Source organism: Streptomyces sp. NPDC079141 (assembly GCF_040686775.1).
GTDB lineage: Bacteria > Actinomycetota > Actinomycetes > Streptomycetales > Streptomycetaceae > Streptomyces.
Genome location: NZ_JBFBLP010000022.1, coordinates 57,086 through 112,980 on the forward strand (window position 1 = coordinate 57,086; position 55,895 = coordinate 112,980).

At 71.3% G+C, this 55,895-nt stretch carries 52 protein-coding genes, 1 tRNA gene and 1 pseudogene (2 of these 54 running past the window's edge); 34 read left to right on the forward strand and 20 right to left on the reverse strand.

Annotation, left to right across the window (positions count from 1 at the left end):
* Positions 1 to 507, forward strand: the 3' portion of a protein-coding gene (locus tag AB0Q90_RS37655; RefSeq protein ID WP_363164884.1) for a class I SAM-dependent methyltransferase. Its footprint begins 786 nt before the window's first position; only the last 507 of its 1,293 coding nucleotides appear in the window; its start codon lies beyond the left edge, outside the window; it ends in the stop codon at positions 505 to 507.
* 89 nt (positions 508 to 596) lie between these two features.
* Here AB0Q90_RS37655 and AB0Q90_RS37660 read toward each other — a convergent pair whose 3' ends face one another.
* Together AB0Q90_RS37660 and AB0Q90_RS37665 are read right to left on the reverse strand one after the other, a co-directional pair.
* Positions 597 to 3,116 (reverse strand): FtsX-like permease family protein, encoded by a 2,520-nt coding sequence (locus tag AB0Q90_RS37660; protein ID WP_363164885.1) that lies wholly within the window; start codon positions 3,114 to 3,116, stop codon positions 597 to 599.
* Positions 3,116 to 3,886 carry an ABC transporter ATP-binding protein gene (locus AB0Q90_RS37665; protein ID WP_363164886.1) on the reverse strand — a complete coding sequence of 257 codons (771 nt, stop codon included), beginning with the start codon at positions 3,884 to 3,886 and terminating at the stop codon, positions 3,116 to 3,118. The genes AB0Q90_RS37660 and AB0Q90_RS37665 overlap by 1 nt, the downstream gene beginning before the upstream one ends.
* A gap of 390 nt (positions 3,887 to 4,276) precedes the next feature.
* On the opposite strand from AB0Q90_RS37665, the gene AB0Q90_RS37670 reads away from it, so the two are divergent.
* From AB0Q90_RS37670 to AB0Q90_RS37680, 3 genes are all read left to right on the forward strand, one after another.
* A tRNA-Leu gene (locus tag AB0Q90_RS37670) sits at positions 4,277 to 4,359 on the forward strand.
* Between the two features lie 159 nt (positions 4,360 to 4,518).
* A complete protein-coding gene (locus tag AB0Q90_RS37675; RefSeq protein WP_363164887.1) occupies positions 4,519 to 5,694 on the forward strand; it encodes a 4-hydroxybenzoate 3-monooxygenase in 1,176 nt (391 codons plus the stop codon).
* Positions 5,695 to 5,884: 190 nt separating this feature from the next.
* The gene (locus AB0Q90_RS37680) at positions 5,885 to 6,796 is read left to right on the forward strand and encodes a Bax inhibitor-1/YccA family protein (protein ID WP_363164888.1); all 912 of its coding nucleotides are present in this window, start codon (positions 5,885 to 5,887) and stop codon (positions 6,794 to 6,796) included.
* Positions 6,797 to 6,862: 66 nt separating this feature from the next.
* Here AB0Q90_RS37680 and AB0Q90_RS37685 read toward each other — a convergent pair whose 3' ends face one another.
* Positions 6,863 to 7,093, reverse strand: coding sequence for a DUF4287 domain-containing protein (locus tag AB0Q90_RS37685; protein WP_030049879.1), 231 nt, complete (start codon positions 7,091 to 7,093; stop codon positions 6,863 to 6,865).
* A 104-nt stretch (positions 7,094 to 7,197) separates the two neighbouring features.
* On the opposite strand from AB0Q90_RS37685, the gene AB0Q90_RS37690 reads away from it, so the two are divergent.
* Positions 7,198 to 7,509, forward strand: a complete 312-nt coding sequence (locus AB0Q90_RS37690; protein ID WP_363164889.1) for a hypothetical protein — start codon at positions 7,198 to 7,200, stop codon at positions 7,507 to 7,509.
* A gap of 3 nt (positions 7,510 to 7,512) precedes the next feature.
* Here AB0Q90_RS37690 and AB0Q90_RS37695 read toward each other — a convergent pair whose 3' ends face one another.
* From AB0Q90_RS37695 to AB0Q90_RS37705, 3 genes are all read right to left on the reverse strand, one after another.
* Entirely contained in the window at positions 7,513 to 8,295 is a 783-nt protein-coding gene (locus AB0Q90_RS37695) for a hypothetical protein (protein WP_363164944.1), read from the reverse strand.
* A gap of 299 nt (positions 8,296 to 8,594) precedes the next feature.
* Positions 8,595 to 9,815, reverse strand: a complete 1,221-nt coding sequence (locus AB0Q90_RS37700) for an acetyl-CoA C-acetyltransferase (RefSeq protein ID WP_363164890.1) — start codon at positions 9,813 to 9,815, stop codon at positions 8,595 to 8,597.
* A gap of 142 nt (positions 9,816 to 9,957) precedes the next feature.
* Positions 9,958 to 10,983 carry an SGNH/GDSL hydrolase family protein gene (locus tag AB0Q90_RS37705; RefSeq protein ID WP_363164891.1) on the reverse strand — a complete coding sequence of 342 codons (1,026 nt, stop codon included), beginning with the start codon at positions 10,981 to 10,983 and terminating at the stop codon, positions 9,958 to 9,960.
* Positions 10,984 to 11,143: 160 nt separating this feature from the next.
* Here AB0Q90_RS37705 and AB0Q90_RS37710 point away from each other — a divergent pair, with 160 nt between their 5' ends.
* Complete coding sequence (locus AB0Q90_RS37710; protein ID WP_363164892.1) at positions 11,144 to 12,532, forward strand: cystathionine beta-synthase; 1,389 nt, start codon at positions 11,144 to 11,146, stop codon at positions 12,530 to 12,532.
* A gap of 354 nt (positions 12,533 to 12,886) precedes the next feature.
* Here AB0Q90_RS37710 and AB0Q90_RS37715 read toward each other — a convergent pair whose 3' ends face one another.
* Entirely contained in the window at positions 12,887 to 13,318 is a 432-nt protein-coding gene (locus AB0Q90_RS37715) for a hypothetical protein (protein WP_363164893.1), read from the reverse strand.
* A gap of 177 nt (positions 13,319 to 13,495) precedes the next feature.
* Here AB0Q90_RS37715 and AB0Q90_RS37720 point away from each other — a divergent pair, with 177 nt between their 5' ends.
* From AB0Q90_RS37720 to AB0Q90_RS37730, 3 genes are all read left to right on the forward strand, one after another.
* Positions 13,496 to 14,986 (forward strand): aromatic amino acid ammonia-lyase, encoded by a 1,491-nt coding sequence (locus tag AB0Q90_RS37720; RefSeq protein ID WP_363164894.1) that lies wholly within the window; start codon positions 13,496 to 13,498, stop codon positions 14,984 to 14,986.
* Positions 14,983 to 15,843, forward strand: a complete 861-nt coding sequence (locus AB0Q90_RS37725) for a MurR/RpiR family transcriptional regulator (protein ID WP_363164895.1) — start codon at positions 14,983 to 14,985, stop codon at positions 15,841 to 15,843. Before AB0Q90_RS37720 ends, AB0Q90_RS37725 begins: the two co-directional genes overlap by 4 nt.
* A gap of 100 nt (positions 15,844 to 15,943) precedes the next feature.
* Entirely contained in the window at positions 15,944 to 16,528 is a 585-nt protein-coding gene (locus AB0Q90_RS37730; protein ID WP_363164896.1) for a hypothetical protein, read from the forward strand.
* A gap of 1 nt (position 16,529) precedes the next feature.
* On the opposite strand, the gene AB0Q90_RS37735 is transcribed toward AB0Q90_RS37730, so the two are convergent.
* The 5 genes and pseudogenes from AB0Q90_RS37735 to AB0Q90_RS37755 all read right to left on the reverse strand — a co-directional run bounded on the left by AB0Q90_RS37735 (position 16,530) and on the right by AB0Q90_RS37755 (position 20,656).
* Complete coding sequence (locus AB0Q90_RS37735; RefSeq protein WP_363164897.1) at positions 16,530 to 16,904, reverse strand: hypothetical protein; 375 nt, start codon at positions 16,902 to 16,904, stop codon at positions 16,530 to 16,532.
* Positions 16,905 to 16,918: 14 nt separating this feature from the next.
* Positions 16,919 to 17,401, reverse strand: coding sequence for a roadblock/LC7 domain-containing protein (locus AB0Q90_RS37740; RefSeq protein ID WP_363164898.1), 483 nt, complete (start codon positions 17,399 to 17,401; stop codon positions 16,919 to 16,921).
* 619 nt (positions 17,402 to 18,020) lie between these two features.
* Positions 18,021 to 18,731, reverse strand: a pseudogene (locus tag AB0Q90_RS37745) (transcriptional regulator); the annotation flags it as partial.
* Positions 18,728 to 19,129 carry a hypothetical protein gene (locus AB0Q90_RS37750; protein ID WP_363164899.1) on the reverse strand — a complete coding sequence of 134 codons (402 nt, stop codon included), beginning with the start codon at positions 19,127 to 19,129 and terminating at the stop codon, positions 18,728 to 18,730. The pseudogene AB0Q90_RS37745 and the gene AB0Q90_RS37750, both read right to left, overlap by 4 nt.
* Before the next feature lie 171 nt (positions 19,130 to 19,300).
* A complete protein-coding gene (locus AB0Q90_RS37755) occupies positions 19,301 to 20,656 on the reverse strand; it encodes a diaminopimelate decarboxylase (RefSeq protein ID WP_363164900.1) in 1,356 nt (451 codons plus the stop codon).
* Between the two features lie 188 nt (positions 20,657 to 20,844).
* On the opposite strand from AB0Q90_RS37755, the gene hutU reads away from it, so the two are divergent.
* The 4 genes from hutU (at position 20,845) to hutI (ending at position 26,328) form a co-directional block, all read left to right on the forward strand.
* A complete protein-coding gene (gene hutU / locus AB0Q90_RS37760) occupies positions 20,845 to 22,509 on the forward strand; it encodes a urocanate hydratase (RefSeq protein ID WP_363164901.1) in 1,665 nt (554 codons plus the stop codon).
* A gap of 92 nt (positions 22,510 to 22,601) precedes the next feature.
* Positions 22,602 to 23,804, forward strand: a complete 1,203-nt coding sequence (locus tag AB0Q90_RS37765) for an allantoate amidohydrolase (RefSeq protein ID WP_363164945.1) — start codon at positions 22,602 to 22,604, stop codon at positions 23,802 to 23,804.
* Positions 23,795 to 25,135: a formimidoylglutamate deiminase gene (locus tag AB0Q90_RS37770; RefSeq protein WP_363164946.1), complete on the forward strand. Its 1,341-nt coding sequence runs from the start codon at positions 23,795 to 23,797 to the stop codon at positions 25,133 to 25,135. Before AB0Q90_RS37765 ends, AB0Q90_RS37770 begins: the two co-directional genes overlap by 10 nt.
* 20 nt (positions 25,136 to 25,155) lie before the next feature.
* Complete coding sequence (gene hutI / locus AB0Q90_RS37775; RefSeq protein ID WP_363164902.1) at positions 25,156 to 26,328, forward strand: imidazolonepropionase; 1,173 nt, start codon at positions 25,156 to 25,158, stop codon at positions 26,326 to 26,328.
* A 21-nt stretch (positions 26,329 to 26,349) separates the two neighbouring features.
* Here hutI and AB0Q90_RS37780 read toward each other — a convergent pair whose 3' ends face one another.
* Positions 26,350 to 27,837 (reverse strand): RICIN domain-containing protein, encoded by a 1,488-nt coding sequence (locus AB0Q90_RS37780; RefSeq protein ID WP_363164903.1) that lies wholly within the window; start codon positions 27,835 to 27,837, stop codon positions 26,350 to 26,352.
* Positions 27,838 to 28,001: 164 nt separating this feature from the next.
* Positions 28,002 to 28,895, reverse strand: a complete 894-nt coding sequence (locus tag AB0Q90_RS37785; protein ID WP_363164904.1) for an RNA polymerase sigma factor SigF — start codon at positions 28,893 to 28,895, stop codon at positions 28,002 to 28,004.
* Positions 28,896 to 29,146: 251 nt separating this feature from the next.
* Between AB0Q90_RS37785 and AB0Q90_RS37790 the strand changes: the two genes are divergently transcribed.
* From AB0Q90_RS37790 to AB0Q90_RS37815, 6 genes are all read left to right on the forward strand, one after another.
* Complete coding sequence (locus AB0Q90_RS37790; protein WP_363164905.1) at positions 29,147 to 29,524, forward strand: STAS domain-containing protein; 378 nt, start codon at positions 29,147 to 29,149, stop codon at positions 29,522 to 29,524.
* Positions 29,525 to 29,856: 332 nt separating this feature from the next.
* Positions 29,857 to 30,435 carry an ATP-binding protein gene (locus tag AB0Q90_RS37795; RefSeq protein WP_363164906.1) on the forward strand — a complete coding sequence of 193 codons (579 nt, stop codon included), beginning with the start codon at positions 29,857 to 29,859 and terminating at the stop codon, positions 30,433 to 30,435.
* A gap of 192 nt (positions 30,436 to 30,627) precedes the next feature.
* Positions 30,628 to 31,305, forward strand: coding sequence for an LPXTG cell wall anchor domain-containing protein (locus AB0Q90_RS37800; protein WP_363164907.1), 678 nt, complete (start codon positions 30,628 to 30,630; stop codon positions 31,303 to 31,305).
* 122 nt (positions 31,306 to 31,427) lie between these two features.
* Complete coding sequence (locus AB0Q90_RS37805; protein ID WP_363164908.1) at positions 31,428 to 32,237, forward strand: hypothetical protein; 810 nt, start codon at positions 31,428 to 31,430, stop codon at positions 32,235 to 32,237.
* Positions 32,234 to 33,307, forward strand: a complete 1,074-nt coding sequence (locus tag AB0Q90_RS37810) for a hypothetical protein (RefSeq protein WP_363164909.1) — start codon at positions 32,234 to 32,236, stop codon at positions 33,305 to 33,307. The genes AB0Q90_RS37805 and AB0Q90_RS37810 overlap by 4 nt, the downstream gene beginning before the upstream one ends.
* Positions 33,304 to 34,524 carry a hypothetical protein gene (locus AB0Q90_RS37815; protein WP_363164910.1) on the forward strand — a complete coding sequence of 407 codons (1,221 nt, stop codon included), beginning with the start codon at positions 33,304 to 33,306 and terminating at the stop codon, positions 34,522 to 34,524. Before AB0Q90_RS37810 ends, AB0Q90_RS37815 begins: the two co-directional genes overlap by 4 nt.
* 63 nt (positions 34,525 to 34,587) lie before the next feature.
* On the opposite strand, the gene AB0Q90_RS37820 is transcribed toward AB0Q90_RS37815, so the two are convergent.
* On the reverse strand, positions 34,588 to 36,114 hold the full coding sequence (locus tag AB0Q90_RS37820) for an oligopeptide:H+ symporter (protein WP_363164911.1): 1,527 nt from the start codon (positions 36,112 to 36,114) through the stop codon (positions 34,588 to 34,590).
* A gap of 505 nt (positions 36,115 to 36,619) precedes the next feature.
* On the opposite strand from AB0Q90_RS37820, the gene AB0Q90_RS37825 reads away from it, so the two are divergent.
* Both AB0Q90_RS37825 and AB0Q90_RS37830 read left to right on the forward strand, forming a co-directional pair.
* Positions 36,620 to 37,297 carry a response regulator transcription factor gene (locus AB0Q90_RS37825; protein ID WP_363164912.1) on the forward strand — a complete coding sequence of 226 codons (678 nt, stop codon included), beginning with the start codon at positions 36,620 to 36,622 and terminating at the stop codon, positions 37,295 to 37,297.
* Between the two features lie 13 nt (positions 37,298 to 37,310).
* Entirely contained in the window at positions 37,311 to 38,579 is a 1,269-nt protein-coding gene (locus AB0Q90_RS37830; RefSeq protein WP_363164913.1) for an ATP-binding protein, read from the forward strand.
* A 3-nt stretch (positions 38,580 to 38,582) separates the two neighbouring features.
* On the opposite strand, the gene AB0Q90_RS37835 is transcribed toward AB0Q90_RS37830, so the two are convergent.
* A complete protein-coding gene (locus AB0Q90_RS37835) occupies positions 38,583 to 39,080 on the reverse strand; it encodes a GtrA family protein (protein WP_363164914.1) in 498 nt (165 codons plus the stop codon).
* 129 nt (positions 39,081 to 39,209) lie between these two features.
* Here AB0Q90_RS37835 and AB0Q90_RS37840 point away from each other — a divergent pair, with 129 nt between their 5' ends.
* The 5 genes from AB0Q90_RS37840 (at position 39,210) to AB0Q90_RS37860 (ending at position 43,674) form a co-directional block, all read left to right on the forward strand.
* A complete protein-coding gene (locus tag AB0Q90_RS37840) occupies positions 39,210 to 40,349 on the forward strand; it encodes a 5-(carboxyamino)imidazole ribonucleotide synthase (protein WP_363164915.1) in 1,140 nt (379 codons plus the stop codon).
* Positions 40,346 to 40,876, forward strand: coding sequence for a 5-(carboxyamino)imidazole ribonucleotide mutase (purE, locus tag AB0Q90_RS37845; protein ID WP_363164916.1), 531 nt, complete (start codon positions 40,346 to 40,348; stop codon positions 40,874 to 40,876). The genes AB0Q90_RS37840 and purE overlap by 4 nt, the downstream gene beginning before the upstream one ends.
* A gap of 5 nt (positions 40,877 to 40,881) precedes the next feature.
* On the forward strand, positions 40,882 to 42,060 hold the full coding sequence (locus tag AB0Q90_RS37850) for a dipeptidase (protein WP_363164917.1): 1,179 nt from the start codon (positions 40,882 to 40,884) through the stop codon (positions 42,058 to 42,060).
* Between the two features lie 10 nt (positions 42,061 to 42,070).
* Positions 42,071 to 42,430: a MerR family transcriptional regulator gene (locus AB0Q90_RS37855; protein WP_363164918.1), complete on the forward strand. Its 360-nt coding sequence runs from the start codon at positions 42,071 to 42,073 to the stop codon at positions 42,428 to 42,430.
* A 119-nt stretch (positions 42,431 to 42,549) separates the two neighbouring features.
* Positions 42,550 to 43,674 carry a dipeptidase gene (locus AB0Q90_RS37860; protein WP_363164919.1) on the forward strand — a complete coding sequence of 375 codons (1,125 nt, stop codon included), beginning with the start codon at positions 42,550 to 42,552 and terminating at the stop codon, positions 43,672 to 43,674.
* Positions 43,675 to 43,686: 12 nt separating this feature from the next.
* Here the strand turns inward: AB0Q90_RS37860 and AB0Q90_RS37865 are convergent, their stop codons facing one another.
* Positions 43,687 to 44,046: a VOC family protein gene (locus AB0Q90_RS37865; protein WP_363164920.1), complete on the reverse strand. Its 360-nt coding sequence runs from the start codon at positions 44,044 to 44,046 to the stop codon at positions 43,687 to 43,689.
* Between the two features lie 264 nt (positions 44,047 to 44,310).
* On the opposite strand from AB0Q90_RS37865, the gene AB0Q90_RS37870 reads away from it, so the two are divergent.
* From AB0Q90_RS37870 to AB0Q90_RS37880, 3 genes are all read left to right on the forward strand, one after another.
* Positions 44,311 to 44,733 (forward strand): peptidase inhibitor family I36 protein, encoded by a 423-nt coding sequence (locus AB0Q90_RS37870; RefSeq protein ID WP_363164921.1) that lies wholly within the window; start codon positions 44,311 to 44,313, stop codon positions 44,731 to 44,733.
* An 80-nt stretch (positions 44,734 to 44,813) separates the two neighbouring features.
* Positions 44,814 to 45,770: a hypothetical protein gene (locus tag AB0Q90_RS37875; RefSeq protein WP_363164922.1), complete on the forward strand. Its 957-nt coding sequence runs from the start codon at positions 44,814 to 44,816 to the stop codon at positions 45,768 to 45,770.
* Positions 45,771 to 45,834: 64 nt separating this feature from the next.
* Complete coding sequence (locus AB0Q90_RS37880; RefSeq protein ID WP_363164923.1) at positions 45,835 to 46,335, forward strand: CGNR zinc finger domain-containing protein; 501 nt, start codon at positions 45,835 to 45,837, stop codon at positions 46,333 to 46,335.
* A 154-nt stretch (positions 46,336 to 46,489) separates the two neighbouring features.
* Here the strand turns inward: AB0Q90_RS37880 and AB0Q90_RS37885 are convergent, their stop codons facing one another.
* Positions 46,490 to 47,128, reverse strand: coding sequence for an NAD(P)-binding domain-containing protein (locus AB0Q90_RS37885; RefSeq protein WP_363164924.1), 639 nt, complete (start codon positions 47,126 to 47,128; stop codon positions 46,490 to 46,492).
* 65 nt (positions 47,129 to 47,193) lie between these two features.
* Here AB0Q90_RS37885 and AB0Q90_RS37890 point away from each other — a divergent pair, with 65 nt between their 5' ends.
* Entirely contained in the window at positions 47,194 to 47,589 is a 396-nt protein-coding gene (locus tag AB0Q90_RS37890) for a helix-turn-helix domain-containing protein (RefSeq protein ID WP_363164925.1), read from the forward strand.
* Here AB0Q90_RS37890 and AB0Q90_RS37895 read toward each other — a convergent pair.
* Positions 47,579 to 48,922, reverse strand: a complete 1,344-nt coding sequence (locus tag AB0Q90_RS37895) for a UDP-glucose/GDP-mannose dehydrogenase family protein (protein ID WP_363164926.1) — start codon at positions 48,920 to 48,922, stop codon at positions 47,579 to 47,581. The two genes, AB0Q90_RS37890 and AB0Q90_RS37895, sit on opposite strands and share 11 nt — an antisense overlap.
* 192 nt (positions 48,923 to 49,114) lie before the next feature.
* Between AB0Q90_RS37895 and AB0Q90_RS37900 the strand changes: the two genes are divergently transcribed.
* From AB0Q90_RS37900 to AB0Q90_RS37915, 4 genes are all read left to right on the forward strand, one after another.
* Complete coding sequence (locus AB0Q90_RS37900) at positions 49,115 to 50,272, forward strand: acyl-CoA dehydrogenase family protein (protein WP_363164927.1); 1,158 nt, start codon at positions 49,115 to 49,117, stop codon at positions 50,270 to 50,272.
* Positions 50,273 to 50,416: 144 nt separating this feature from the next.
* Positions 50,417 to 51,247, forward strand: a complete 831-nt coding sequence (locus tag AB0Q90_RS37905; protein ID WP_363164928.1) for an SAM-dependent methyltransferase — start codon at positions 50,417 to 50,419, stop codon at positions 51,245 to 51,247.
* Between the two features lie 91 nt (positions 51,248 to 51,338).
* On the forward strand, positions 51,339 to 51,704 hold the full coding sequence (locus tag AB0Q90_RS37910; RefSeq protein ID WP_363164929.1) for a four-helix bundle copper-binding protein: 366 nt from the start codon (positions 51,339 to 51,341) through the stop codon (positions 51,702 to 51,704).
* 222 nt (positions 51,705 to 51,926) lie between these two features.
* Positions 51,927 to 54,617 carry a S8 family serine peptidase gene (locus AB0Q90_RS37915; RefSeq protein ID WP_363164930.1) on the forward strand — a complete coding sequence of 897 codons (2,691 nt, stop codon included), beginning with the start codon at positions 51,927 to 51,929 and terminating at the stop codon, positions 54,615 to 54,617.
* 71 nt (positions 54,618 to 54,688) lie between these two features.
* Here the strand turns inward: AB0Q90_RS37915 and AB0Q90_RS37920 are convergent, their stop codons facing one another.
* On the reverse strand, positions 54,689 to 55,895 hold the 3' portion of the coding sequence (locus tag AB0Q90_RS37920; protein ID WP_363164931.1) for an LCP family protein. The gene runs 74 nt beyond the window's last position; the window shows 1,207 of its 1,281 coding nt (coding positions 75-1,281); its start codon lies off the right edge, out of view; its stop codon occupies positions 54,689 to 54,691.

Below are 55,895 nucleotides of genomic sequence, written 5' to 3' on the forward strand. Positions count from 1 at the left end.
GGCCCGTACGACGCCGTCTCCTCCATCGGGATGGCCGAACACGTCGGCGCCGAACGGTACCTGGCGTACGCCACCGATCTGCACCGGCTGCTCAAGCCCGGCGGCCGGCTGCTCAACCACCAGATCGCAAGGCGCCCGCAGCGCGACGAGTCCGCCTACAGCGTCGACGAGTTCATCGACGCCTATGTCTTCCCCGACGGCGAGCTCGCCCCCCTCGGCACCACCGTCACCCAGCTGGAGCGCGCCGGGTTCGAGGTGCGCGACGTGGAGTCGATCCGCGAGCACTACGCCCTCACCCTGCGCCGCTGGGTCGCGGCCCTGGAGGCCGACTGGCCGCGGGCCACCCGGCTCACCACCCCGGGCCGGGCCCGGGTGTGGCGGCTGTACATGGCGGCCTGCGCGCTCGCCTTCGAGCACAACCGCATCGGCGTCAACCAGGTCCTCGCGGTCAGGACACCCGACTCGGGCGAGTCCGGGATGCCGCTGCGCGCCCGTACCTGGAACTGAGAAAGGGGCCCGCCACCATCCGGTGACGGGCCCCGACTGCCGTAGGACTACTCCGACTTGATGGCCGTCAGCAAGGGGGGTGTGGGGGGTCACCCCCCACTAAGAGGGGCCAGTCGGGCCGCGCGCCGCGCCGGCCACAACGCCGCCAGCACGCCGACGGTCGCCGCCAGCAGCAGGAACACGCCCATCCGGGCCCAGGGCAGGACGAGTTCGTACGTCGCCATCCGCGTGCCCAGCAGCTCACCGGCCGCCCAGCCGAAGAACACGCCCAGGCCGATGCCGAGCACACCGCCGAACAGGGAGATGACCAGGGACTCCAGACGGACCATCCGCTTGATGCCCTTGCGGTCCAGGCCGATCGCGCGCAGCATGCCGATCTCCTGCGAGCGCTCGAACACCGACATGGCCAGGGTGTTGATGACCCCGAGGACCGCGACCAGCACCGCCATCGCCAGCAGGCCGTAGACCATGTTGAGGATCAGCGTGAACATCTGCGCGATCTCGTTGGAGAGGTCCTTCTTGTCCTGGACCTTGATGGCCGGGTTGGCGCCGAGGGCCTTCTCCAGCCGGTCCTTCGTCGCGTCGGACGCGCCGTCGGACGTCTTGACCATGACCTGCATGTCGGTCGGGTCGGTGAGATGCGGGGTGAGCGTGCCGTTGTCGAGCATGATCCCGCGGATCATCTCGTTGCCCTGGTAGACCCCGGCGACGGTGAGCTTCTGCGCCTTGCCGTCCTCGTAGTGCACGGTGAAGCCCGAACCCGCCGTCCAGCCGTGGGACTTGGCGGTGTCGTCGTCCACGACGACCTTCGTGCCGCCGACCGTGAACGCGCCGTCGTCCAGCGGCAGGTCGGTCAGGTCGCCGATCACCGAGCCGTTGACGCCGGTCAGATACTCGGTCTCGCCGTCGATCCGGGAGGGCGCGTTGCGCAGCGGGCTGGTGGCGGTGACGTCGTCCAGTGCGCGCAGCTTGGTGTCGACGTCGGTCGAGAGCCCGTTGCCGTTCGCCATCGAGACGACGTAGTCGGCCCTGAGCGAGGAACTGGCCATCTTGTCGATCGACTTCTGCAGGCTGCCCGCCATCACCGTCATGCCGGTGATCAGAGTGAGGCCGATCATCAGCGCGGAGGCGGTGGCGGCCGTACGGCGCGGGTTGCGCACCGAGTTCTGGCGGGCCAGCTTGCCGGAGATGCCGAAGACCTTCAGGACCGGTGCCGCGGCCGCGATCAGCGGGCGGGACAGCAGGGGCGTGAGGATGAAGACGCCGATGATCAGCAGGACCGCGCCGAGCCCCATGGGGGCCTGTCCGTCCGAGCCGTCCATCGTCGTGGCCGCCAGGACGACCGCGATGCCCGCGCCGGAGAACAGCGCGCCCAGCGTGTTGCGCAGCACCAGCGACTTGGTCGTCGCCTGCGCGTGCACACTGCTCATCGCGGCGACCGGGGGGATCTTCGCCGCCCGGCGGCCCGGCAGCCAGGCCGCCAGCATGGTGATCACCACGCCGACCGCGAGGGCGGTGGCGACCGTGCCGGGGGAGACGACCAGCGGCCCGTCCGGGACGGTCGCGCCGAGGGTGCTCATCAGCGACCGCAGTCCGACCCCGATCCCGATGCCGGCGACCAGACCGGTGGCACCGGCGACCGTGCCGACCACGAACGCCTCGATCAGCACCGACCGTGTGACCTGCCGGCGCGAGGCGCCGACCGCCCGCAGCAGCGCGAGCTCCTTGGTGCGCTGGGCGACCAGCATGGTGAAGGTGTTGGCGATGATGAACGTGCCGACGAAGAGCGCGATGCCCGCGAAGGCCAGCAGCAGTTGCCGGAAGCTGCCCATCTGCGAGGAGATCATCTCGGCCTGGTCGTCGGCGAGTTGCTTGCCGGTGGTGGTCTCGACGAGGTCCTTCGGCAGCGCCTTGTCGAGCTCGGCCTTCAGCGCGGCCTGGCTGACGCCCGCCTTCGCCCGGACGTCGATCTCGTCGTACGTGCCCGTCTTGCCGAACAGCTGCTGGGCGGTCGCCGTGTCGAACAGCGCCAGGCTGCCGCCCGCGGCGACGTTGCCGTCGTCGGTGGTGAAGATGCCGGTGATCGTCGGGTTCAGGACCGGGCCGTCGACCGAGATGCGCACGGTGTCGCCGACCTCGTAGCCGGCGCGCTCCGCGCTCCTGGAGTCGAGCAGCACCTCGCCCTTGCCGCTCGGGGCGTGCCCACTGACCAGCGGGTAGCGGGGGTCCTCGGTGCCGGAGTAGTTGCCGCCGGCGGACTGCCAGCCCTCCCCGAGCAGCTTGCCGTCCTTGTCGGCGATGGCGGTGAAGCCGCTGACGACGCCGATCGCGGACTTCGCCCCCGGCACCTGGGCGCTCTTGTCGAGGATCGCCTGGGTGAGTTCGGGGGTCTTGCCGACCGTATTGCCCTCGCTCTCGCGGTGGTTGGGCTGTACGGCGACGTCAACCTGGTCGAAGCCCTTGGCGGAGCTGTTCTGGTAGGCGTTCGAGACGGTGTTGGTGAAGACCAGGGTTCCGGAGACGAACGCGACGCCGAGCATGACGGCGAGCACGGTCATCAGGAGCCGGGCCTTGTGCGCGAATACGTTGCGCAGGGCGGTGCGGAACATCAGCTGGTGCGGCCCTTCGCGTCGAACTGCTTCATGAAGTCGAGGACCGTGTCGGCGGTCGGGCGGTACATCTCGTCCACGATCCGGCCGTCGGCGAGGAAGACGACCCGGTCCGCGTAGGCCGCCGCCACCGGGTCGTGGGTCACCATCACCACGGTCTGCCCCAACTCCCGTACGGAGTTGCGCAGGAAGCCCAGCACCTCGGCGCCGGAGCGCGAGTCGAGGTTTCCGGTCGGTTCGTCGCCGAAGATGATGTCGGGCTTGGAGGCCAGGGCGCGGGCCACCGCCACGCGCTGCTGCTGGCCGCCGGACAGCTGGGAGGGCCGGTGGCTGAGCCGCCCCGAAAGGCCGACCATCGCGATCACCGAGTCCAGCCACTGCTTGTCGGGCTTGCGCCCCGCGATGTCCATGGGGAGCGTGATGTTCTCCAGCGCCGTCAGCGTCGGCAGCAGGTTGAACGCCTGGAAGATGAAGCCGATCTTGTCCCGGCGCAACTTGGTGAGCTGCTTGTCCTTCAGCGAGCCCAGCTCGGTGTCGCCGATGCGCACGGAGCCGGAGGAGAAGGTGTCCAGCCCGGCCACGCAGTGCATCAGCGTGGACTTGCCGGAGCCGGACGGGCCCATGATCGCGGTGAACTCGGCCTGCCGGAAGTCGACGGAGACCCGGTCGAGAGCGACCACCTGGGTCTCGCCCTGTCCGTAGATCTTCGACAGATCCGTGGCGCGCGCGGCCACGGCGGTGGTCCGGCCGGCGATGGGTGTGGTGGTCACGAGAGGGCTCTCCTCGGGGACGACGATGTGTTCGGGGGTCTCATCCATCGTCACGGTCGCCGAGGTCCGTGTAGTCAGCCGCTGTTCCGGTTCCGAAGGCAGACTTCGGTCGCACCGGGAGCGTCCGTGTCATACCTGGGTATGACGGCGCCCCGGAGGGGCCTGCACGATCAGAACAGGTGGAGCCCCCTTGTTCTGGCGGTGAAATTCCGTCATTCCGCATGCGCGAGCGGGCGTCGCACGCAAGGCTGTTGGCAAGTGCGGATGGCGTGTTCCGTGGGCTGATGCACCCTCAGACGTCAATAAAATAAGACAACATCGGTCCGTGCTTCCGCTGTTCGGGGGATGTACACCGATAGGCTCGGAACCTCGACGCGGAGCCCATGGCCTGCCCGGATGGTGGAATGCAGACACGGCGAGCTTAAACCTCGCTGCCCCTCGCGGGCGTACCGGTTCAAGTCCGGTTCCGGGCACCTCCGACCCCTTGCGAGGCCGCCGTTTGCGGCCCTTTCGTTGCACCCTTCATCGAGAACTTCACCGCACGGACCGTTGACAGCCGGTCCGTGCGGTCGGAGACTCACGTCCGGAAGTAAGTGAAGGAATTTTCACCACACGAACAGAGGGGTTCGTCGATGCGCACCACCGTCGGCATCATCGGAGCCGGCCCGGCCGGTCTCCTCCTGGCCCGGCTCCTCCACAACGCCGGCATCGACTCGGTCGTCCTGGAGAGCCGCGACCGCTCCTACTGCGAGCAGCGCCAGCGCGCCGGGATCCTGGAACAGGGCACCGTGGACGTGCTGCGCGCGGCCGGCGCCGGGGAGCGCATGGACCGCGAGGGCCTGCGCCACGACGGCATAGAGCTGCGCTACGACGGCACCCGCCACCGCGTCGACTTCCCCGCCCTCGCCGGCGGCCGGTCGGTGATGGTCTACGCGCAGACCGAGGTGTGCAAGGACCTCATCGCGCTCCAGCTGAAGGAGGGCGGCCCGCTGCTGTTCGAGGCGGAGGCGCTGGCGGTGGAGGACGTCGACACCGACCGCCCGCGGGTCCGCTTCCGGCACGCGGGCCGCGAGGAGGTCCTGGAGTGCGACTACGTCGTCGGCTGCGACGGCTTCTGGGGGGTCTCCCGCGGGGCGGTCCCCGCGGAGGTGAGCCGGACCTTCGAGCGGACGTACCCCTTCGGCTGGCTCGGCATCCTCGCCGACGTACCGCCCTCGCACGACGAACTGGTCTACGCCCGCCACGACCGCGGCTTCGCCCTCCTCTCCATGCGCTCCCCGTCGGTCTCCCGCCTCTACCTCCAGGTGCCGGAGGGCACGGACGCCGAGGACTGGGGAGACGACGAGATCTGGGCCGAGTTGGAGCGCCGCTTCGAGACCGAGGACGGCTGGCGGCTGGAACGCGGCCCGATCACCCAGAAGTCGGTCACCCCCATGCGCTCCTACGTCCACGAGCCCATGCGGTACGGCCGGCTCTTCCTCGCCGGTGATGCGGCACACATCGTGCCGCCGACCGGCGCCAAGGGGCTGAACCTGGCGGTGGGGGACGTCGTGACCTTCGCGCGGGCCCTGACGCACGAGCAGGAGACCGGATCGGCCGAACTGCTGGACGCCTACTCGGAGAACTGTCTGCGACGGGTCTGGCAGGCCGAGCGGTTCAGCTACGACATGACCACCCTGCTGCACCGGGCCCCCGACGCCACCCCCTTCGAGGACCGGCTCCAGCGCGCCCGCCTGGAGCGGATCACGTCCTCGCGGGCCGCCGAGACCGATCTGGCCGAGGGCTACACGGGCTTCCCGCTCGACTGATCACCGGCCGGTTCCGGCCAGGTAGCAGCTCGGTCATGAATGGGGCCCTCCGGTGCCGGGAATCACGCACCCGCGTAGCGTGTTGCGCAGCATGACGAGGGAAAGATCCTCCCCAAGCACTAGGGTCTTTCCTTTGCCTTTCTATTACTCTTGAGCCCAAGGCTGCGCAAGGTGGCCATGGAGGAGTGAAATGAGGAGCAGCAACCCGGTCTTCTCGCGACGGGGGTTCAGCCGCGACAACGGCTACGCGGGCTTCAACGCCCAGCCGCAGGCCGGGGGCGCCGCTGTGGGCACGCAGGGCAACCCGTATGCCCAGCCGCAGGGTGGTAACCCGTACGCCCAGAACCCGTACGCGCAGAACCCTTACGCCCAGCAGGACCAGCAGTACGGCGCGCCGCCGCAGGCCCCGGTCACCACCGGCCGGATGACGATGGACGACGTCGTCATGCGCACCGGCACGACCCTCGGCACGCTGATCGTCACCGCCGCGCTCGCCTGGGCGCTGCTGCCGGTCGACGACGCCAACATCAGCCGGTCCTACGGCATCGCCATCGGCGCCGGCCTGATCGGCATGGTCCTGGCGCTGGTGCAGTCCTTCAAGCGCAAGGCCTCGCCCGCGCTGATCCTGTCGTACGCCGCGTTCGAGGGCGTGTTCCTCGGCGTCGTCTCCAGCGTCGTCGACAACCGCATCGCGGACGGCGCGGCCATGCAGGCCGTGCTCGGCACGATGGGTGTCTTCGTCAGCGTCCTGATCGCCTACAAGGCGGGCTGGATCCGCGTCAACCGCCGCTTCGTCGGCTTCGTGATGGCGGCCGCGCTCGGCTTCATCATGCTGATGGCGGTCAACCTGCTGTTCGCGGTCTTCGGCGGCGGCGACGGCCTCGGCTTCCGCAGCGGCCCGCTCGGCATCGCCATGGGCATCATCGGCATCCTGCTCGGTGCGGCCTTCCTCGCCCTTGACTTCAAGCAGGTCGAGGACGGCATCGCCTACGGTGCCCCGCGCGAGGAGGCCTGGCTCGCCGCCTTCGGCCTCACGCTGACGCTGGTGTGGATCTACATGGAGTTCCTGAGGCTCATCTCGATCCTCAACAGCAGCGACTGACCGACGTCTTCTGCTCCGAAGGGCCCCGGGTCTGACGACCCGGGGCCCTTCGCCGTCTGCGCGCGCCTAGAGGAATTTGCGCGCCGCCCTCCTCAGGTCGTACTCGTGGACGATCGCCTTCGCGTGGCCGTACGCGAGGTCGTACTCGTGGCGAAGCCAGCTGACCTTCTCCTCGAAGCGAACGAGGGCAGGTCCTTCTTCTACGGTGCGCAGCCAGTCGGAGACTTCACGACCGGTGCAGTGGGGGATGCGGGCGAGCATGTTGCGGTGGGTCTCCTCGGAGAGGACGTGGGACATCGGCGCCTCCGGACGCAAAGGGGATGTAAGCCGGTCCTTCAGGTCACCGTGCCTGAGCGTTCGCCCGTTGGCAACAGTCCCGGGCCGGAGCGTACGGTTGCGCCGTGGTGGATACGACTCGTCTGACCCAGGCCGTGGATCACTTTGCCGACCGGTTGCGGGCGGCGCCGCAGTCCCGACTGCAACGGGGAGCCGCGGCGGAGGCGCTGGGGCTGGCCAGGGAGTTGGCCTCGCGGGCGCAGGCTCTGGAGGCGCCCGGGGAGGAGCCCCGGGTGATGCCGGACGCGGGGATGTTCGCCGCCGCGGACCAAATCACCGTCGCCGTGCATGACTTGGCCCTCGTGCTCACGGACGAGGGCCAGCTGGAGGAAGCGATGGAGTTGGTGGCACAGGCGCAGAAGCGCGCCGGGGTGTGACCGTCAGAGGGACGCTATGACCCTGTCCGCCAGGATGTAGACGTTCTCCTCGCCGCACGCGAACGTCAGGGTGTACGCCCCCGAGATTCCGGAACCGCCCAGCAGGACCGGCGTCTCGCCCGCCTGGAGGGCCGCGGAGAGGCGCTCGGCCGTCTCGCGGTGGCCCGGGGTCATGCACAGGGTCGTGCCGTCGGCGAAGACATAGACGTCGAGGGTGCCCAGGGGGCCCGGGCGGACGTCGGTCAGTTCGGTGCCGGCGGTGGCCAGCTCCTCAAGGGTGGCGACCGTGCGCTCGTGGTCGTTCACGACCGGTGACTGCACCGGCACGAAGTCGGGGTGCGAGGGGTGGCGGCGGCGGGCCGCGGCCAGCTCCGGGGACTCCCCGGCGAACTCGTCGGCCTCCGCGCCGTGCTCGGCGACCGGCTCCAGCGGCTCCAGGCCGACGAAGTCGGACTGCCGGGGCAGGAACAGCTCGCTGTCGGTCAGGCCGAGCAGCGTGGGGGCGTCGGAGACGTCACGCGCCTCCTGGGCCGCCCAGAAGGCACGGGCCTCGGCGAGCTCCCGCTCACGTTCCTCCGCGAGGGCCTCCGCCACGGCGGCGCGTATCTCGTCGGTGTCGGCGGAGAGGCGGGCGGCGGGCACAAGGCCCCGGACCGCTGCCGCGTTGCTCTCGGCCAGCTCGGTGCGCAGGGCCGCGAGCTGTCGGCGCAGACCCACGAGGGTGCGCAGGACGGCGACGCCCACGGCGCCGGTGGCGGCCGTGGTGAGCAGCAAGGCGATGGGCATGGCGCTCACTGACGTACTCCCGGTTCAAAGTCGACCCCCGACTTCCTACATCAGCTTGAAGGGCGGACTATCCCTCTGTCAGTGCGTAACGTCACGAAACGGGCAGGACTTTGGGCCCGGGGTCACCTGGTGAAGCTGCTCTGACCTGCGGAAATCCCTGTTCCGAGGGAGATAGGTCACATCCTGGGGGAGATTGGATCACAAATCGGCCCAGAACCTTGGAGTTTCCTCGGTTCTGGGCCAAAGAGTGGCGCTGGGTCCCCGTACGGATACGGAGCGTTGGATTCAGCTCGGTTGGATCAGCTCAGGCGCTCGATGACCATCGCCATGCCCTGGCCGCCGCCGACGCACATCGTCTCCAGACCGAACTGCTTGTCGTGGAACTGGAGGGAGTTGATGAGCGTGCCGGTGATGCGGGCGCCGGTCATGCCGAAGGGGTGGCCGACGGCGATGGCGCCGCCGTTGACGTTCAGCTTGTCGAGGTCGATGCCCAGGTCGCGGTAGGAGGGGATGACCTGCGCGGCGAACGCCTCGTTGATCTCGACCAGGTCGATGTCGTCGATGGTGAGACCGGCGCGGCGCAGCGCCTGCTGCGAGGCCTCCACCGGGCCGAGGCCCATGATCTCGGGGGACAGGCCCGAGACGCCGGTGGAGACGATGCGGGCGAGCGGGGTGAGGCCGAGCTCGCGGGCCTTGGTGTCGCTCATGATGACGACCGCGGCGGCGCCGTCGTTGAGCGGGCAGCAGTTGCCGGCCGTGACGAGGCCGTCGGGGCGGAAGACCGGCTTCAGGCCCTGGACGCCCTCCAGGGTGACGCCGGCGCGGGGGCCGTCGTCCTTGCTGACGACCGTGCCGTCGGGGAGGGTGACCGGGGTGATCTCGCGCTCCCAGAAGCCGTTCTTGATGGCTTCCTCGGCGAGGTTCTGGGAGCGGACGCCGAACTCGTCCATGTCCTGGCGGGTGATGCCCTTCCAGCGGGCGAGGTTCTCGGCGGTCTGGCCCATCGCGATGTAGGCGTCCGGGACGATGCCGTCCTCGCGCGGGTCGTGCCAGGTCGTGCCCTCCTGCTGGGCGACCGCGGCGGTGCGGGCCTCGGCCTCGGCGAAGAAGGGGTTGTGCGTGTCCGGCAGGGAGTCGGAGTTGCCCTTGGCGAAGCGGGAGACCATCTCGACACCGGCCGAGATGAAGACGTCGCCCTCGCCGGCCTTGATGGCGTGCAGCGCCATGCGGGAGGTCTGGAGGGAGGAGCTGCAGTAACGGGTGATGGTGCAGCCGGGGAGGTGGTCCATCCCCATCTGCACGGCGACGATCCGGCCGAGGTTGTTGCCCTGCTCGCCGCCGGGGAGGCCGCAGCCGAGCATCAGGTCGTCGATGTCCCTCGGGTCCAGCTCGGGGACCTTGGCGAGGGCGGCCTGGATGATCGTGGCGGTGAGGTCGTCCGGGCGGAGGTCCTTGAGCGAGCCCTTGAAGGCGCGGCCGATGGGGGAGCGGGCGGTCGAGACGATCACGGCTTCGGGCATCACGGCTCCATTGGCATACGGGGTTTCTTCCGGGCAGGGCTGGTTGGGAAGTTACCCGTACGTATGGTCGAGGTCACGTCTGTGGCGGTGTGACTCGGGCCGCACTTTCTAAGCGCTTGCTTTCTCTCGTGGTGCTCCCTGGTCACACCTCGGAGCGGCTCGTCGGTGACGGCTCCGCCTCTCCCAGCCTCCGCCTCCGCCTCCGCTTCAGCAATGCCCACGGTCCTCGCGGACCCGTCGGCATCGCCGCCGCGACCTCCGTGCCCGCCTCGGACGCTGCCTCCGCGGCCGCCCGGGCCACCGGCAGGAAGCCCTCGCGCCGGGACACGTCGGGGCGCTCCTCCTCCGGCCACAGGCCCAGGGCCGCGCAGACCGTGGGGAGGACTGCCATGGCCGCCGTGGCGTAGCCCTCGGCCGAGGGGTGGTAGTTGTCGGGGCCGAACAGCTCGCGGGGGTTCGCCGCGAACTCCGGGCCCAGCAGGTCGCCCAGCGACACCGTGCGGCCGCCCTGTTCGACGACGCCGATCGTCTGGGCGGCCGCCAGCTGCCGCGAGGCCCGTCGGGCCAGCCAGCGCAGGGGCTGCTGGACGGGCTCGATCGTGCCCAGGTCGGGACAGGTGCCGACCACCACCTCCGCGCCGGCCGTGCGCAGCCGGCGTACCGCCGTGGCGAGGTAGCGCACCGAGCGGGTCGGCGGCATCCGGTTGGTGACGTCGTTCGCGCCGATCATGATCACGCAGACATCGGGTACTCGGGTGGGGTCCGCGAGGGTAAGCGCCACCTGGCGCTCCAGGTCGTCGGACCGGGCGCCGGGCAGCGCGACATTGCGCAGTTCCACCGGGCGCTCCGCCACCGCCGCCAGGCCGGAGGCCAGCAGCGCGCCCGGCGTCTGCCCGGCCCGCCGTACCCCCTGGCCGGCGGCCGTGGAGTCACCCAGCAGCACGAGGCGCAGGGGAAGCTCGCCGGGGGAGGTGTAGGCGTGGCCGTACAGGCCCTGGGCGTTCGGGGCGTGCGGGGAGGCGCCGTTGCCCACATGGCGCTTGGCCAGCTGGACCTCCGCCAGCAGCAGGCCCACCGCCGCCGCGCCGACCAAGCCCACGCCGCCACCGCCGTATGCGGCGCCGGCCGCGATCCGCCGGGCCACCCTCGCCCTCGACATGCTCGTCATGCGTCGCCGCCACCTCCTCGAAGCCGTACATCCACTCCTTGCCCCGTACCGACCGTCGCCCAATCTCAACGGGGAGTGAACGGCCGCCACGCAGCCCGTACAGGCCATAGGCTGGCGGAACCACTACGACCACATCTTTTGCAAGCATCCGGAGACAACGGTGCATTTCCACGACTCGATGATCAGTCTCGTCGGCAACACCCCGCTGGTGAGGCTCAACAACGTCACCCAGGGCATCCGGGCAACCGTCCTGGCCAAGGTGGAGTACTTCAACCCGGGCGGCTCCGTGAAGGACCGCATCGCGCTGCGCATGATCGAGGCCGCGGAGGAGAGCGGTGCGCTCAAGCCCGGCGGCACCATCGTGGAGCCGACCAGCGGCAACACCGGTGTCGGTCTGGCCATCGTGGCCCAGCAGAAGGGGTACAAGTGCATCTTCGTGTGCCCCGACAAGGTGAGCACCGACAAGATCAACGTGCTGCGGGCGTACGGGGCCGAGGTCGTCGTCTGCCCCACGGCCGTCGATCCCGAGCACCCGGACTCCTACTACAACGTCTCCGACCGGCTGGTCCGTGAGACGCCGGGCGCGTGGAAGCCCGACCAGTACTCCAACCCCAACAACCCCCTCTCCCACTACCACTCCACCGGCCCCGAGCTGTGGGAGCAGACGGAGGGGAAGATCACCCACTTCGTGGCGGGCGTGGGGACGGGCGGGACCATCTCGGGCACGGGTCGCTATCTGAAGGACGTCAGCGACGGCAAGGTGAAGGTCGTCGGCGCCGACCCCGAGGGGTCCGTCTACTCCGGCGGCTCGGGACGGCCGTACCTCGTCGAGGGCGTCGGTGAGGACTTCTGGCCGACCGCCTACGACCGGACCGTCGCCGACGAGATCGTGCCGGTGTCCGACAAGGACTCCTTCCAGATGACCCGGCGCCTCGCCAAGGAGGAGGGGCTCCTCGTCGGCGGCTCCTGCGGCATGGCCGTCGTGGCGGCGCTGCGGGTCGCCGAGCGGCTCACCGAGGACGATGTCGTGGTCGTCCTGCTGCCGGACAGCGGCCGCGGCTACCTCAGCAAGATCTTCAACGACGAGTGGATGGCCGACTACGGCTTCCTGGAGGACGAGGGCCCCAGCGCCCGCGTCGGCGACGTCCTCAGCGACAAGGAGCACGGCGCCATCCCGTCCCTCGTCCACATGCACCCGGACGAAACCGTCGGCCAGGCCATCGAGGTGCTGCGCGAGTACGGCGTCTCGCAGATGCCGATCGTGAAGCCGGGCGCCGGTCACCCCGACGTCATGGCCGCCGAGGTCGTCGGCTCGGTCGTCGAACGCGAGCTGCTCGACGCCCTGTTCACCAAGCGCGCCTCCCTGGAGGACCCGCTGGAGAAGCACATGTCGGCCCCGCTGCCGCAGGTCGGCTCCGGCGAACCGGTCGGGGACCTGATGCAGGTGCTGGGCACGGCGGACGCCGCGATCGTCCTCGTCGAGGGCAAGCCGACCGGCGTGGTCAGCCGCCAGGACCTGCTGGCGTTCCTCGCCAAGGGCGGTAAGTGACGGGAAACGTCCGGTGAACTGCGGGTGCGGGCGGGGAACTTCCGGCCGGTGGACTTCGCGGAAGTGGTACGAACGCGTCACGTCCACGCAGCACCCGCTTAACACGGGTCCGGCACATTAGTGGGTGTCGGCAGGGCGGGAGCGGCTCCCCGCCCCAGCCGGCGCCGAACGTCCAAGGACCTCCGGAGCGGCTCCCGGACCTCCATGGACGCCGGACGCGAGACCCGGCCCTGACCCGGTCAGCGTCCCTCGCGGGGACCGCCGTCGTCCCGCCCCCCGGCAACGGGGGTGCGGCGGTCCCCGCGCATATTTTTTCTACGCGCGGGTACCGGACCGACTCCCCGGCAGGCCCGATCAGTCCTCCCAGTCGCTGTCCTTGCGGGGCTTGCGGCGGCGGAAGAGGTCGGGGTGGGTACGGGCCGCCTGGACAACGTTGACGCCGACGATGCCGGCCCACGCCACCAGCAGGCCCGGGAGGCCGGAGACGCCGCCGCCGATCCCGGACAGCGGGATCGCCAGCACCAGCGAGACGATGCCGAAGCCGAAGCGCTCACCGAAGGAGTCGGTGGGCTTCGGCGACCGGGCTCCCCGGGCCACCACCATCTGCTGCTCGGCCAGCTGCCGGCGTACCCGGCGCTCCACCGCGCCGTCGATGCGCTGGTCGACCTTCTCCAGGAACGAGTCGACCAGCGCGGACTCGTACTCCTCGCCCAGTTCCCTGCGGGCCTGCAGGGTGGCGTTGAGTTCCTTCTTCAGCTCGGTGTCCCGCGCATCCATTCCGGTCATGACACCCAAGGTAGAAAGCTCCGGGGCCGGTCGCACTGGGGTTAGCCCCCCTCTTGGTCCTGGGGGTCGCAGGGCATCACGGGCGCCGGGTGATCCACCGCTTGCTGTATAACGTCATGCAGACTTCCGGCCATCTGAATAGGCTGGTGAGCGGCAGGTCGAGGGGAGCTTGGGCTGATGGCGTCGTCGATCGTGGACACCGGGCCTGTGGTCCTCGACGGCCGCGGACTCACCGTCGCGGACGTCGTGCGTCTCGCCGACGGGGCCGCCCGGCCGGTGCCCACGGACACGGCGCTGAAGCGGGCCGCCCGCTCCTGGGACGCCGCCCGGCAGATCGCCGCGACCGGACGCGTCTACGGCCGTTCCACCGGCGTCGGCGCCAACCGGAACGTGGACGTGCCCACCGAGGCCGCCGCCGGGCACGGCCTGAGGCTGTTGCGCAGCCACGCCGGTGCCATCGGCGAGGAGCTGCCCGCCCGGCAGGTGCGCGCCATGCTCGCCGTGCGCGCCAACCAGCTGCTCGCGGGCGGCGCCGGCCTCAGGCCCAGCGTGATCACGGCCCTGTGCGAGGCACTGGAGAGCGGGGCCCACCCGGTCGTCAACGAGTTCGGCTCGGTCGGCACCGGCGACCTCGCCGCGCTCGCCCAGCTCGGCCTCGCCCTCGCGGGGGAGCACCCGTGGCGCGGGACGGGCGCCCCCGAGCCCCAGCCGCTGGACAACAACGACGCCCTCGCCCTGATAAGCAGCAACGCCCTCACCCTCGGCCAGGCCGCCCTCGCCCTGCACGAACTGCGCGGACTCATCGCCGCCACCCAGGTCGTCGCCGCGCTCTCGCTGCTCGCCGTCGACGGCTCCCACGAGGCCTACGCCGCCCCCGTGCACGAGGCCCGCCCGCACCGCGGCTCCACCGAAGTCGCCCGCCGCATGCGGCGGTTGATCGGCGCCGCGGACCGGCCCGCCCCGCCGCTCGGCCGGATCCAGGACCCGTACGGCTTTCGCTGCCTGCCCCAGATCCACGGCCCCGCGCACGACGCGGCCGATGCCCTGGAGACCGTGCTCGCGGTGGAGATCAACGCCGCCGCCGAGAACCCCCTGATCGCGGTCGAGGACCTGGCCGCCTACCACCACGGCGGCTTCTACCAGGCCCAACTCGCCCTCGCCCTCGACCACTTCCGGCTCGCCGTGACCCAGGTGGCCCGTCTGTCGACGTCACGGCTGTCGTCGTTGAACGAGCCCGCATTCACCAGGCTGCGGCCCTTCCTCGCCGACCACGAGCCCGCCTCGTCCGGCGTGATGATCCTGGAGTACACGGCCGCCGCCGCCCTCGGTGACCTGCGGGCCTTCTCGGCGCCCGCCTCCCTCGGCCACGCTGTACTCTCCCGGGGCGTCGAGGAACAGGCCAGCTTCGCCTCGCTCGCCGCACGGCAGACGCTGCGCGCATGCGGCGCGTACCGTCTCGTCGTCGGCTGCGAACTCGTCGCCGCGGTACGGGCGCTGCGCCAGCGCGACCTGAGGCCCGAACCGGGACTTCCGGCGGGCCGGGCGCTGGAGCTCGCCGAAGCGGTGCTCGACGAGGACCAGGCCGACCGGCCGCTCACGGACGACGTGAGCGCGGCGGCCGCACTGCTCGACCGGTTCACGGAGATCTGGAGGGGGAACGGCGCATGAGCGCGCAGAGCAACACGGGAGCCGCTGACACTCCTGCGGCACGGCTGCAGGCGCTCTTCGAGGGGCACCGGCTGACCCCGACGCAGCGGCGCATCGCGCACAGCATGGTCCGGCGCGCCGCCGACGTGCCCTTCCTCTCCAGCGTCGAACTGGCCGAACTGGCCGGAGTCAGCCAGCCGTCCGTGACCCGCTTCGCCGTCGCCCTCGGCTTCGACGGCTACCCCGCGCTGCGCCGCCATCTGCGCGAGGTCGCACCCGTCGAACCGGCGGCGGCCCCGGGCTCGTACAACGAGTACCAGCAGGCCGTCGAGGCCGAGATCGAGAACCTGCGGCATCTGGCGGAGGTGCTGGCCGACCCGCGGCCCGTGCAGAAGGCCGGCCGGATCCTGGCCGCGTCCCGGCCGCTGCCCGTGCTCGGGCTGCGCGCCGCCGCTTCCCAGGCCTACGGCTTCGCCTACTTCGCCGCCAAGGTCCATCCGGACGTCCGGCTGCTCAACGAGGGCGGCACGATGATCCACGACCGTATCGACGCCTGCGTACGGGCGGGCGCCACCGCCCTGCTGTGCTTCGCGCTGCCCCGGCATCCGCGCGAGGTCCTGGACACCCTGGGCTACGCCAAGGAGGCCGGGCTGACGGTCGTGACGGTCGCCGACTCCGCCTTCGCGCCGGTCGCCAAGGCCTCCGACCTGCTGCTGCCCGCGGCCGTCGGCACGGGCCTCGCCTTCGACACCGCGTGCGCCCCGATGCTGCTCGGCCGGGTGCTGCTGGAGGCCATGTGCGACGACCTGCCGGACGCGCAGGGGCGGCTGGAGGAGTTCGACGCGCGGGCGGCGGCGCGGGGGCTGTTCGTGGAGTGAGGTTCTTTTCCACGGGTTCTCAGACTGGTCTCACACAGAGCCGCTAGCCTCCCCGCCACGGTGAGTTCGTGGCGACTTCGAAGCGTCGAGGAGGCGGGACGTGGCACGCGGAGGTCAGGGGCTGGCTCGGGTGGCCGTCGTCGTACGGGCCGGAGCGGCCCCCCTGTGGTGGCTCGGGGTGTTCGCGGCCGGCATCGGGGTGCTGGTGCCGGGGGTGACCGGGCGGCGGATCGGGGTGATGGCGGGCGCGGTGCTGTTCATCGTGACGGCGGCCGTGGTGGCGTACCGGCGGCGCAGGCGCTACACCGCGCTGGCCCGGGGCGCCGCCCGCGCGGGCAAGCACGATGTGCTCCAGGACCGGGCGGTGACCGTGCGCAACTGGCGTCGCGGGCACCGCTGGTGGCTGCTGCTCGCCTTTGCCGTCGCGCTGGGCAGCGCGTTCGCCGTGCCCGCGGCGGGCGGCATGCTGCTCGCCGGGGCGGGCGCCGGGCTGTGGCTGAAGTCGGCCTGGCTGGGCCGGTGCGAGCGGGCCGGGGACGCGCTGCTGTGGGTGCGGGTGGACTGGCTCGCTCCGGGCGGCGGCCGTCCGGCCGGGAAGCCGGTCAAGGCCTTCCGCGGCACCGGTCTCGCGGCGGGCGACGCGGCCCCGGGCGGGGCACGCCGCCGCGCCGACGCGCTGGTCTAGCTCACACTTCCAGATCCTGCTCGATCTTCTTCAACTGGTGGCGGGCCATCGCCAGGTTGGCGCGCTTGGCGTCGAGCACCAGATAGAGGAAGAGGCCGTTGCCGCTGCGCCCGCCGATCAGGCGGATCAGGTGGTACTGGTCGGTCAGCGTGATCAGGATGTCCTCGATCTCGCCCTTGAGGCCGACGTGTTCCATGGTGCGCATCTTGGCGCGTACGACATCGGTGTTGCCGGCCGCGGCCACGCCCAAGTCGAAGCTCTTGCTACCGCCCAGGGTGCCGAGCGCCATGCCGCTGGTGTAGTCGACGAGCGCGACTCCGGTCGCGCCCTCGATCGAGGTCAGGGCTTCCTTGAGCGAGGTTTCGGTGTTCGCCATGACGGGGTTTCCTCTCAACTTTCCGTGGTGGTGCGCGGATGGGGGGTGGGTGCGGTACGCCGTTCCCGGGGGGCCTTGGCCCGGGCGCTCGGGGCCTTCGCGGGCGTCCTCGCCTTCACGGCGGCCTCGGCCTCGTCGACCAGCACCCCGATCCGGGTGGCGGCGCGCCGGCCCTCCAGATGGAGGCGGCCCACGCTCACGTCGTCCCGGGCGAGCAGCGTCAGCACGGCGCTGCGGCCTGCCGCGTAGGTCGCCACATAGCCGTCCGTGCCGCGGACGAGCAGCTCGCGCAGCTCGCCCCGGCCGGTGACGTCCGTCAGCCGTACGGCGGCGCCCAGTGCGGTGGCGGTGAGCGCGGCCACGCTCTCCGGTTCGACGCCCAGGGCGTCCTCGGCGATGACGAGGCCGTCGACACCGGCGGTCAGGGAGGCGGTCAGCTGCGGGACACGGGCCCGGAGCCGGTGGAGTTCGTCTCGTATCAGCGGCTCGGCCGCCATCAGCTGTCTCCTCTGTCGATCAAAGGGCCTCCAGCGCATCCCGGACTCTCTTCAGCAAGGCGATGTCGGGGTGGTCGTCGGGTGGGGGGTGGTTGGCGGGGGATGGGTGGTTGGCGGGGGATGGGTGGTTGGCGAGGGATGGTTGGTTGGCGTGCGGTGGGGTGTGGGGTGTCGGGTGGGGTGTGGGGTGCGGAGCGGGCTGGGCCGAGGGGCTTGGTCGGGGGCGGGTGGGGAGGCCGGGGTGGGCCGGGGCCGGTGGTCCGGGGTGGGTGGGGTCCGGTTGTGCGGGTTGGGCGGGTGGTGGTCCGGGGTGGGTGGGGTCCGGTTGTGCGGGTTGGGCCGGTGGTGGTCCGGGCTGGGTCGGGCCCGGTGGTCCGGGCTGGGCCGGGGCCGGTGGTCCGGGCTGGGCCGGGGCCGGTGGTCCGGGCTGGGCCGGGGCCGGTGGTCTGGGGTGGGTGGGGTCCGGTTGTGCGGGTTGGGCCGGTGGTGGTCCGGGCTGGGTCGGGCCCGGTGGTCCGGGTTGTGCCGGGGGCGGAGGTTCGGGCTGGGCCGGGGGTGGAAGTCCGGGCTGGGCCAGGGGCGGTCGTGTGGGTTGCGTCGGGGGTCGGGTCGTGGTTCCCGGGGTCAGCACCCCCGCCACCGCGAGGCGTCTGATGTCCACCAGCGTGTGGAAGGCCGGGCGGCCGAGGGCCCGGGCTATGTCCGTTGCCGTTCGTGCGCCGTCCAGGAGGGCGACGACCGCGCGCTGGCGTGCCGTGAGGGGCGGTGGCGCGGGCGGGTCGGCGCGGACGAGGGGGGCGCTGTCGGTTGCCGGGTCGGGCCAGATGCGGTGCAGCAGCTCGCGGCGGCGCAGGGTCTCGCGCTCCACGGCGGCCACGGGTACGGGGTGGACGGCGCCGAGCCAGTGGGCGGCGCCGTAGCGGAAGCGGCCCGGGGTGCTGCTCGGGGACAGGGCGAAGTACGCGGCGTCGTAGAGCGTGCCCAGATGGCACAGTTCCAGCGCGCCGGGGGTGAGGCGGCCGGTGTCGGTGAGGAGCCGGGCGGCACCGCCGGCCATCGCCTCCTGCCAGTCGGCGGCGTCGAGGGTGCCGTGGGCGGTGAGGAGGACGTCGAGGCCGGGGGCGGACGGGCTCTCGGCGTGCACCACACGGCCCTCGGCGAGATAGAGCGTGCCGCGCTCGCGCAGCAGGACGCCGGTCGCCCGCTCGGCGGCCAGCCGCCGCAGCATCGGCGACAGGCCGCGCGCCACCCGCTCGCCCGCCGTCGCCCGGTCCCGCACCGGCAGCCGGGGCGGCGGAGGTGTGGCCGGGGTGTCCTGGACCGCGGTCATGCCAGCACCAGCCGTGCGGCCATCTCGCCGAGCCGGATGCGGGCCAGCGCGAGGTTGCCCTCCGCGCGGCCCAGCCACAGGTGCAGGAACACACTGCTGTCGAACGACGTCCGCACGAACCGCAGCACGTGGTAGCTGTCCCGGTTGCTGATGATCACGTCCTCGACGGGCGGGTCCACCGCGTCACCGCCGTCGGGACCGGCGCCGGGCGCGAACGCCCGGTGCTCGGCGGCCAGCCGGGCGAGCTCGGCGGCCTCCGCCGCGCTCGCCTCGGGATCGTCGCCGGGGGACTCGCCGACCGTGCCCAGGGCCAGCCCGCTGGTCCAGTCGACCAGCGCGGCGCCCCTGGCGCCGGGCAGTTGCATGGCCTCCAGCAGGCACTCGTCGATTCCGGGCACCGTGGCTCCCCTCCCGCCGGGGTGTTCGGCTGAGTGACGCCGAAACTACGCACCGTGTGAGTGAGGAGTGAGGGTTCCGGCATTTTCCGGTGGAACATGCCGCGGGCCACTAACGTGGGTCAACTGGCCTTGTTTTACACACCTGTTGAACCTCAGATCGGCCGGGGTGCGTCAAGGGCGCCCGGGCGCGGGGAGGGTGGTGAGGGCGGACGCGTGCGCCCCTCCCGACTCGGCCACGATCTCGTCGAGCCGCTGCGGCTCGCGCACGGTCGCGAAGGCGACGCCCCCGGATCCGTCCGGCGCGAAGCCGTACACACCCGGCCGGGCCAGGGAGTTGTAGGCGTAGTGGTGCGCGAAGTAGTACGCGCCCGTGTCCAGCGCCGCCGCGTAGTCGCCCTGCTCCAGCAGCGGCAGCGCCCGCGCCTCGGCGAGCAGGTCGCCCGCGAAACAGGCCGGCCCGGCGACGTCCTGGAGCACATCGGCCCCCGTCTTCGGCCGCCCCTTCGCGTCGTACGCGGTGATCCGCAGCGGCCAGGCCCCCGGCGCGTACACCGTCCGCGTCGCGACCTGCACGCCCGCGTGCGTGACCGCGACCGGCCGCCCGCCCGCGCTCTTGGTGTACTCCACCCGGGCCACCACCGTCCCGTGCCTGGCCAGCAGCGACCGCCCGAACTCGGTGACCAGCCCGTACCGCCCGTCGAACAGCCCCGGCACCGCCTCGCTCAGCAGCCGCGCGTACTGCGCGTACGTCGGCGCCGTCGCGTCCGAGGCGAAGTCCACCGGCAGACCGCCGCCGATGTCGATCGTGTCGATCTGCTGCCGCCCGACCAGGTTGTTGATCTCCTCGGCGAGCGCGTACGTCTCCGCCACGCCCTGCGCCATCAGGGAGAGCGGGATGCCCTGAGAGCCGGTGTGCGCATGCAGCCGGCTCAGCCAGGGCCGGTCCAGATACGCCCGTACCACCCACTGCCGGGCGCCCTCGTCGCGCAGCGCCACCCCGAACTTCGAGGTCGCCGTGGCCGTCGAGAGCGCCTCGATGGAGCCCCCGCCGACCTGCGGGTTCACCCGGATGCCGAGCGGGGACCGGCTGGGCGCCGACCTCATCAGGGCGTCGATGCGGTCCAGCTCCTGCGGATTGTCGGCGTTGACGGCGATGCCGAGCGCCAGCGCCTCGCGCAGGTCGGCGGGTGTCTTGGCCGGGGAGTCCAGCACCGTCCGCGCGGGCGGCAGTCCCGCCGCCCGGGCCAGGGCCAGCTCGCCCGGGCTCGCCACCTCCGCGCCGATCCCTTCCTCGTGCAGCAGCCGCAGCACCGGAACCAGCGGGGTCGCCTTGACCGCGAAGGCGTGCAGCACCGGTGTGCCGGGCGCCGTCACCGCGTCGAACGCCGCCCGCAGCGCGGCCGCCGACTCCCGGATGCCGGTGACGTCGAGCAGGCCGATGATCGGGGAGTCGACCCCCAGCAGCCCCTGCTCCACGGCGGCCCGCACCGCCTCGTCCCGGCGTGCGGCCCGCTCGCCGTGGCTCACCCGACCGTCCTTGACCCTGTCCACAACGTCCCCCGTGTGTCGTCGCCCGAGAGCCCGTGCGCCCGGGACCACGTATCCAGACAAACATCCGCGAGCGCCCGGCGCTGGCGCACGAACGTATTGACTAGTTCTATTCATCGCGTCAGGATGTGAATAACGGCAGCAACAATCCGCATAGGAGGCAGACCATGTCAGGACCCCGCCCCGTACGAGCGCCGCGCGGTACGGAACTGAGCGCCCTGGGATGGCAGCAGGAGGCCGCCCTGCGGATGCTGCAGAACAACCTCGACCCCGAGGTCGCCGAGCACCCCGACAAGCTCGTCGTCTACGGCGGCACCGGCAAGGCCGCGCGTGACTGGCGTTCCTTCGACGCGATGGTGCGCACGCTCAAGGGGCTGAAGCAGGACGAGACGATGCTCGTCCAGTCGGGTCGCCCGGTCGGCGTCATGCAGACCCACGAGTGGGCCCCGCGCGTGCTCATCGCCAACTCCAACCTCGTCGGCGACTGGGCCAACTGGGAGGAGTTCCGCCGCCTGGAGGCCCTCGGCCTGACCATGTACGGCCAGATGACCGCCGGCTCCTGGATCTACATCGGCACCCAGGGCATCCTCCAGGGCACCTACGAGACCTTCGCCGCCGTCGCCGCGAAGAAGTTCGGCGGCACGCTGGCCGGGACGATCACCCTCACCGCCGGCCTCGGCGGCATGGGCGGCGCCCAGCCGCTCGCCGTCACCATGAACGACGGCGTCGCGATCTGCATCGACTGCGACCCGCGCGCCATCGAGCGCCGCATCGAGCACCGGTACCTGGACGTGAAGGCCGACTCGCTCGACCACGCGCTGCAGCTGGCGGTCGAGGCCCGCGACGCCCGCCGCCCGCTCTCCATCGGCGTCCTCGGCAACGCCGCCGACCTGCTCCCGCAGCTGCTCGCCATGGGCGCGCCCATCGACATCGTCACCGACCAGACCTCGGCCCACGACCCGCTGGCCTACCTGCCGACGGGCATGGCCTTCGAGGACATGGCCGACGCCGCGGCCAAGGACCCGGCCGGGTTCACCGTGCGTGCGCGTGAGTCGATGGCCAAGCACGTCGAGGCCATGGTCGGCTTCATGGACGCCGGCGCCGAGGTCTTCGACTACGGCAACTCCATCCGCGGCGAGGCCCAGCTCGCCGGATACGAGCGGGCGTTCGCCTTCCCGGGCTTCGTCCCCGCCTACATCCGCCCGCTGTTCTGCGAGGGTAAGGGCCCCTTCCGGTGGGCCGCGCTGTCGGGCGAGGCGTCCGACATCGCGAAGACCGACAAGGCGATCCTGGACCTGTTCCCCGAGAACGAGTCCCTCGCCCGCTGGATCAAGATGGCCGGAGAGCGGGTCCACTTCCAGGGCCTGCCCGCCCGGATCTGCTGGCTCGGCTACGGCGAGCGGGACAAGGCCGGTGAGCGGTTCAACGACATGGTGGCGAGCGGTGAGCTGGCAGCTCCGCTGGCGATCGGCCGGGACCACCTGGACTGCGGGTCCGTCGCCTCGCCGTACCGCGAGACCGAGGCCATGCTCGACGGGTCCGACGCGATCGCCGACTGGCCGCTGCTGAACGCCATGGTCAACGTGGCTTCGGGCGCCTCCTGGGTGTCCCTGCACCACGGCGGCGGCGTCGGCATGGGGCGCTCCATCCACGCCGGCCAGGTGACGGTGGCCGACGGTACGAAGCTCGGTGGCGAGAAGATCCGCCGCGTGCTGACGAACGACCCGGGCATGGGCGTCATCCGGCACGTGGACGCCGGGTACGACATCGCGGAGTCGGTCGCCGACGAGCGGGGTGTGCGGGTACCGATGCGTGAAGGTGACTCGGCGTGACGCAGGGCGGCAACTCTCCGGTGGGGCCCGGGGCATCGCGGCCGGGCGCGGGTCCGGGCACCCCCGGCCCGGGCGGCGGTTCCTTCCACGAGATGTGGCGTGAGCTGCTTCCCATCGGCCGGCACGCCGGATCCCGTGGCTACCGGCGGTTTGCCTGGACCGGTGCCGATGTCGAGTGCCGGGCCTGGTTCCGGGCGCAGGCCGAGGCGCGGGGGCTGGTGTACGAGGTCGACCGGAACGGCAACCAGTGGGCCTGGCTCGGGGACCCGGCCGCCGGGGACGCCGTCGTCACCGGGTCGCACCTCGACTCCGTGCCGGACGGAGGGGCCTTCGACGGGCCACTCGGGGTCGTGTCCTCCTTCGCCGCGCTGGACGAACTGCGCACCCGCCGGGCCACGTTCACCAGGCCCCTCGCCCTCGTCAACTTCGGTGACGAAGAAGGCGCCCGCTTCGGGCTCGCCTGTGTCGGCTCCCGCCTCACCGCCGGGCAGCTCACCGTCGACAACGCGCACAAGCTGACCGACGGGGACGGGATCAGCCTCCCCCGTGCCATGGAGGCCGCCGGGTACGACCCCGACGCCATCGGGCCGGACCCGGAGCGGCTCGCCCGCATCGGTGCCTTCGTCGAGCTGCACGTCGAGCAGGGCCGGGCGCTGGACCTGTCCGGCGACCGTGTCGGCGTCGCCAGCGCCATCTGGCCGCACGGGCGGTGGCGGTTCGACTTCCGCGGTGAGGCCAACCACGCGGGGACGACACGGCTGGTGGACCGGCGCGACCCCATGCTGTCGTACGCCGAGACCGTGCTCGCCGCCCGCCGGGAGGCCGAACTCGCCGGTGCCGTCGCCACCTTCGGGAAGATCGCCGTCGAGCCGAACGGCGTCAACGCCATCCCGTCCCTCGTCCGCGGCTGGCTCGACTCCCGTGCCGCCGACCAGGCGAGCCTCGACGCCGTGGTGAACGGCGTGGAGAAGGCCGCCCGGGAGTACGCCGACGCGCACGGCGTCGACCTCGACGTCGTCCGTGAGTCCTTCACGCCGGTCGTCGAGTTCGACCACGCCCTGCGCGACGAGCTGGCCCGGATCCTGGGCAAGGACACCGACCTGACGGTGCCCGTCCTGGGGACCGGCGCCGGACACGACGCCGGGATCCTCTCCGGGACGATCCCGACCGCCATGCTGTTCGTGCGCAACCCCACCGGCGTCTCGCACTCCCCGGCCGAGTTCGCGGCCGAGGACGACTGCACGGCCGGTGTCCTCGCACTCGCCGACGTACTGGAAGGACTGGCCTGCACGTGACGCAGACGTACTGGCTGGAGCACGCCTGGCTCGACACCCACGTCGAGCCGGGCGTGGCACTCGACGTCACCGACGGCCGTATCGCGGCCGTCCGCACCGGCGTGGGCACTCCGCCGCCGGGCGCCGAAATCCTTCGCGGGCTGACCCTCCCGGGCCTGGCCAACGCCCACTCGCACGCCTTCCACCGGGCCCTGCGCGGCACGGTCCAGGTCGGCTCCGGAACCTTCTGGACCTGGCGCGAGGTCATGTACGCCACGGCCGACCGGCTCACTCCGGACACCTACCACGCCCTCGCCCGGGCCGCCTACGCCGAAATGGCCCTCGCCGGGATCACGGCCGTCGGCGAGTTCCACTACGTCCACCACGCTCCCGGCGGCACCCCGTACGCCGACCCGAACGCGATGGGCGAGGCGCTGATCGCGGCCGCCGCCGACGCCGGCATCCGTATCTCCCTTCTCGACACCTGCTATCTGTCCGCCGGCTTCGGACAGCCGCCCAACACCCATCAGCTCCGCTTCTCCGACGGCAGCGCGGAGGCCTGGGCCGAACGCTGTTCAGTTCTCAAGGAACGGGATCACGCACGGATCGGGGCGGCGATCCACTCCGTACGGGCCGTGCCCGCCGACCAGTTGGCGACCGTGGCGCGGTGGGCCCAGGAGCGGCGGGCCCCGCTGCATGTGCATCTGTCCGAGCAGACCGCCGAGAACGACGCCTGCCAGGAGACGCACGGCTGCACGCCCACGCAGCTCCTCGCCGAGCACGGTGTCCTCGGGCCGCGCACCACCGGCGTCCACAACACGCACCTCACCGGCGAGGACATCGCCCTGATCGGCGGCAGCGGCACCGGCACCTGCATGTGCCCGACGACCGAGCGGGACCTCGCGGACGGCATCGGGCCCGCGGTCGCCCTTCAGCGGGCGGGCTCCCCGCTCTCCCTCGGCTCCGACAGCCATGCCGTCGTCGACCTGCTCGAAGAGGCACGCGCGATGGAGCTGAACGAGCGGCTGCGCACCCGCACCCGCGGCCACTGGACGGCCGCCGCGCTGCTGCGTGCCGCCTCCGCCGACGGCCATGCGGCCCTCGGCTGGGACGAGGCGGGCACCATCGAGGCAGGCGCGCTCGCCGACCTCACCACGATCGCGCTGGACTCGGTCAGGACAGCGGGGCCGCTGCCCAGGCTCGGCGCCGAGACCGCCGTATTCGCCGCGACAGCAGCGGACGTACGGCACACGATCGTGGCAGGACGGCATGTCGTACGCGACGGGGCGCACACGCTGGTCCCCGATGCGCCGCAAGCCCTCGCGCGGGCAGTCGAAGCCCTCCGCGCCTGACGACCACCCACGAGGACGCCATGAGCAGCACTGCCATCACCAACATCGCCACGCTGGTCACCAACGACCCCTCCCTCGGTGACAACTCCCCTCTCGGTCTGATCCAGGACGCGGCCGTCGTCATGGACGGCGACCGTGTCGTGTGGACCGGTGAATCAAGCAAAGCACCCGCCACTGACAATCGGGTCGACGCGGGCGGCCGGGCGGTCCTGCCCGGCTTCGTCGACTCCCACTCGCACCTGGTCTTCGCGGGCGACCGGACCCAGGAGTTCAACGCGCGCATGTCAGGGCGCGGTTACACGGCGGGCGGCATCCGCACGACCGTCGCCGCCACACGCGCCGCGAGCGACGAGGAACTCGAAACCAACCTCACCCGTTATCTCGCCGAGGCCCTGCGCCAGGGCACGACCACGTTCGAGACCAAGTCCGGCTACGGCCTGACCGTCGCCGACGAGGCCCGTGCCCTGCGTATCGCCGCCGCGCACACCGACGAGGTCACCTACCTCGGCGCCCACATCGTGTCCCCCGACTTCGCCGACGACCCGGCCGGCTATGTCGCCCTCGTCACCGGCGAGATGCTCGACGCCTGCGCGCCGTACGCCCGTTGGATCGACGTCTTCTGCGAGAAGGGCGCGTTCGACGGCGACCAGGCCCGTGCGATCCTCACCGCGGGCAAGGCCAAGGGGCTCACCCCGCGTATCCATGCCAACCAGCTCTCCTACGGTCCCGGCGTGCAGTTGGCCGTCGAGCTGGACGCCGCCAGTGCCGACCACTGCACCCATCTCACCGACGCGGACGTGGACGCGCTTGCCGGTGGGAACACCGTCGCCACGCTTCTGCCCGGCGCCGAGTTCTCGACCCGTGCCGAGTGGCCGGACGCCCGTCGTCTCCTCGACGCGGGTGTCACCGTGGCGCTGTCCACCGACTGCAACCCCGGCTCGTCGTTCACCTCGTCCGTGCCGTTCTGCATCGCGCTTGCGGTGCGGGACATGGGGATGACGCCGGACGAGGCGGTCTGGGCGGCCACGGCGGGTGGGGCGCGGGCGCTGCGCCGCACGGACATCGGCCGTCTCGTCCCCGGCGCCCGCGCCGACCTCACCATCCTCGACGCCCCGAGCCATGTCCACCTGGCCTACCGGCCGGGCGTGCCGCTGGTCAGCGGGGTGTGGCGGGGCGGCGTACGGGTTGTCTGAGCAGGCGGCGTCGGTGGCTGCTCAAGTCGCCCCCGCCCGCCACCTCTGCCCGGTCTCCCCGGTTGCGGGTTCCAGTTGTACGGAGTTGTCCCCGTCCGGGGTCACCGCGTGGTCCGGGGCGATGGCTGGGCGGATGAGGCCGGCGGCGTCGACGGCGAATCTGAGGTTTTGGCCGTTGCGGCCGTCGACCGAGGAGCAGGGCCAGATTCCGACGCCCCGGTCCGTGGCGCCGCGGCTGTCGAGGCAGTAGTCGGGGTCGGCCGCGGACTGCAGGACGCCGCGTGCGACGTCGGCCCGCCAGCGCTGGGTGGGGGAGCCGGTGCAGGGGGCGGTGACGACGTCGACGCCCTTGTCGAAGCCGTCGACGACGTCCAGGCACCGGCCCGAGGCGACGTTCACGACCTGGGCGTACCGGTCGCCGGGCGGGTAGTGCGTCGGCGTCGGTGAGGGGGAAGGGGACGACGGTTTCGGGCGGGCCGTCGTCGGTGGCTTTGAACTCTTCGTGGGAGAAGGCGACTTGGTGGACGGCGTGGCCGAGACGGTCGCCGTCACCGTCACCGGAGGCGGCGGCGGGCCCGTCGGGCTGTCCACCGCGCTCACCGGGTCCTGGCCGCCCGTGGCGGAGCCGCCCTGGGTCAGCAGGAAGAGCAGCAGCGGCGCCAGAGCCACCCCGAGCGCGGCCGAGACCAGCGCCAGGCGCCGGGACAGCGGCCATGTGCCGCCGCTGACCTCCGGGGCCGGTGGAGCGGGGTCGTCCATGACGTAGGCGGTCCCCGCCCAGGACAGCAGGCCCTCGCCCAGTGTCCGGCGCGGGTCGTCGCGCAGGGCGGACAGTTCCTCGTGCGCGGCGGTGCAGGTCGCGCAGTGCGCCATGTGCGCGTACAGGTCGGCACTGCCCCGGGGGCTGTCCGGCCGTACGGACTCCTCGATGAGGCGGTCGAAGTCGCGGCAGTCGGGGTCGTCGGAGGCGGTGAGACGGGCGCGCAGACAGGCCCGGCCCAGCTGCTGGACCGCCGCGGCCGTCCCGTACGTCACGTCCTCGCGCGTGACGCCGAGGAAACGGGCGGTCGTCGCGTCGGGCTCGCGCTCGACGGCCGCGTACCAGATCAGGCCCTGGACGCGGGCGGGCAGGGAGCGGAAGGCCGGGAGCATGGGCGGGACGGGGCCGCCGGGGCCCGAGGAGTTCAGGACCAGCAGCAGGCCCGGGTCGAGGCCCGCCGCACGCTCGCCCGCCGACCACTGCCCGGCCAACCGCCCGCTCAGCAGCAGGAGTCGGTGCCGCCAGGGTTCGCCGGGGTCGATGCCGCGGGCCGTCTCGCGGGCCGCGAGAGTGAAGGTCTGCGCCGCCAACTGCCGTGCCACGGAGTCGCTGGTGGTGCACAGCCGGGCATACGCGAGCACGGCCGGCAGATGGCGGGCGCGGAGTTCCTGGAGCGCCGCGTACGCGGTGGCGGAGTCGGCGCGCAGCAGTTCCGTGAGCCGTGCGTCCCTGTCGTCGGCCTGCGCCATCAACCTGCCTCCCTGCAGCCGTCAATACCCGCCGGAGTGCATGCCTACCGGCGGGTATGACGGCTCATAGTGGAGGAAGGGGACCGAAGGGGAAAGGGTTTCTGTGGGTAACCCGTGAACCGGGTGGGCAACCGTCCGCGAACCGGCCGAGGACCAGGACCCGTCTACTCCTCGACGGTCAGACCCCTGCGCAGTCGCACCAGCGTCCGTGACAGCAGACGTGACACGTGCATCTGGGAGATGCCGAGTTCCTCGCCGATCTCCGACTGGGTCATGCCCGCGACGAAGCGCAGGGAGAGGATCTTCCGGTCCCGGGGCGGGAGTTCGGCGATCAGCGGCTTCAACGACTCGACGTACTCGATGCCTTCGAGTCCGTGGTCCTCGTAGCCGATGCGGTCGGCCAGCGCGCCCTCGGCGTCGTCCTCCTCGGGCTGGGCGTCCAGCGAGGAGGCGGTGTACGCGTTCGACGCGGCCATGCCTTCCACGACCTCGTCGTTGGACAGACCGAGCCGCTCGGCCAGTTCGGCCACCGTCGGGGCGCGGTCGAGCTGCTGCGCCAGCTCGTCACCGGCCTTGGCCAGGTCGAGCCGGAGTTCCTGGAGTCGGCGCGGTACGCGCACGGACCACGAGGTGTCCCGGAAGAACCGCTTGATCTCGCCCACGATGGTGGGCATCGCGAAGGTGGGGAACTCGACGCCGCGGCTGAGCTCGAAGCGGTCGATCGCCTTGATCAGGCCGATGGTGCCGACCTGGACGATGTCCTCCATGGGCTCGCTGCGCGAGCGGAAGCGGGAGGCGGCGAACTTGACCAGGGCGAGGTTGAGTTCGACGAGCGTGTTGCGGACGTAGGAGTACTCGTGGGTCCCTTCCTCCAGCGATTCCAGCCGCTCGAAGAGGGTCTTGGACAGGGCCCGTGCGTCCACCGGCCCCACCTCGTCGTAGGGGGGTATCTCCGGTAGTCCGGCGAGTACGTCGTCCTGCTCGATGGGATCCAGCTGTTCCGGCGGGGAGGTCGACGTCGCCTCGTGGGTATGCGGTGCGTCGATCCGGGGTGACATGATGTCCTCCATCGTTCTCGGCATATGGCTGCCGAAGCCAGTGCGTGCACTGCGGTGTGCGGCGCCTCCAAAGCCGGCCGTGTCGGTTACGTGTCTCTACTAGCCCTACCCGCTTTCCCGAGATCACCGCAAGTGCGTTCTGTGGTGAAATGTCCGATTCTGCGTGGATGTTCGGGTGTCGGAGGGCGTAGGGAAGGCGTAGTGTTCGAGGGCGTCAGTCAGCAGCCACGACGTCGGGAGTGAGAGACGGCATGGACCGCGGGACGGTCGGTAGCGCACAGTCTGGCCGACTTCTGGTGGAGGTGCGGGAAGAGGGCTCCAGTGCCGTCGTGACCCCGGCGGGTGAGTTGGATCACCACACCGCCGATTTGTTGCGAGAGCCACTTGAGGACTGCCTTGACAAGGGGTTCAGTCGGCTGGTCGTCGACTGCTCGCGGCTGGAGTTCTGTGACTCCACGGGGCTCAATGTTCTGCTCGGAGCCCGCCTGAAGGCGGAGGCCGCCGGGGGCGGGGTGCACCTCGCCGCAATGCAGCCCGTGGTGGCGCGCGTCTTCGAGATCACCGGGGCGGATGCGGTCTTCACCGTTCATGACAGCCTCGCCTCAGCCCTGGCCGACGAGACCGGCTGAGCGGCCGGGTGGCTGTCGACCTCGCCCCCGGTGTCCCGCGAGGACCAGCACTTTCCGGGCGTCACGTGATTCGTGCCGAATACGGGGGTGTTCCGTCGGTTCGCTCGGGCAGGAGACACCCTGAACAGGTCGGCCGACGCGGCGGCGGGAGCTGCGTGGACCGACGGATCGCGTGCCGACCGCGTGCCGACCGCACGCCGGCATCGTGCACTGGACCGACCGAACTGAACCGGAAGGCGCGACCGGCCGACGGCCGGTCGACCGACCGGATGACTGACTGACCGACTGACTTCTGAATCGTTGAACTGGTGAATCGGTGAGGTGAAGCGCTGATGAGCACCACCCGGCCCTACTCGCCGGGCGATCGCGGCCCGGAGCCCAGCGGCGCTTCCGGGGCGTCCGGGGGGGATGTGCCGCCGACGGGGGCGTCCGAGAAGGACGCGCCGGCGGCCGGGGTCTCCGACGGGGGCACGGCCGCGCCGTCCGGGTCGCCGACGGGCGGCCGGCAGGTTCGCCGGCTGCGTCTCGACGGCCAGAGCGGTGTCGTACCGCTCGCCCGTGACTTCGCCCGGCAGGCGCTGTACGCGTGGGGCTGGCTGCCCGCCGCCACCGCCGACCAGCGGGCCGCCGCCGAGGACGTCCTCCTCGTCGTCTCCGAACTGGTCACCAACGCCTGTCTGCATGCCGAGGGGCCGGACGAGCTCTGGATCGGCTGCGACGACAAGGTGATCCGCCTGGAGGTCTCCGACCGCGGCACCGGCCAGCCGGCCCCCCGTACCCCGCACCGCGCGGGCCGCCCCGGCGGGCACGGCATGTTCATCGTCCAGCGGCTCTGTCTGGACTGGGGGGTCGTACGGACCCCCGGGGTCACCGGCAAGACGGTGTGGGCGGAGCTGGGCGCACCCGCCTGAGCCCTGCCCTTGGGGTTACCCAGGGTCACCCCTCCACTCGAACCCCTCTTCGTGCGCGCCGGATCGTCACAACTCCGGCGCGCATCGTGTCTTCCCTCCTCTCGATGCCGGGCGTACCTTGACGGCCGATCTGATGTGCCGTCAGGAAACCTCAGGAGAACCTCGGTTCGAAGAGGAGAGGGAGCGGAAACCGTGTCGTACCGGAAACGAACCGCCGCGCTCGCGTCCGTCGCGGCCCTGGCCGGCTCGGCGGTGCTGATGGCCGCCCCCGCAGCCCGGGCCGAGGTCGTCGACGTCAACTACCAGTGCAAGACGCCGATCGGCGACAAGAGCGCCGTCTCGCCCATCGACATCAAGGGTGTCGAGAGCGGCAACGGCTACAAGATCACCATGTCCTGGCAGAAGGGCGTCTCCTCCAGCCCGGTCGAACTCGGCAAGGGCGCGATGAGCCCCAGTGCCACGGTCAGGATCGGCGGCGCCGACAGTGGCACGCTGAACGTCACCGGGCCGGCCAACCAGGCGGCGATTCCCGCCAATACCCCGATCAAGATCAACGATCTGACCGGCACGTACACGCCGAAGAAGTCCGGCAAGGTCACCTTCACGGCGGGTGTGCTGACCATCAAGGCGCTCGGTACGACGACGACGTGCACGCCGTCCAACAGCCCCGGGCCGTCGCTGACCCTCGACGTCAAGGCCGCGGGTGGCGCCGCCGGTGGAACGCAGAGCGGCAGCGACTCCGGTTCCGAGCTGCCGCAGACCGGGCCCGAGGACTCGGCGATCGCCCTCGGCACGCTTGGCGGGACCGTGCTGCTGGTGGGGGCGGCGGGGGCGCTCTGGCTTACGCGGAGGAATCAGACGGTGCGGTAGGTCGTCCTTCGGCTGCGGCTGGATTGTGGCTGGTCGCGCCCGCGCGGCGGAGCCGCATATTGACACAGCCCCGCGCCCCTGACGGGCGCGCTGCTGAACCGTTTCTACCGCTGGAGCCGCCCATGCCGTCGGCCGTTCGTGCTCTGTGGCTGTCCCTCCTCGTCCTCGCGGTGGCCGCCCCCACTGCCACCGCGGCCGAGGGGTGGTCGGTCGCGCCCTCCGGCGGCGGGCGGCCCTCCTTCTATGCCGAGGGCGCGCCGGGGGCTGTCCTTCAGGACACGGTGTCCGTGGCCAATCGCGGCGGGGAGCCGGTCACCGTACGGCTCACGGCCACCGGCGCCGCCGTCGCCTTCGCCCGCACCGAAGTCCGCGTCCCGGCCCGCACCCGTGCGGAGGTCCCCTTCACGGTGACCGTCCCGGACCGCGACCGGTCGGCCCGGATCGTGGCGAAGGGATCCGACGGCCGGTCCGGGGCCGTGCACCTCCATCTGCGCGTCCGCATCCCGGAGTTGGCCGCCCTGACCGTCGAGCATGTTGCCGTCCGCGGTGACCGCATCGCGTACGAGATCGTCAACCGCGGTACGACGACCCTCGTCCCCCGGCTCGCCGTACGTGCCGACGGTCTCTTCGGCCGTGTCCTGGACCGCGCCCCCCGCACCCTCCCCGTCGAGCTGCCCCCGGGCCGGCGCGTGAAGCTCGCCGAGCCCTGGCCGGACCGGCCCGCCCTGGACGCGGTGGACGTCCGGCTGACGGTGACCGCCCCGGGAGGCGCCCGGGACACGGCGCGGACCTCGTCCGGGGCCGTGCCGTGGGGCCCGGTGACGGGCGTGGGGACCGCGGTGATCGGCGCCTTGTTCGTCGTACGGCGGCGTGGGCGCCGTAGCGGCGAACGACCGTATGCGCACGTCGAGTTGACGGGAGCGGTGAAGTGAACGGCAAGGTGCGGACCTCGGCGCTGCTCACCCTGTTGCTGTTGGTGCTGTCCCTGGCGCCGGTGGCGCCTGCCTCCGCCGCGGATCCGCCCGTGGTGAAGCTGTCCAAGTCGCAGGCGGGGACCGGTGGTTCGATCACCGTGACCGGGAGCGGCTGGCGGCCCCGCGCGCTGCTGATGATCCTCGTCTGCGGGCAGTCGGTGCCCTCGACGGGCGTGACCGGCGGCACCAACTCCTGCGCCAACTCCGACGGGCGGGCCGTGACCACCGACGCCGAGGGCCGGTTCAGCCGGAAGCTGCCGGTGGCCGAGCCGCCGGTGCCGTGCCCGTGCGTGGTGCACGTCGCCACGGTGCAGGGCGCGAAGGCCGAGGCCGACGCGATCTTCCAGGTGGCCGGGCATGCCGTAGAACCGCTGCCCGCGGACGCGTCCGGCGGCCGGCTGTCCGTCCTCACCGACACCCGCCTCGACGGCTCCGGCGGGCTGCTGACCTGGTTCGGCGCCCCGCCCGCCCGCACCCTCGTCTTCACCGTCGGCAACGTCGGCACCTCGGCCGTCAAGAACCCCGTCTTCCAGGTCGGCACCTCCCACGGCGTGTTCGCCCCCGAGTGGCAGGAGCAGCAGTGGCGCGGCACGATCCGGCCCGGCGGCAAGGCTCGGATCGAACTGCCCGTCGAGCTGACCGGCGGCGCGCACGGCGACTACACCGTCTCGCTGAAGTACGGCGGGAAGGTGATGGCCGAACAGCCCTGGGGCGTGGGCCGGCCCTGGGGTGTGACCCTGTTCTGGATCCTGGTCTGCCTGGTCGTGCCAGCCGCGCTGTTCCGCGCCGGAATGGCCGTGGTGGACCGCGTACGGCCCCGGCCGCACGTCCGCCGGCGCGGGCTGCGCCTGCCCGAACTGGCCCTGCGTCTGCCGGGGTTGAGGCACGCCCCGGAGCGCGCGCATGCCGCGCCCTCTTCTTCGGCCCTGCCGTGGTTCACCCCGGACTCCGGTCCGGACCCGGCCGGTCGACTCTCCGCACCGCACGACGACAGCCCCACGACCCCCACAGGGAAGGGAACCACGTGAGCAAGCGCAGGAGAGTCATACCGGTCGTCGCGGCCGCCGTTGCGCTGGGCCTGGCCACCGCCGGCCCGGCCCGCGCGGCGGAGACGGCGTACGCGACCGAGTGCGTGCCGCCCTCCGTCTCCGGGCTGCCGCCGGTGCAGGGCACCACGAAGGTGGAGATCACCGCGCCGGCCACGGCGAAGGTGGGCGACGAGATCGAGGTGGTGTGGAAGTTCGTCCAGGCCGCCTCCAAGAACCCCGATCTGATCGACCTGCCCGCCAACTCGGTGCAGCCCAGCGGCACCCTGAAGGCGGCCGGTGCGCAGACTGCCGACCTCGCGATGCAGGGACCGCGGGAGAACCCGGCCATCCCCAAGGGCGGCGACATGGTGCTGTCCGACATGAAGGGCACCCTGAAGCTGACGGCGCCGGGCGAGGTGACGCTGACGCCGGACGCGTACACGATCAACGCCATGTCGACGGACACGAAATGCACGCCTCAGGAGGCGGTGCAGCCGGCGGCGACGATCAACGTCGCGGCGGGGGAGGGGAGTTCACCGCCCCCCTCGAATTCACCGTCCCCCAGTCCGAGTCCCAGTGGGAGCGACGGCGGCGGTCGGACCGACTTCACCGGCAAGGAGGTCCAGGTCCCGTACGCGTGCAAGACGCCCATCGGCGACAAGAACGCGACCTCGCCGGTCCAGATCGACGCGAAGAAGAACGGCGGGAGCTTCGACCTCACGGTCCGGTTCAAGAAGTCGGTGATGGACAGCCCGGCCGACATCCCCAAGGACTCGGTCAAACCGTCGATGGAGGTGGTCCTGGGCGGCGCCGACAAGGGCACGGTCCATGTGGAGGGCCCGACCAACTCCGAGGACATCAAGGCGGGTGAGCCGATCGAGATCCCCGACCTCACCGGCACCTACAAGCCGGGCGCGAGCGGCGAGTCGACGCTCTCCCCGGGCGTCCTCACCATCAAGGCCCTCGGTACGACGACGACCTGCACCCCGACGAAGTCCGAGGTCTCCCTGACCCTGGACACCACCGAGCAGGAAGGCGGCGCGGCGGGCGGCTCGGCCTCGACCTCGGGCGGCGGCGGCTCCTCGACCGACGGCGGCCTGGCCGCGACGGGCGCGGAGGACGACGGCGCACTGAAGGCGCTGGGCCTGGTGGCGGGCACGGCGGTGCTGCTCGGTGGCGCGATCTTCACGTTCCTGCCGGGACGCAGGGCGCGCTGACAAAGCAGCGGGGCCGCCGCGACCCAAGCGGATCGCAGCGGCCCCGTCGGGCTCAGGCCAACGCTAGTGAACGTCGCCCATGAGCTGCTGGACCTTCTTGCGGTACATCCACACCGCGACACCGGCGAGAACGGCCAGTCCGGCCTGGAGGGCGATGATCCCCGTGCCGTTCAGGTCGACCTCGGCGAGGCCGAGCAGGCCGGTGGTGCAGTCACCCGCGGTGACGGCGAGGAACCACACACCGAGCATCTGCGAGGAGTACTTCTGCGGCGCCATCTTCGTGGTGACCGACAGACCCACCGGCGACAGGCACAGCTCCGCGATCGTCTGCACCATGTAGATGCTGACCAGCCACATCGGGCTGACCAAGGTACCGTCCGAGGCGAGGCCGATCGGCAGCAGGAACAGGAAGAAGGACGCACCGATGCCGAGCAGGGCCATCGCGAACTTCACGATGGTGTTCGGTTCCTGGTTCTTGCGGGCCAGCCACAACCACAGCCAGGCGAAGACCGGGGCCAGCGCCATGACGAACAGCGGGTTCAGCGACTGGTACCAGGTCGCCGGGAAGTCCATCCCGAACAGGGTGTCCGAGGTCTTGCCGTCGGCGAACAGCGACAGGGTCGAGCCGCCCTGGTCGTAGATCATCCAGAAGACGGCGGCGGCCACGAAGAACCAGATGTAGCCGGAGACCTTCGACTGCTCGGTCTCGTTCAGGTCCTTGTCGCGCTTCATGCGCACCAGCACGGCGACCGGGATGATCAGGCCGGCGAGGGTGATCGGGACCAGCGCCCACTTCAGCGTGTAGACGCCGAGGGCGACGACACCGCCGTAGAAGGCGGCGATGACCGCGGCGGCCACGACGACCTTGACCAGGACGGCCTTGCGCTCGTCCGGGCTCAGCGGGTTCGGGACGACGCTGCTCTTCGGGCTCAGGTTGCGCGTGCCGATCATGAACTGGGCCAGACCCAGCGCCATGCCGACCGCGGCGAGCAGGAAGCCGAGGTGCCAGTTGTGCTTCTCACCGACGGTGCCGATGATCAGCGGGGCGGCGAAGGCACCGAGGTTGATGCCGATGTAGAAGAGCGTGAAGCCACCGTCGCGGCGCGGGTCGTCCGGGCCGTCGTAGAGGTGGCCGACCATCGTGGAGATGTTGGCCTTCAGCAGACCGGAGCCGACGGCGACGAGGGCGAGGCCCACGAAGAACATCGCCGAACCCGGGATGGCCAGCGAGACGTGACCCAGCATGATCACGAAACCGGCGATGGCGACGGTCTTGCGAGCGCCCCAGACGCGGTCTCCGAACCAGCCGCCGGGCATGGCCATCAGATAGACCATGGAGACGTAGACGGAGTAGATGGCCGTGGCCGTGGCCGCGGACATCGCGAGGCCGCCGCCCTGGCTGCCGGTCGCGGCATCGGCGCCGCCGGAGACCAGGTACAGGACAAGAAGGGCCCGCATGCCGTAGTAGGAGAAGCGCTCCCACATCTCGGTCATGAACAGGGTGGCCAGGCCGCGGGGGTGGCCGAAGAAGGTCTTCTCGGAACCGGGGGTGCCCGGAGTGACCGAGTCCTTCGTCAGGCTGGACGCCATGGGTCGTTCCTTGCTGATCGGGACGCGCTGCTGGAGCGTTGCGCGCCCGGTGGGGGCGGCCGGCACCGGCGATGTCGGTCATGTCCACCCCACGCCCAGGGGAGTCCGCTCCGGGTCTCGGAGCGGTGGACGCCGACCACCGGGATCCACGCCTCTGCGCGCGACGATGCGCTACGAGGCCCGGCCACAGGTCATTCCTTTCAAAGGCTGGCGGAGACCAGCCCGCACACAAAAGAGACCTTCAGCGTGAAAAGCGTTGCCGAAGGTCCCCGCGGTGCTACAGGCGTTCAGTCACCATACGGCAGGACACTGCCGGATATGGAAGGACTTGAGACATGGATCACAGGTTAAGAGGGAACCGTGGGCGCTGATTCGAAGGTCTCCCTCAGGATCTCATCCCACGCACATAGGTTTGTACAACGGTAAGAGGCCGGTGACCGTGAGGTAAGAGCCACCGTCGTCGATCACACCCCGGCTCTTGTCATGGGCGGACTACCATCTGCTCATGACCCGTGTACTGCTCGCCGAGGACGACGCGTCCATCTCGGAGCCGCTGGCCCGTGCACTGCGCCGGGAAGGGTACGAGGTCGAGGTACGTGAGGACGGACCCACCGCGCTCGACGCAGGAATGCAGGGCGGCGTCGACCTGGTCGTGCTGGACCTCGGCCTGCCCGGCATGGACGGCCTGGAGGTGGCACGCCGGCTGCGGGCCGACGGCCACAGCGTGCCGATCCTCATCCTGACCGCGCGCGCCGACGAGGTGGACACCGTCGTGGGGCTCGACGCGGGCGCCGACGACTACGTCACCAAGCCGTTCCGTCTTGCCGAGCTGCTGGCGCGGGTGCGGGCGCTGCTGCGGCGCGGTGCCGCCGAGCCCCAGCAGCCGCCGGCCACGCACGGGGTGCGGATCGACGTCGAGTCGCACCGGGCGTGGATGGGGGACGAGGAGCTTCAGCTCACGGCCAAGGAGTTCGACCTGCTGCGGGTTCTCGTGCGGGACGCCGGGCGGGTGGTCACCCGGGACCAGCTGATGCGGGAGGTCTGGGACACGACCTGGTGGTCGTCGACCAAGACCCTGGACATGCATATTTCGTGGCTTCGTAAGAAGCTCGGTGACGACGCGGCGAACCCCCGGTACATCGCCACGGTGCGCGGCGTCGGTTTCCGCTTCGAGAAGAGCTGAGTAACCCGGTTCCATGCGCCGCCGTCTGATCCAGTCCACCCTCGCCGTCGTGCTCGTCGTGATCGCCGTCTTCGGTGTCTCCCTCGTCATCGTCGAGACCCGCACGATCAGCTCCACCGCGCAGGAACGGGTGGACTCCGAGGCGGTCCGGCTGGCCAGCATCGTGGACAGCCGGCTGATCGCGACCGGGGCCGTCACCGCGGACATGCTCCGCGACCAGGTGCCCAAGGACCGGTACGCCGTGATCCGCGTGCCCGGGAAGCGGCCCATCGAGATCGGCACCAAGCCGACCGGTGACACCATCAGCGCCAGCCGCAAGGGCGAGGAGGGCGAGACGGTCACCGTCCAGGAGCCCCGCTCCACGGTGACCCGCGAGGTCGGCCGCACCCTGCTGATCATCGGGGCGGTGGCGCTGCTGGCGGTGATCGCCGCGGTGCTGCTCGCCGTGCGCCAGGCCAACCGGCTCGCCTCCCCGCTCACCGACCTCGCCGAGACCGCCGAACGCCTCGGCTCGGGCGACCCGCGACCGCGGCACAAGCGCTACGGCGTCCAGGAGCTGGACCGGGTCGCGGACGTGCTGGACGCGAGCGCCGAGCGGATCGGCCGCATGCTGACGGCGGAGCGGCGGCTGGCCGCGGACGCCTCGCACCAGCTGCGCACCCCGCTGACCGCGCTGTCCATGCGGCTGGAGGAGATCACCCTCACCGACGATCCGGACACCGTGAAGGAAGAGGCGACGATCGCGCTCACGCAGGTGGAGCGGCTGACGGACGTCGTCGAGCGGCTGCTGACGAACTCGCGGGATCCGCGCACCGGCTCCGCCGTCACCTTCGATCTCGACGAGGTCATCCAGCAGCAGCTCGCCGAGTGGCGGCCGGCCTACCGCAGCGTGGGACGGGCGATCGTGAGCTCCGGGAAGCGGCATCTGCAGGCCGTCGGAACGCCGGGGGCGGTCGCGCAGGTGCTGGCCGCGCTGATCGAGAACTCGCTCATGCACGGCAGGGGCACGGTGGCGCTGCGCACCCGGGTCACCGGGAACCAGGCGGTCATCGAGGTCACCGACGAGGGGCCCGGGGTGCCGGCCGACCTCGGGGCGCGGATCTTCGAGCGGGCGATCAGCGGGCGGAACTCGACGGGGATCGGCCTGGCGGTGGCACGGGACCTCGCGGAGGCCGACGGAGGACGGCTGGAGATGCTCCAGGCCTCGCCGCCGGTGTTCGGACTGTTCCTGTCGCGCACGCCCGCGAAGCGGGTGGGGGAGTCGGAGCCGACGGTTCGCTAGGCCTTAGCGATGTGCGGGCTGGGCCCGCTTCCGCTCCTCCTTGAGGAACGATTCCGCGCTCGCCACCGTCGTGCGGGCGGGCAGCGCCTTGAACACCCACGTCCGGTACGACCAGAAGCGGAACAGGGTCGCGACGCCGATGCCGAGGAACTTGAAGATGTTGCTCTGCAGCGGGCTGTCCCAGCCGAAGCCGTACGTCGCCGTGTAGAGCACGCCGTTCTCGATCACCAGGCCGACCACGCTGAACAGCAGGAACAGCGTGAGTTCCTTGGTGCGGCCGCTCTTGTCGCGGTCACGGTAGGTGAAGTAACGGAACCCGACGTAGTTGAAGGCGATGGCGACCACCGTCGCGATGACGCTCGCCCGCACCACCTGGAGGTCGGTCGTGTGCCGGACCAGGTTGAAGACACCGAGGTTGACCAGCAGCCCGGCACCGCCGACGGCGCCGAACTTGGCGGCCTCGTGCGCAAGGCGTCGCAGCCCGGAGGAACCACGTCCCATGGAGTGAAAGCCCCCGTCCGTCGGTTTCGTCAACCCAGTCATGCTAACCACCCCTGAGATGGATTGCCTGTGTATGCGCTCACAGGCCGGGGAAACCGGCCCCGGTGGCGTGACCGATACCCTGGGGGCGTGACGTTCCCGGTAGTCGGCATGGTCGGCGGGGGCCAGCTCGCTCGTATGACACACGAAGCAGGCATCCCGCTGGGCATCAGGTTCAAGCTCCTCAGTGACACCCCTCAGGATTCCGCGGCCCAGGTGGTGAGCGAAGTCGTCCTCGGCGACTATCGCGACCTGGACACGCTGCGTGACTTCGCGCGCGGGTGCGATGTGATCACGTTCGATCACGAACATGTACCCACCGAGCACCTCAGGGCTCTGGAGGCGGACGGCATCCCCGTGCGCCCCGGCCCCGATGCGCTTCAGCATGCCCAGGACAAGGGTGTGATGCGGGCGAAGCTCGACGCGATCGGAGTGCCGTGCCCACGGCACCGCATCGTGAGCGACCCGTCGGACGTGGCCGCTTTCGCCGCGGAGGGTGACGGCTTCCCCGTCGTCCTCAAGACCGTGCGCGGCGGCTACGACGGCAAGGGCGTGTGGGTCGTGGACTCCGCCGAGGAGGCTCAGGCCCCCTTCAAGGCAGGCGTGCCCGTGCTCGCCGAGGAGAAGGTCGACTTCGTGCGGGAGCTCGCCGCCAACGTCGTACGCTCCCCGCACGGCCAGGCCGTCGCCTACCCGGTGGTGGAGTCGCGGCAGGTCGACGGCGTGTGCGACACCGTGATCGCCCCGGCCCCCGACCTCGACGAGACCCTCGCGCTGCAGGCCGAGGAGATGGCCCTGCGCATCGCCAAGGAACTGGGCGTCGTCGGCCACCTCGCCGTAGAGCTGTTCCAGACCCGCGACGGCCGCATCCTGGTCAACGAGCTCGCGATGCGCCCGCACAACTCGGGCCACTGGAGCCAGGACGGCGCCATCACCTCGCAGTTCGCCAACCACGTCCGGGCCGTCCTCGACCTCCCCCTCGGCGACCCGCGCCCGCGTGCCAAGTGGACGGTGATGGTCAACGTCCTCGGCGGCGACTACCCGGACATGTACTCCGCGTACCTGCACTGCATGGCCCGCGACCCCCAGCTGAAGATCCACATGTACGGCAAGGACGTGAAGCCCGGACGCAAGGTCGGCCACGTCAACACCTACGGCGACGACCTGGACGACGTGCTGGAGCGCGCCCGTCACGCTGCCGACTACCTCAGAGGAACGATCACAGAATGAGCCCCGTTGTTGGCATCGTCATGGGGTCGGACTCCGACTGGCCCGTCATGGAGGCCGCCGCCCAGGCCCTCGACGAGTTCGAGATCGCCTACGAGGTCGACGTCGTCTCCGCGCACCGCATGCCGCGCGAGATGATCGGCTACGGCGAGCAGGCCGCGGACCGGGGCATCAAGGTGATCATCGCGGGTGCGGGCGGCGCCGCCCATCTGCCCGGCATGCTCGCCTCCGTCACCCCGCTGCCGGTCATCGGCGTGCCCGTGCCGCTGAAGTACCTCGACGGCATGGACTCCCTGCTGTCGATCGTGCAGATGCCGGCCGGTGTCCCGGTCGCGACCGTCTCCGTCGCCGGTGCCCGCAACGCCGGTCTGCTGGCCGCCCGGATCCTCGCCGCGCACGACGAGGAACTCCTCGGCCGGATGCGCGAGTTCCAGCAGGAGCTCAACGACCAGGCCACCGAGAAGGGCAAGCGCCTGCGCGCCAAGGTCGACGGCTCGACGGCCGGCTTCGGCTTCGGTTCCGGGAAGTGACGCCGGTGAGCGCTCTGGACGAGGCACGCGAGCTGCTGCGGGAGTTCCCCGTCGTCGACGGGCACAACGACCTGCCCTGGGCCCTGCGCGAGCAGGTCCGCTACGACCTCGACGCCCGTGACATCGGCACGGATCAGGGCGCTCACCTGCACACCGACATCCCGCGGCTGCGGGCGGGCGGTGTCGGGGCGCAGTACTGGTCGGTCTACGTCCGCGCGGACCTGCCCGACCCGGTGCCGGCCACGCTGGAGCAGATCGACTGCGTACGCCAGCTGATCGACCGTCACCCGGCCGACCTGCGGGCCGCGTTGGCCGCCGCCGACCTGGCGGCGGCGCGCGCGGAGGGCCGTATCGCCTCGCTCATGGGTGCGGAGGGCGGGCACTCGATCGCCAACTCCCTCGCCACACTGCGCGGGTTGTACGCGCTCGGCGTGCGCTACATGACCCTCACCCACAACGACAACGTGGACTGGGCGGACTCCGCGACCGACGAGCCCGGCGTCGGGGGCCTGTCGGCCTTCGGCCGGGAGGTCGTGCGGGAGATGAACCGCGAGGGCATGCTCGTCGACCTCTCGCACGTCGCCGCCTCGACCATGCGGGACGCGCTGGACACCACGTCCGCGCCGGTGATCTTCTCCCACTCCTCCTCCCGGGCCGTGTGCGACCACCCCCGCAACATCCCGGACGACGTCCTGGAGCGCCTGCCCGCCAACGGGGGCGTCGCGATGGTGACGTTCGTGCCGAAGTTCGTGCTCCAGGCGGCGGTCGACTGGACGGCGGCCGCGGACGAGAACATGCGCGAGCACGGCTTTCACCACCTCGACACCACCGCCGAGGCGATGAAGGTGCACCGCGCCTTCGAGGAGCGCTACCCGCGGCCCATCGCCACGGTGTCCACGGTCGCCGACCACCTCGACCACATGCGCGAGGTCGCGGGCGTCGACCATCTCGGCATCGGCGGCGACTACGACGGCACGGCGTTCACCCCGGACGGTCTGAACGACGTCTCCGGCTACCCGAACCTGATCGCGGAGCTGCTCGACCGCGGCTGGTCCAAGCCGGACCTGGCCAAGCTGACCTGGCAGAACTCCGTACGGGTGCTGGGCGCGGCGGAGGACGTGGCACGGGAGCTCCAGGCCACGCGGGCGCCGTCCAACGCCACGATCGACGTGCTGGACGCCTGAGGGCCGGGCCATGCGGATCGGTGAGCTGGCCCGGCGCACCGGAGTGAGCGAGCGGTCGCTGCGCTACTACGAGACCCGGGGGCTGCTGCGGGCCGAGCGCACCCCGGGCGGCCACCGGGACTACCCGGAGGCGGCCGTGGACCGCGTCATCCGGATCCAGGAGCTGTTCGCGGCGGGTCTGCACAGCAGCCGTATCGCCCAGCTGCTGCCCTGCATGCGGGACGCCGACGGCGGGCCCTCGGCCGTCGCCACGCCCAGGCTGGTCCAGGACCTGACCGAGGAGCGCGACCGCATCGACCGGATGATCGCCGAGCTGGTGCGCTCCCGGGAGACGCTCGACGAGGTGATCGAGGCGGCGCAGGAACAGTGAGGCGCCGACGGGGTCGCTGAACCGGCGGACGCCCGAACGCCCCGTCCACCAGGAAGCCCCCCGGCACCCCGTGCAACGGTGACCGTACACCGACCGCTCGCGCACGTACGGAGACCGCCATGGCAGACCTCCAGGACGACCTGCACCCCACGACCGAGGTCGGTTCGCTCGACGACCTGCCCCTGGACGACCCCTTCCCGGTCGAGCCGCCCGCCGCGGCCGCCCTCGACCCGGACGCCGAGCCGCTGGAGCGCGCGCACGCCCTCCTCGCCGCCCACCCCGTCGCCGACGGCTACAGCGGGCTGCCCTGGGCGCTGCGCCATCTGCCCTGGTACGACCTGGAGCTGGGTGAGAGCGCCGTCGACACCGACGTACCGCGGCTGCGCCAGGGCCATGTCGGCGCACTGTTCTGCTCGCTGCACCTGCCCGAGGGACTGGCCGCCGACCGGGCCGTGGCCGCCACCCTGGAGCAGCTGGACCTGGTCCGCACGGTGATCGCGTCCCACCCCGAAGGGCTACGGCTGGCCCACACCGCCGGGCAGGTCATCGACGCCCGCAACTGCGGCCGGGCGGCGGTGCTGCTCGGCCCGGCCACGGCCGCCGCCCTCGACGACTCCCTCGGCATCCTGCGCGTGCTGCACAGCCTCGGACTGCGTGTGCTGACCCTGGCCGGCACCTCCTGGGCCAGCGAGGCGGGCCTGACCCGCTTCGGCGAGGAGGTCGTCCGCGAGATGAACCGGCTCGGCGTGCTCGCCGACCTCTCCGGTGCCTCCGAGCAGACCAGCCGGCGGGTGCTCGCCGCCTCCAAGACGCCGGTGCTGTTCACCCGCTCGGCCGCCCGCGCCCTGCGCCCGCACCCCGCAAACCTCCCCGACGACCTGCTCGCCGAGCTGGGGGCCGCGAAGGGCCTGTGCATGGTGCCGCTGACCGCCGAGCAGACCGGTCCCTCGGTCCGGGACGTCGCCGACCACCTCGACCACGTCCGCGCGGTCGCGGGCCCCGGCTGTGTGGGCCTGGCCGGCACCTACGACGCCGGCACCGCCCACCCCCAGGACCTCGCCGACGCCTCCTGCTACCCGCACCTCGTCGCCGAGCTGCTGCACCGCGGCTGGTCGGAGGCCGACCTTGCCCTGCTGACCTGGGGCAATGCCCAACGAGTCCTGCGCACCGCCGACTTCACGGCCCGGGCGGCCCAGCAGCGCCGGGAGCCCTCGACGGCGAAGATCGCGGAGCTGGACGGCTGACGCGCGCGGGGTTCAGCAGGCGCACAGGCAGAACGGGTGCCCGGCCGGGTCCGCGTAGACCCGGAAGGTCCGCGTGCGGTCCTCGGTGTCCAGCGGCTTCGCGCCGAGTGCCAGGACGCCCTGCTCGGCCGCGTCCAGGTCGTCGACGGCCAGGTCGAGATGGAACTGCTGCGAGTGGTCCGGCGCGGGCCACTTCGGCGGTACGAAGCCGGGGGCGGCCTGGAACGCGAGCTGCTGCCCGCCGGGCACCTTCAGGTCCACCCACTCTCCCTCGCCCTCCACGGTGCCGCCGAGGACACCGGCGTAGAACTTGGCCAGGGTGCGGGGGTCGGGACAGTCCAGGACGACGACGTCCAGCTTGGCGAGAGCCATGACTTCCTCCTTGAAGCGACGGTTGCCGTTACCTCTAAAGGAGAGTAGCCGGTAACGGTGACCGTCCGCCTCCCCATTTGGAGAAGCCCGCGACGGGCCTGGTCAGGGGTCGGTGGACGCCCCATGTGCCCCTCGGGTAACTTGCGTTCGGGGGTTGATCAATGCGGAGGCCGTGCACGGAACGGGGAAACGCGCCCGGTCCGTGCGGAGCGCTGCGCTGGGAAGCCCGCACTCATGAACGCACCTTCGCCCTAGGGGAATTACATGAAGAAGACGCGACTCGGCGCGGTGGCGATGGCGGCCGTCGGTACGGCCGCCATGGTCGGGATAGCCGCGCCGCCGGCCCACGCGGGCACCGCGGGCTACAACCTGTGCGCCGAGGCCACCAGCCTGTGGACCAACCGCATGTGTCTCTTCTACAACTCCGACCAGCAGGGGTCGTTCGCCGCGTTCACCCGTAGCGTGTCCGACCTGGAGCCCTGGATCTTCGGCCACCAGGGCACGACCAACGCCGGTCAGGGCGAGCCCGTCAAGAACAACGCGGCGAGCGCCGCCAACCCGGGCAGCCCCTGCTGGCGCGTGTACTACAACAGCAACTACGCGGGCCCCAACGACTACATCGGTGGCCACACGTACCGGCAGCTCGTCAACACGTACAACGAGAACGCCTCCGTGCTGGTCTGCTGACCGCTCCACGTACCGAACGACCCCTGGGTGCGGCCGCCTTCGCGGGCGGCCGCACCCGCCACCTCCCCGCTGGAGCCGAGATGAGACACCGACGCGCGCATACGACTCTCCTGGCCGCCCTGGTGTCCGCCCTCACGACGGGACTGCTCGGCGGCTGCTCGGCGACCGACGCGCACGAAGAGCCCGCGGCCCCCAGCGCGAAGAACTCCCGCCCCGCACCGAGCGACTTCGCCCTCCGGCATGTCGAACTCCCCGTCTCCGACTACCGGTTGAGCGCAACCGAGTACGCCGAGGTGTCCAGGGCGAAGAACATCCTCGTCACCGAGTGCATGGAACGGCTCGGGTTCTCCTGGAGCGCACCGACGCCCACAGTCCCGCGCCAGGACCGCAGATACGGCGTCATCGACCTCCCGGCCGCCCAGCGCTACGGCTACCACCTGCTGCCCGAGGACAACACGGCCCCGGAGCGCGCCGACCACGAGCCCTCGAAGGACGAGACGGACGCGCTCACCGGCGGGCAGCTCCTCGACGGCGACACCGGGCGCTCCCGCCTGCTCCCCGGATACACCGCCCCCGTACGCAAGGTCGGCGGCAAGAGCGTTCCGCCCGGCGGCTGTTCCCAGGAGGCGGAGCGGAAACTGCTGGGCCGCACGGACCTCACGTCCGAGGCCGGAGTGGTCAGCCGCATCAACACCGACTCGTTCACCGAGTCCCAGCAGAAGCCCGCGGTGAAGAAGACGCTGGCGGAGTGGTCCGCGTGCATGCGGAAGGCGGGCTTCGACTACCCCGACCCGCTCAGGAGCATCGCCACCGCCCGCCTCGATTCGCCCACCGTGCCCGCCGCCGAGATCGAGCTGGCGACCGCCGATGTGCGGTGCAAGGAGTCGGTGGACCTGGTGGACGTCTGGAGCCGCGCGGAGGCGACCGTCCAGCAGCGGATGATCAAGCAGCACGCCGCGGCGACGGCCAAGGAGCGCGCCGACAAGGCGACCCGCCTGCGCAACGCGGCCGAGGTGATCCGCGCCTCCGGGGAGTGACCACCCGGCCGCGTTACTGCCGATACCGCCCCGGAGGTAACGTCGCTGCCAGGAGGTCGACGACATGAGTGGCAAGGCAGTCGCCCCCGGCGGTCTGGCGCTGATCGAGAGTCTGGTCAACACGCTCGACATCGAGTCGGGCACGGACACGCTCGACTCGGCGGACGGACACGCCCGCTTCGGGCTCGCCGCGCAGGACGTGGCGGACGCACGGGAGCTGCGGGAGTCGCTGCGCGCCGCGCTGCTGGCCCACGCCGGTCACCAGCCGCATCGCGAGGTGACCCCGCTCGGCGAACTGCTGGCGCGGGCGCCGCTACGGGTGACGATCGACGAAGGCGACGGCTCGGCCGCACTGACCCCCACCGCCGACGGCACCCTCCTCTCACAGGTCGCCGCGGCGGTGGCCGAGGCACTCGTCGCCGGCACCTGGACCCGGCTCAAGGCCTGCGAGGCCGCCGACTGCCACTGGGCCTACTACGACCGCAGCCCCGCCGGACGCGGCCGCTGGTGCTCGATGCAGGTGTGCGGGGCGCGGGCGAAGATGCGGCGCTATCGGGCGAAGTAAAACGCGGCCGAGAGGTGTGCGGCAGAATGCCGCAAGACGCCGTTTCGGCCGACTGAGCCTCGGCCGAAGCGGTGTCGCCGCGCTGAGCTGGGCCGTTTCCGTCTGCGGGTGCGTGGGGGCTGGTCGCGCCGTTCCCCGCGCCCCTTCGGGGCGCTCACACCCCGGCGTACTCCCGTGGCGGAACGATCGCCTGCGCGTCCGCGCCCTCGCTCACCCACAGGCCGATCAGGAACGCGGCCGTCGCCTCCAGCAGGCCCGCGCGGTCCAGGCCGCCGCCGTTCACCGGGGTGCAGCCGAGGTCGCGTACGAGGTGTCGTACGGCGTCCAGGGCCGCCGTGTCGTCGCCGCACAGGGGTACGGCGAGCGGGCGGCCGTCGAAGACCGGCGGGGTCAGCCGCCACACGCTCTCGTGGCACAGGTTGAACGCCTTGACGACGTGGGCGCCGGGCGCCGCGGCGGCGATCCGCTCGGCGGCCGAGGGGCCGTGCCCGGTCGTCGGCCGGAAGCCGGGCCCCACCGGGTTGGTGCAGTCGATCAGCGTCCGGCCCGCCAAGGTGTCGCCAAGCCCGGAGACCACCTCGGCCGCCGCCGCGTACGGCACCGCGAGAAGCACCGCGTCCGTGCCGTGCCGTGCGGCCTCCCGCAGGGAACCGGCCCGCGCTCCGATGCCCGTCGCGAGCGCCGCCGTACGGCCCTCGTCCCGTCCGCCCACCAGGACGTCGTGGCCGGTCCGTGCCCACTGTCCGCCCAGCGCCCGGGCCATGGAGCCCGTGCCGATGATCCCGATCCTCATGGCGTTCCTCCCAAGTCGTCGCCTGGACAAGGAAATTAGCCAGCGGCTCGGGCACCATTCGGTAAGTGACCACCGACCAGAGCTTTCTCGCCGACTGCCGCGCCCGGCTCGCCTTCGACCTGCTCGCCAACACCTGGAACGCCGTGGTGATCTGGGCGCTCCGCACGGGCCCGGCGCGGCCCGGCGTGCTGCGCGAGCGGATCGGCGGCATCAGTCCCAAGGTGCTCACCGAGACGCTGCGCCGGCTGGAGTTCAACGGACTGGTGTCCCGCCGCGCCCACCCCGGCGCCCCGCCCCGCGTGGACTACCGCCTCACCGGCCTCGGCCGCAGCCTCCTGCCGTCGATCGAGGCCTTCGGCGCCTGGGCCTTCGAACACGGCGACGAGGTCATGGCCGCCCAGGAACGCGCCGAGTCGGCCGGCGGAGACGATCGGGGCCCGTCCGGCGAACCTAGGCCGTAGGACGTCCCATCGCCCGGTACGTCCAGCCCGCCTTGCGCCACAGTGCCGGGTCGAGGGCGTTGCGGCCGTCGAGGATGAGACGGGTGGCCGCGACCTCGCCGAGCGCCCCCGGGTCCAGCTCGCGGAACTCGCTCCACTCGGTCAGGTGCAGGACGACATCGGCGCCGCGGACGGCCGCCTCGGCGGAGTCGGCGTAGCCGAGGGTCGGGAAGAGACGGCGGGCGTTGTCCATGCCCTTCGGGTCGTAGACCGTCACCTGGCCGCCCTGGAGGTGGATCTGCCCGGCGACGTTCAGCGCGGGCGAGTCCCGCACGTCGTCCGAGTCGGGCTTGAAGGTCGCACCGAGGACCGCCACCCGCTTGCCGAGGAACGACCCGCCGCCCAGCGCCTCCCGCGCCAGCTCCACCATCTGGCCGCGCTGGCGCATGTTGATCGAGTCGATCTCGCGCAGGAACGTCAGCGCCTGGTCGGCGCCCAGCTCACCGGCCCGGGCCATGAAGGCACGGATGTCCTTCGGCAGACAGCCGCCGCCGAAGCCGATGCCCGCCCGCAGGAACTTGCGGCCGATCCGGTCGTCGTAGCCGATCGCCTCCGCGAGCTTGGCGACATCGCCGCCCGAGGCCTCGCACATCTCCGCCATCGCGTTGATGAAGGAGATCTTGGTGGCGAGGAAGGAGTTGGCGGAGGTCTTCACCAGCTCGGCCGTCGGGAAGTCCGTGACGACGAACGGCGTGCCCTCGGCGAGCGGCGTGGCGTACACCTCGCGCAGCAGCTTCTCGGCGCGCTCGCTGCGCACGCCGACCACGATCCGGTCGGGGTGCAGGGTGTCGTTCACGGCGAAGCCCTCGCGCAGGAACTCCGGGTTCCAGGCCAGCTCGGCGTCCTGCCCGGCCGGCGCGTGCTCGGCGAGGTAGGCGGCGAGGCGCTCGGCGGAGCCGACCGGGACGGTGGACTTGCCGACGACGAGCGCGGGGCCGGTCAGGTGCGGGGCGAGCGCGGCGAAGGCGGCTTCGACGTACGACATGTCGCACGCGTACTCGCCGTGCCGCTGCGGAGTGTTCACGCACACGAAGTGGACGTCGCCGAACGCCCCCACCTCGGCCCAGTCCATCGTGAAGCGCAGCCGCCCGCTGGAGCCCTCGATGCCCGCCACGTGCTTGCGCAGCAGCTCCTCAAGACCGGGCTCGTACATCGGGACCTGGCCCCGCTGGAGCATCTCGATCTTCTCGGGCACGACATCCAGGCCCAGGACCTCGAAACCGAGCTCGGCCATGGCCGCGGCGTGCGTGGCGCCGAGGTAGCCGGTACCGATCACGGTGATCTTGAGGGCCATGGGGACTCCAGTGGGGTGGGGCGGCGTCGGTGCGCTGCCCGAGCATAGTCGGGGCATGAGAACGCGCCCCACCGGGCACTTTTCCCGCTGTCGCCAAGCTCACGTATCCGTTGCGTGAGCAGCCCCCTAAAATTTGAGTTACTTAACGGTAATTAGCACAGGCATCGCAGCGTCTTTGGAGCGTGAGAGACCTTGGCCGGATCGGCTGACTTCGACCTGTACCGCCCGTCCGAGGAGCACGACATGCTCCGTGACGCCGTCCGCTCGCTGGCCGAGGCGAAGATCGCGCCGTACGCCGCCGCGGTGGACGAGGAGGCCCGCTTCCCGCAGGAGGCGCTGGACGCCCTGGTTGCCAACGACCTGCACGCCGTGCACGTGCCGGAGGAGTTCGGCGGCGCCGGCGCCGACGCGCTGGCCACCGTGATCGTGATCGAGGAGGTCTCGCGCGTGTGCGCGTCCTCCTCCCTCATCCCGGCCGTGAACAAGCTGGGCTCGCTGCCCGTCATCCTCTCCGGCTCCGAGGAGCTGAAGAAGAAGTACATGACCCCGCTCGCCAAGGGCGACGCGATGTTCTCGTACTGCCTCTCCGAGCCGGACGCGGGCTCCGACGCGGCCGGCATGAAGACCAAGGCGGTCCGCGACGGCGACCACTACGTCCTCAACGGCGTGAAGCGCTGGATCACCAACGCGGGCGTCTCCGAGTACTACACGGTCATGGCCGTGACCGACCCGACGAAGCGCTCGAAGGGCATCTCGGCCTTCGTGGTCGAGAAGAGCGACGAGGGCGTCTCCTTCGGCGCCCCGGAGAAGAAGCTCGGCATCAAGGGCTCCCCGACCCGCGAGGTCTACCTCGACAACGTCCGCATCCCCGCCGACCGCATGATCGGCGAGGAGGGCACCGGCTTCGCCACCGCGATGAAGACCCTGGACCACACCCGCATCACCATCGCGGCCCAGGCCCTCGGCATCGCCCAGGGCGCCCTGGACTACGCCAAGGGCTACGTCCAGGAGCGCAAGCAGTTCGGCAAGCCGATCGGCGACTTCCAGGGCATCCAGTTCATGCTCGCCGACATGGCCATGAAGATCTCGGCCGCCCGCGCCCTGACCTACCAGGCCGCCGCCGCCTCCGAGCGCGGCGACGCCGACCTCACCTACCTGGGCGCGGCCGCCAAGTGCTTCGCCTCGGACGTGGCCATGGAGGCCACCACGGACGCGGTCCAGCTGCTCGGCGGCTACGGCTACACCCGTGACTACCCGCTGGAGCGCATGATGCGCGACGCGAAGATTACGCAGATTTATGAGGGCACGAACCAGGTCCAGCGCATCGTCATGGCGCGCAACCTGCCGTAGCGACGACTGGAGGAAGCCCCCGGCACATCCGTTGCCGGGGGCTTCGCCGTTTCCTGGAGCTTGGTCAAGTACCCGCCAAAGAGGCCGAGTTGTGCCTACGTTGGTGCGCATCCCGACCGTACGCGTCCGAAGGAGACCGGCGTCATGTCCGACCCCATCCCGCCATCGCACGACGACGAGGGCGTGGCCCGCGCCGCCCGCCTGCGCACGGACGTCTCCCACTCGGCGCGGATCTGGAACTACTGGCTGGGCGGCAAGGACCACTACCCGGTGGACGAGGAGGTCGGCGACCAGATCCTGTCGTTCGTCCCGGCCCTGCCCCGTTCGGCGGTGGCGGACCGGCACTTCCTGGAGCGCGCGGTGCGCCATCTCGTAGAGGAGGCCGGCATCCGCCAGTTCCTGGACATAGGCACCGGCCTGCCCACCGCCGACAACACCCACGAGGTCGCCCAGCGGATCGACCCGTCCTGCCGGATCGTCTACGTCGACAACGACCCGCTCGTCCTCACCCACGCCCACGCCCTGCTCACCAGCGCGCCGGAGGGGGCCACGGACTACATCGAGGCCGACGTCCACGACCCGGAGGCGATCCTGGCGGGCGCGGCCCGCACCCTGGACCTCACCCGGCCGGTCGCCATCACCATGCTGGGCATCCTGAACTTCGTCATGGACACCGACGAGGCCGCCGCCATCGTCCGCCGCCTCCTCGACGCCGTCCCTGCCGGCAGCCACCTGGTCGTCTCCCACCCCACCACCGAGGTCGACGGTGAGGCCATGAGGACGGCCGTGGAGTACTGGAACGGCCAGGGCTCGGCGCCCATGACGCTGCGCAGCCGCGCCGACCTCGTCCGCCTCTTCGAGGGCGTCGAACTCCTCGAACCCGGCCTCGTCTCCTGCTCCCGCTGGCGCCCCGACACGACCGACGGGGAGATCGTCGAGGTCACCCATTTCGGCGGCGTGGGCCGCAAACCGTAGCTTTCGCCGGTGGCGCCGGGCGCCGGGCAGGCGTACGACGGAGGGGACGCGGGGCCGACCCCCGGGCCCCGCATTCCCTCCAGGAGGAGCCATGCAGGAGCAGACCGGATCCATGACCGCGATGAGCAAGGAGATGCAGGACTGCGTCGAGGCGTGCATGAACTGCCACAGCGTGTGCGAGGAGACCATGAGCAGCTGCATGCAGATGGGCGGCCAGGCCCAGATGCAGATCATGCGCGCGCTGATGGACTGCGCCGAGACGACCCGCATGTGCGCGGACATGATGATGCGCCGCTCGCCCATGTCGGCCGAGATGTGCGCGATGTGCGCCAGGGCCTGTGAGATGTGCGCGGAGGCGTGTATGTCCATGCCGGACGACCCGCAGATGATGCGCTGCGCCGAGGCGTGTCGCCGCTGTGCGCAGAGCTGCCGCACGATGGCCGGCGCCACCATGTGACCGCGGTCCCACGACCGTCCGAGGGGCATCCGCGAGGGTGCCCCTCACTACGCAGTCCAGGGCCCGGCCGGTCGGCCGCTCGGCGTATCTCGGGCTGCTTCCCGGACGCGGCCCTGGGCGGGCCGTACGGCCAGGAGGAGGGTGGTCCCGCATGGTTGCCGACCCCCGCCGCGTCGGCGGGATCCGTCGGCGACAGACCACGAGCGCCAACGGGGGCACCACATGAGCACATCAGCGCCAGAGTTCAGTTACGTCGACAAGGCGAGCGGCCGCCGCCGGACCTTCCGGCCGTCCGGGACCGAGGCCATGGTCCTGCTGCCGTCCGAGGCCACGGGCGAGACGGTCGACCACCTGGTCGAGGCCCGGCCGCTGCTCTCCGTCAGCCAGGGCTACAACCTCGACCGCGGATTCGCCGCGGTCTACCTCGACCCGGCGGCCCACACGGACGCGGCCGCCCTCACCGAGCAGCCGGAGGTCGTCGACTCACTGCCGGTGATGATCGACGAGGACGGCGCGTCCCGGTACTTCGTGCCCGGCGAGCTCACGGTGCGGTTCCGGTCCGACGTCGACGCGGCGCGGGCCGAGGAGATCATCGCCGAGCACGGCAGCAGCATCGCCGTGGCCCAGCGGACGCCCGGGTACTACACCCTGAAGGTCCCCGAGGGCCACGACCTCTTCGCGACGATCGAGGAGTTCTCCGAGGTGCCGGAGGTGCGGTTCGCCGAGCCCTCCGAGGCCGGGTTCAACGACGCCCAGTATGTGCCCGACGACCCCGACTTCGCCCGCCTGTGGGGCATGCGCAACACCGGCCAGACCGTCGACGGCGTCGTCGGCACGGCGGGCGTCGACATCGGCGCCACGGACGCCTGGGACCTCACCCGTGGCGACCCCGAGGTGATCGTCGCCGTCATCGACACCGGCGCCGACCTCGACCACCCCGACCTCGCCGCGAACCTCCTGCCCCGGGGCAGCGAGGACTGGGACTTCTCCGACGCCGGCGACCGGGTACCGGAGGACGAGGACGGCCACGGCACCCATGTCGCCGGGACGATCGCCGCCGTCGACAATACCCTCGGGGTGATCGGCGTGGCACCCGGCTGCCGGGTCATGCCGCTGCGCGTGAACCTGACCGCCGGCATGAACCAGAACCGCGCCGACGCCATCGACTACGTCCGCCGGCAGTCCCTCGCCCACCTCGACCGCCGCTACGTCGTCAACTGCAGCTGGCGCGCCAACGGCGACCACGCCGGTATCCGCACCGCCATCCAGGACGCGGTCGCCGACGGCGTCCTCATCTGCTTCGCCGCGGGCAACGCCAACAACAACACCGACATCACCCCGCAGTACCCCGGCGTCTACCCGGAGGTCGTCTCGGTCGCCGCGCTGGACCAGAACAACGTCCGGGCGACGTTCTCCAACTTCGGCACCAACGTCGACGTCGCCGCCCCGGGCGTCAACATCTGGTCGACGTACCTCAACGGCAACCACCGCTTCCTGGACGGCACCTCCATGGCGAGCCCGCATGTCGCCGGTGTCGCCGCCCTGGTGTGGTCACGCAACCGCGAGCTGACCAACGCGCAGGTCCGCCGGATCATCGAGAGCACCTGCGACGACGTCGACGCGGCGAACCCGGGCTTCGTCGGCATGCTCGGCCGCGGCCGGGTCAACGCCCGCCGCGCCGTCACCAGCCCCCTGGTCGTCCCCGCGGCCGCGCCCGCCGGCGCCGACCTGACCGGCGACGGCCGGGCGGACATCGCGGGCTTCGGCGACGCGGGGATGTGGGTGTCGCTCAACAAGGGCGGCGGCTCGTTCACCGCGCCGAAGATGGTGATAGCCAACTTCGGCTACACCGCGGGCGGTTGGCGCACCCAGAAGCACCCGCGCCTCCTGGCCGACCTGACCGGCGACCGCCGCGCGGACGTCGTCGGCTTCGGCGACGCGGGGGTGTGGGTGTCACTGAACCAGGGCGGCGGATCGTTCACCGCGCCGAAGATGGTCGTGGCGAACTTCGCGTACGACGCGGGTGGTTGGCGGGTGGAGAAGCACCCGCGCTTCCTGGCCGACGTGACGGGCGACGGCCGGGCGGACATCGTCGGGTTCGGCAACGCCGGGGTGTGGGTGGCGCTGAGCAACGGCAACGGCACGTTCCGGAACCCGGAGCTGATGGTGTCGAACTTCGCCTACGACGCCGGGGGTTGGCGGGTCGAGAAGCACCCGCGCTTCCTGGCCGACCTGACCGGCGACCGGCGCGCCGACATCGTCGGCTTCGGCGACGCCGGAGTGTGGGTGTCCCTCAGCAACGGCGACGGCACCTTCGACGCCCCGCAGCTGGCGGTGCGGAACTTCGCGTACGACGCGGGTGGTTGGCGGGTGGAGAAGCACCCGCGCTTCCTGGCCGACGTGACGGGCGACGGCCGGGCGGACATCGTCGGGTTCGGCAACGCCGGGGTGTGGGTGTCGCTGAACAGCGGCGACGGCACCTTCCAGGACCCGCAGCTGGTCGTACAGAACTTCGCCTACGACGCGGGTGGTTGGCGGGTCGAGAAGCACCCGCGCTTCCTGGCCGACCTGACCGGCGACCGCCGCGCCGACATCGTCGGGTTCGGCAACGCCGGGGTATGGGTGTCGCTCAACAACGGCGACGGCACCTTCCAGGACCCGCAGCTGGTCGTACAGAACTTCGCCTACGACGCGGGCGGCTGGCGGGTCGAGAAGCACCCCCGCTTCGTGGCCGACCTGACCGGCGACCGCAGCGCGGACCTCGTCGGGTTCGGCGACGCGGGAGTGTGGGAGGCCCTCAACGGTGGCAAGGGCGGCTTCGGCACGCCTCAGCTGGTCGTCGGGAACTTCGGGTACGCGGCCGGCGGCTGGCGGGTGGAGAAGCACCCGAGGACGGTCGGCGGAAGGGCGTAGGAGCGGCAGGGTGTAAGAGGTGAGGGCGGTCCGCCGGGGACGCGATGCCCGGCGGACCGCCCTCCACGCGCTCAGTTGCCCGAGACGGTGACCTTCTCGTCGTTCTTCAGCTGGTTCACCAGCGTCTTGACCTTCGTCATGTCCCACTGGAGGTTGCCGTTCGAGGCGTTGCCCGCGAGCGGCATGTTCATCGACTTGCCGTCGCCGCCGCTGACGCCCTTCATCGCCCAGAACATGTCGACCAGGTCGAACAGGCTCATGTCCTTGTCGACGACCAGGGTGTCCAGGCCCGCGCTCATCGTCGGGTACAGCTTGAACGGGTTGAGCACCGTGCTCGGGGTGGCGACCTGGTTGGCCAGCGCGGAGAGGAACTTCTGCTGGTTCTTCGTGCGGTCCAGGTCGGAGCCGGCCAGCGCGTACCGGGTGCGGACGAAGGCGAGGGCCTCCTCGCCGTTCAGGGTCTGCTTGCCCTCCTTCAGGTCGGCGCCGGACTTGGAGTCCTTGATGCCGCCCTTCGGGATCTCCATCTCGACACCGCCGACCGCGTCCACGATGTTCGCGAAACCGGCGAAGCCGATCTCGACGTAGTGGTCGATGTGCAGTCCGGTGTTGTACTCGACCGTGCGCACCAGCAGGGTCGGGCCGTCGATCGAGTAGGCGGCGTTCAGCTTGTTCGCGCCCATGCCCTCAAGGATCTTGCCGGACTCCGAGCCCTGGAACTTCGGGATCGTGACGTTGGAGTCGCGCGGCAGCGAGATCAGCGTCGGGCCGTTGTCACCGGTGTGCAGGATCATCATCGAGTCCGTGCGCTTGCCCTCGGCGGACCCGGTGTGGAGATCCTTCTTCTGTTCGTCGGTCATGCCCTCGCGGCTGTCGGAACCGACGATCAGGTAGTTCGTGCCCTCGCCCGCCTCCGGCCGGTCGATCACCTTCGACAGGTCGACGTCACGGTTGAGCTTGGAGTCGGCCCAGAAGTACGTGCCGACGGTCGTCACGACCAGCACGGTCACGACCGTGATCGCGGTCCACTTGATACGGCGCCGCCAGTTCGGCGCGGGACGCGGCTCGCGCATCCCGCTGCCGCCGTCCTGGCCGCCCGGGGGCGAGCCGTAGACCTGGCCGGTGTTGTAGCCGCTGTCGTAGTCGCCGTACCCGTCCTGGCCCGGTCCGTCGTACGACGGCTGCGAGGGCACTCCGTACGGCGGCGCCGGCTGGCCCCCGCCGGGCGGTGCCGCCGGACCGCGGCGGACCTGCCGCATGACACGGGCGCTCTCGGGC

Bases quoted from the DNA above. Each gene is read 5' to 3' on its own strand.
- AB0Q90_RS37660 (WP_363164885.1), bottom strand. From the start codon at position 3,116: ATGTTCCGCACCGCCCTGCGCAACGTATTCGCGCACAAGGCCCGGCTC.
- AB0Q90_RS37675 (WP_363164887.1), top strand. From the start codon at position 4,519: ATGCGCACCACCGTCGGCATCATCGGAGCCGGCCCGGCCGGTCTCCTC.
- AB0Q90_RS37680 (WP_363164888.1), top strand. From the start codon at position 5,885: ATGAGGAGCAGCAACCCGGTCTTCTCGCGACGGGGGTTCAGCCGCGAC.
- AB0Q90_RS37685 (WP_030049879.1), bottom strand. From the start codon at position 7,093: ATGTCCCACGTCCTCTCCGAGGAGACCCACCGCAACATGCTCGCCCGC.
- AB0Q90_RS37695 (WP_363164944.1), bottom strand. From the start codon at position 8,295: ATGCCCATCGCCTTGCTGCTCACCACGGCCGCCACCGGCGCCGTGGGC.
- AB0Q90_RS37700 (WP_363164890.1), bottom strand. From the start codon at position 9,815: ATGCCCGAAGCCGTGATCGTCTCGACCGCCCGCTCCCCCATCGGCCGC.
- AB0Q90_RS37705 (WP_363164891.1), bottom strand. From the start codon at position 10,983: ATGACGAGCATGTCGAGGGCGAGGGTGGCCCGGCGGATCGCGGCCGGC.
- AB0Q90_RS37715 (WP_363164893.1), bottom strand. From the start codon at position 13,318: ATGACCGGAATGGATGCGCGGGACACCGAGCTGAAGAAGGAACTCAAC.
- AB0Q90_RS37720 (WP_363164894.1), top strand. From the start codon at position 13,496: ATGGCGTCGTCGATCGTGGACACCGGGCCTGTGGTCCTCGACGGCCGC.
- AB0Q90_RS37725 (WP_363164895.1), top strand. From the start codon at position 14,983: ATGAGCGCGCAGAGCAACACGGGAGCCGCTGACACTCCTGCGGCACGG.
- AB0Q90_RS37735 (WP_363164897.1), bottom strand. From the start codon at position 16,904: ATGGCGAACACCGAAACCTCGCTCAAGGAAGCCCTGACCTCGATCGAG.
- AB0Q90_RS37740 (WP_363164898.1), bottom strand. From the start codon at position 17,401: ATGGCGGCCGAGCCGCTGATACGAGACGAACTCCACCGGCTCCGGGCC.
- hutU (WP_363164901.1), top strand. From the start codon at position 20,845: ATGTCAGGACCCCGCCCCGTACGAGCGCCGCGCGGTACGGAACTGAGC.
- AB0Q90_RS37765 (WP_363164945.1), top strand. From the start codon at position 22,602: ATGTGGCGTGAGCTGCTTCCCATCGGCCGGCACGCCGGATCCCGTGGC.
- hutI (WP_363164902.1), top strand. From the start codon at position 25,156: ATGAGCAGCACTGCCATCACCAACATCGCCACGCTGGTCACCAACGAC.
- AB0Q90_RS37780 (WP_363164903.1), bottom strand. From the start codon at position 27,837: ATGGCGCAGGCCGACGACAGGGACGCACGGCTCACGGAACTGCTGCGC.
- AB0Q90_RS37785 (WP_363164904.1), bottom strand. From the start codon at position 28,895: ATGTCACCCCGGATCGACGCACCGCATACCCACGAGGCGACGTCGACC.
- AB0Q90_RS37790 (WP_363164905.1), top strand. From the start codon at position 29,147: ATGGACCGCGGGACGGTCGGTAGCGCACAGTCTGGCCGACTTCTGGTG.
- AB0Q90_RS37795 (WP_363164906.1), top strand. From the start codon at position 29,857: ATGAGCACCACCCGGCCCTACTCGCCGGGCGATCGCGGCCCGGAGCCC.
- AB0Q90_RS37805 (WP_363164908.1), top strand. From the start codon at position 31,428: ATGCCGTCGGCCGTTCGTGCTCTGTGGCTGTCCCTCCTCGTCCTCGCG.
- AB0Q90_RS37820 (WP_363164911.1), bottom strand. From the start codon at position 36,114: ATGGCGTCCAGCCTGACGAAGGACTCGGTCACTCCGGGCACCCCCGGT.
- AB0Q90_RS37825 (WP_363164912.1), top strand. From the start codon at position 36,620: ATGACCCGTGTACTGCTCGCCGAGGACGACGCGTCCATCTCGGAGCCG.
- AB0Q90_RS37830 (WP_363164913.1), top strand. From the start codon at position 37,311: ATGCGCCGCCGTCTGATCCAGTCCACCCTCGCCGTCGTGCTCGTCGTG.
- AB0Q90_RS37835 (WP_363164914.1), bottom strand. From the start codon at position 39,080: ATGGGACGTGGTTCCTCCGGGCTGCGACGCCTTGCGCACGAGGCCGCC.
- purE (WP_363164916.1), top strand. From the start codon at position 40,346: ATGAGCCCCGTTGTTGGCATCGTCATGGGGTCGGACTCCGACTGGCCC.
- AB0Q90_RS37855 (WP_363164918.1), top strand. From the start codon at position 42,071: ATGCGGATCGGTGAGCTGGCCCGGCGCACCGGAGTGAGCGAGCGGTCG.
- AB0Q90_RS37860 (WP_363164919.1), top strand. From the start codon at position 42,550: ATGGCAGACCTCCAGGACGACCTGCACCCCACGACCGAGGTCGGTTCG.
- AB0Q90_RS37865 (WP_363164920.1), bottom strand. From the start codon at position 44,046: ATGGCTCTCGCCAAGCTGGACGTCGTCGTCCTGGACTGTCCCGACCCC.
- AB0Q90_RS37870 (WP_363164921.1), top strand. From the start codon at position 44,311: ATGAAGAAGACGCGACTCGGCGCGGTGGCGATGGCGGCCGTCGGTACG.
- AB0Q90_RS37875 (WP_363164922.1), top strand. From the start codon at position 44,814: ATGAGACACCGACGCGCGCATACGACTCTCCTGGCCGCCCTGGTGTCC.
- AB0Q90_RS37880 (WP_363164923.1), top strand. From the start codon at position 45,835: ATGAGTGGCAAGGCAGTCGCCCCCGGCGGTCTGGCGCTGATCGAGAGT.
- AB0Q90_RS37885 (WP_363164924.1), bottom strand. From the start codon at position 47,128: ATGAGGATCGGGATCATCGGCACGGGCTCCATGGCCCGGGCGCTGGGC.
- AB0Q90_RS37895 (WP_363164926.1), bottom strand. From the start codon at position 48,922: ATGGCCCTCAAGATCACCGTGATCGGTACCGGCTACCTCGGCGCCACG.
- AB0Q90_RS37905 (WP_363164928.1), top strand. From the start codon at position 50,417: ATGTCCGACCCCATCCCGCCATCGCACGACGACGAGGGCGTGGCCCGC.
- AB0Q90_RS37910 (WP_363164929.1), top strand. From the start codon at position 51,339: ATGCAGGAGCAGACCGGATCCATGACCGCGATGAGCAAGGAGATGCAG.
- AB0Q90_RS37915 (WP_363164930.1), top strand. From the start codon at position 51,927: ATGAGCACATCAGCGCCAGAGTTCAGTTACGTCGACAAGGCGAGCGGC.